The 57,671-nt window shown below is 53.1% G+C and carries 37 protein-coding genes (2 of these 37 cut by a window edge); 22 read left to right on the forward strand and 15 right to left on the reverse strand.

The window, feature by feature from the left end:
* From AC4IE8_RS20660 to AC4IE8_RS20670, 3 genes are all read right to left on the reverse strand, one after another.
* On the reverse strand, nucleotides 1-210 hold the 5' portion of the coding sequence (locus AC4IE8_RS20660) for a hypothetical protein (RefSeq protein WP_490791925.1). Its footprint begins 87 nt before the window's first position; 210 of the gene's 297 nt are visible here — the first part of the coding sequence; its start codon is at nucleotides 208-210; its stop codon lies beyond the left edge, outside the window.
* Between the two features lie 153 nt (nucleotides 211-363).
* Nucleotides 364-1,761, reverse strand: coding sequence for an aldehyde dehydrogenase family protein (locus tag AC4IE8_RS20665; RefSeq protein ID WP_068992249.1), 1,398 nt, complete (start codon nucleotides 1,759-1,761; stop codon nucleotides 364-366).
* An 11-nt stretch (nucleotides 1,762-1,772) separates the two neighbouring features.
* Nucleotides 1,773-3,437, reverse strand: a complete 1,665-nt coding sequence (locus AC4IE8_RS20670; protein ID WP_068992252.1) for an acetolactate synthase large subunit — start codon at nucleotides 3,435-3,437, stop codon at nucleotides 1,773-1,775.
* Between the two features lie 689 nt (nucleotides 3,438-4,126).
* Here AC4IE8_RS20670 and AC4IE8_RS20675 point away from each other — a divergent pair.
* From AC4IE8_RS20675 to AC4IE8_RS20690, 4 genes are all read left to right on the forward strand, one after another.
* Nucleotides 4,127-4,633: a CBS domain-containing protein gene (locus AC4IE8_RS20675; RefSeq protein ID WP_490791926.1), complete on the forward strand. Its 507-nt coding sequence runs from the start codon at nucleotides 4,127-4,129 to the stop codon at nucleotides 4,631-4,633.
* 133 nt (nucleotides 4,634-4,766) lie between these two features.
* Nucleotides 4,767-5,444 (forward strand): CerR family C-terminal domain-containing protein, encoded by a 678-nt coding sequence (locus AC4IE8_RS20680; RefSeq protein WP_069015628.1) that lies wholly within the window; start codon nucleotides 4,767-4,769, stop codon nucleotides 5,442-5,444.
* A gap of 33 nt (nucleotides 5,445-5,477) precedes the next feature.
* The gene (locus AC4IE8_RS20685; protein ID WP_490791927.1) at nucleotides 5,478-6,791 is read left to right on the forward strand and encodes an efflux RND transporter periplasmic adaptor subunit; all 1,314 of its coding nucleotides are present in this window, start codon (nucleotides 5,478-5,480) and stop codon (nucleotides 6,789-6,791) included.
* On the forward strand, nucleotides 6,788-9,949 hold the full coding sequence (locus AC4IE8_RS20690; RefSeq protein WP_490791928.1) for an efflux RND transporter permease subunit: 3,162 nt from the start codon (nucleotides 6,788-6,790) through the stop codon (nucleotides 9,947-9,949). Before AC4IE8_RS20685 ends, AC4IE8_RS20690 begins: the two co-directional genes overlap by 4 nt.
* Nucleotides 9,950-10,046: 97 nt before the next feature.
* Here the strand turns inward: AC4IE8_RS20690 and AC4IE8_RS20695 are convergent, their stop codons facing one another.
* From AC4IE8_RS20695 to AC4IE8_RS20710, 4 genes are all read right to left on the reverse strand, one after another.
* Nucleotides 10,047-12,014: a hypothetical protein gene (locus AC4IE8_RS20695; protein ID WP_490791929.1), complete on the reverse strand. Its 1,968-nt coding sequence runs from the start codon at nucleotides 12,012-12,014 to the stop codon at nucleotides 10,047-10,049.
* A gap of 23 nt (nucleotides 12,015-12,037) precedes the next feature.
* Complete coding sequence (locus AC4IE8_RS20700) at nucleotides 12,038-14,215, reverse strand: hypothetical protein (RefSeq protein ID WP_490791930.1); 2,178 nt, start codon at nucleotides 14,213-14,215, stop codon at nucleotides 12,038-12,040.
* Nucleotides 14,216-14,646: 431 nt separating this feature from the next.
* Nucleotides 14,647-16,275 carry a methyl-accepting chemotaxis protein gene (locus AC4IE8_RS20705; protein WP_490791931.1) on the reverse strand — a complete coding sequence of 543 codons (1,629 nt, stop codon included), beginning with the start codon at nucleotides 16,273-16,275 and terminating at the stop codon, nucleotides 14,647-14,649.
* Between the two features lie 316 nt (nucleotides 16,276-16,591).
* The gene (locus AC4IE8_RS20710) at nucleotides 16,592-18,013 is read right to left on the reverse strand and encodes an RCC1 domain-containing protein (RefSeq protein ID WP_490791932.1); all 1,422 of its coding nucleotides are present in this window, start codon (nucleotides 18,011-18,013) and stop codon (nucleotides 16,592-16,594) included.
* A gap of 574 nt (nucleotides 18,014-18,587) precedes the next feature.
* Between AC4IE8_RS20710 and AC4IE8_RS20715 the strand changes: the two genes are divergently transcribed.
* The 9 genes from AC4IE8_RS20715 (at nucleotide 18,588) to AC4IE8_RS20755 (ending at nucleotide 35,679) form a co-directional block, all read left to right on the forward strand.
* Nucleotides 18,588-20,354: a SulP family inorganic anion transporter gene (locus AC4IE8_RS20715; protein WP_490791933.1), complete on the forward strand. Its 1,767-nt coding sequence runs from the start codon at nucleotides 18,588-18,590 to the stop codon at nucleotides 20,352-20,354.
* Nucleotides 20,355-20,417: 63 nt separating this feature from the next.
* Nucleotides 20,418-21,878: a complex I subunit 4 family protein gene (locus AC4IE8_RS20720; RefSeq protein WP_068992280.1), complete on the forward strand. Its 1,461-nt coding sequence runs from the start codon at nucleotides 20,418-20,420 to the stop codon at nucleotides 21,876-21,878.
* 8 nt (nucleotides 21,879-21,886) lie between these two features.
* Nucleotides 21,887-25,207: a DUF2309 domain-containing protein gene (locus AC4IE8_RS20725; RefSeq protein ID WP_490791934.1), complete on the forward strand. Its 3,321-nt coding sequence runs from the start codon at nucleotides 21,887-21,889 to the stop codon at nucleotides 25,205-25,207.
* The gene (locus AC4IE8_RS20730; RefSeq protein WP_490791935.1) at nucleotides 25,200-26,753 is read left to right on the forward strand and encodes a proton-conducting transporter transmembrane domain-containing protein; all 1,554 of its coding nucleotides are present in this window, start codon (nucleotides 25,200-25,202) and stop codon (nucleotides 26,751-26,753) included. Before AC4IE8_RS20725 ends, AC4IE8_RS20730 begins: the two co-directional genes overlap by 8 nt.
* A 9-nt stretch (nucleotides 26,754-26,762) precedes the next feature.
* A complete protein-coding gene (locus AC4IE8_RS20735) occupies nucleotides 26,763-28,277 on the forward strand; it encodes a complex I subunit 4 family protein (RefSeq protein WP_068992287.1) in 1,515 nt (504 codons plus the stop codon).
* Nucleotides 28,278-28,290: 13 nt separating this feature from the next.
* Complete coding sequence (locus AC4IE8_RS20740) at nucleotides 28,291-29,793, forward strand: complex I subunit 4 family protein (RefSeq protein ID WP_490791936.1); 1,503 nt, start codon at nucleotides 28,291-28,293, stop codon at nucleotides 29,791-29,793.
* 630 nt (nucleotides 29,794-30,423) lie between these two features.
* Complete coding sequence (locus AC4IE8_RS20745; protein WP_490791937.1) at nucleotides 30,424-32,436, forward strand: putative bifunctional diguanylate cyclase/phosphodiesterase; 2,013 nt, start codon at nucleotides 30,424-30,426, stop codon at nucleotides 32,434-32,436.
* Between the two features lie 324 nt (nucleotides 32,437-32,760).
* Nucleotides 32,761-33,657 carry a phosphate/phosphite/phosphonate ABC transporter substrate-binding protein gene (locus AC4IE8_RS20750; RefSeq protein ID WP_071891863.1) on the forward strand — a complete coding sequence of 299 codons (897 nt, stop codon included), beginning with the start codon at nucleotides 32,761-32,763 and terminating at the stop codon, nucleotides 33,655-33,657.
* Between the two features lie 129 nt (nucleotides 33,658-33,786).
* A complete protein-coding gene (locus tag AC4IE8_RS20755; protein ID WP_490791938.1) occupies nucleotides 33,787-35,679 on the forward strand; it encodes a methyl-accepting chemotaxis protein in 1,893 nt (630 codons plus the stop codon).
* A 143-nt stretch (nucleotides 35,680-35,822) separates the two neighbouring features.
* Here the strand turns inward: AC4IE8_RS20755 and AC4IE8_RS20760 are convergent, their stop codons facing one another.
* Nucleotides 35,823-36,887 (reverse strand): hypothetical protein, encoded by a 1,065-nt coding sequence (locus AC4IE8_RS20760; RefSeq protein WP_490791939.1) that lies wholly within the window; start codon nucleotides 36,885-36,887, stop codon nucleotides 35,823-35,825.
* A gap of 389 nt (nucleotides 36,888-37,276) precedes the next feature.
* Between AC4IE8_RS20760 and AC4IE8_RS20765 the strand changes: the two genes are divergently transcribed.
* The 8 genes from AC4IE8_RS20765 (at nucleotide 37,277) to arsB (ending at nucleotide 46,385) form a co-directional block, all read left to right on the forward strand.
* Entirely contained in the window at nucleotides 37,277-37,513 is a 237-nt protein-coding gene (locus tag AC4IE8_RS20765; RefSeq protein ID WP_068992300.1) for a BolA/IbaG family iron-sulfur metabolism protein, read from the forward strand.
* Nucleotides 37,514-37,617: 104 nt separating this feature from the next.
* Nucleotides 37,618-39,243: a SagB family peptide dehydrogenase gene (locus AC4IE8_RS20770; protein WP_068992303.1), complete on the forward strand. Its 1,626-nt coding sequence runs from the start codon at nucleotides 37,618-37,620 to the stop codon at nucleotides 39,241-39,243.
* Nucleotides 39,244-39,283: 40 nt separating this feature from the next.
* Entirely contained in the window at nucleotides 39,284-39,598 is a 315-nt protein-coding gene (locus AC4IE8_RS20775) for an antibiotic biosynthesis monooxygenase family protein (protein ID WP_068992306.1), read from the forward strand.
* A 146-nt stretch (nucleotides 39,599-39,744) separates the two neighbouring features.
* Nucleotides 39,745-40,731: a malate dehydrogenase gene (locus AC4IE8_RS20780; RefSeq protein WP_068992310.1), complete on the forward strand. Its 987-nt coding sequence runs from the start codon at nucleotides 39,745-39,747 to the stop codon at nucleotides 40,729-40,731.
* 162 nt (nucleotides 40,732-40,893) lie between these two features.
* Complete coding sequence (ppnN, locus tag AC4IE8_RS20785) at nucleotides 40,894-42,318, forward strand: nucleotide 5'-monophosphate nucleosidase PpnN (protein WP_490791940.1); 1,425 nt, start codon at nucleotides 40,894-40,896, stop codon at nucleotides 42,316-42,318.
* Between the two features lie 24 nt (nucleotides 42,319-42,342).
* Complete coding sequence (locus AC4IE8_RS20790; protein WP_068992313.1) at nucleotides 42,343-43,713, forward strand: alpha/beta fold hydrolase; 1,371 nt, start codon at nucleotides 42,343-42,345, stop codon at nucleotides 43,711-43,713.
* A gap of 1,008 nt (nucleotides 43,714-44,721) precedes the next feature.
* The gene (locus AC4IE8_RS20795; RefSeq protein WP_083226097.1) at nucleotides 44,722-45,078 is read left to right on the forward strand and encodes a metalloregulator ArsR/SmtB family transcription factor; all 357 of its coding nucleotides are present in this window, start codon (nucleotides 44,722-44,724) and stop codon (nucleotides 45,076-45,078) included.
* 239 nt (nucleotides 45,079-45,317) lie between these two features.
* Nucleotides 45,318-46,385 carry an ACR3 family arsenite efflux transporter gene (arsB, locus tag AC4IE8_RS20800; protein WP_068992323.1) on the forward strand — a complete coding sequence of 356 codons (1,068 nt, stop codon included), beginning with the start codon at nucleotides 45,318-45,320 and terminating at the stop codon, nucleotides 46,383-46,385.
* Between the two features lie 141 nt (nucleotides 46,386-46,526).
* Here the strand turns inward: arsB and AC4IE8_RS20805 are convergent, their stop codons facing one another.
* The 5 genes from AC4IE8_RS20805 to aceB all read right to left on the reverse strand — a co-directional run bounded on the left by AC4IE8_RS20805 (nucleotide 46,527) and on the right by aceB (nucleotide 52,250).
* A complete protein-coding gene (locus AC4IE8_RS20805; protein WP_490791941.1) occupies nucleotides 46,527-47,099 on the reverse strand; it encodes a hypothetical protein in 573 nt (190 codons plus the stop codon).
* A gap of 287 nt (nucleotides 47,100-47,386) precedes the next feature.
* Nucleotides 47,387-48,442 (reverse strand): CNNM domain-containing protein, encoded by a 1,056-nt coding sequence (locus tag AC4IE8_RS20810; RefSeq protein ID WP_068992326.1) that lies wholly within the window; start codon nucleotides 48,440-48,442, stop codon nucleotides 47,387-47,389.
* Between the two features lie 119 nt (nucleotides 48,443-48,561).
* A complete protein-coding gene (gene rraA, locus AC4IE8_RS20815; protein WP_068992328.1) occupies nucleotides 48,562-49,056 on the reverse strand; it encodes a ribonuclease E activity regulator RraA in 495 nt (164 codons plus the stop codon).
* Nucleotides 49,057-49,258: 202 nt separating this feature from the next.
* Nucleotides 49,259-50,581 carry an isocitrate lyase gene (gene aceA, locus AC4IE8_RS20820; RefSeq protein WP_068992331.1) on the reverse strand — a complete coding sequence of 441 codons (1,323 nt, stop codon included), beginning with the start codon at nucleotides 50,579-50,581 and terminating at the stop codon, nucleotides 49,259-49,261.
* A 55-nt stretch (nucleotides 50,582-50,636) separates the two neighbouring features.
* Entirely contained in the window at nucleotides 50,637-52,250 is a 1,614-nt protein-coding gene (aceB, locus tag AC4IE8_RS20825) for a malate synthase A (protein WP_068992333.1), read from the reverse strand.
* Nucleotides 52,251-52,510: 260 nt separating this feature from the next.
* Here aceB and aceK point away from each other — a divergent pair, with 260 nt between their 5' ends.
* Nucleotides 52,511-54,280, forward strand: coding sequence for a bifunctional isocitrate dehydrogenase kinase/phosphatase (gene aceK / locus AC4IE8_RS20830; RefSeq protein ID WP_068992334.1), 1,770 nt, complete (start codon nucleotides 52,511-52,513; stop codon nucleotides 54,278-54,280).
* A 56-nt stretch (nucleotides 54,281-54,336) separates the two neighbouring features.
* On the opposite strand, the gene AC4IE8_RS20835 is transcribed toward aceK, so the two are convergent.
* On the reverse strand, nucleotides 54,337-57,342 hold the full coding sequence (locus AC4IE8_RS20835) for a bacteriohemerythrin (RefSeq protein ID WP_490791942.1): 3,006 nt from the start codon (nucleotides 57,340-57,342) through the stop codon (nucleotides 54,337-54,339).
* A 286-nt stretch (nucleotides 57,343-57,628) separates the two neighbouring features.
* Nucleotides 57,629-57,671, reverse strand: the end of a protein-coding gene (locus AC4IE8_RS20840) for a TIGR03013 family XrtA/PEP-CTERM system glycosyltransferase (protein WP_490791943.1). The gene runs 1,349 nt beyond the window's last position; only the last 43 of its 1,392 coding nucleotides appear in the window; the start codon falls outside the window, past its right edge — the gene reads right to left on this strand; its stop codon occupies nucleotides 57,629-57,631.

A 57,671-nucleotide genomic window follows, 5' to 3' on the forward strand; every position in this document is an offset into this window, starting at 1 on the left:
CATCGATACAATACCGGTGAGGATTAATTCAAAGGTCTGCCATAAAGCACCCTCACGTAGCGCAACCAGGCCGTAAGTTACGATGAAATCCCAATTCGCTGCAAGCAGTCGAAAGATGTTGATGGTCAAAAAGCCGAAGGCCAAAGCAGAGACAATTAACAGCAGGAAAGTCAGAATCGGCCGTTTCAGTAAATAGTCATGGATCGTCATGGTCTGCTCCATCAATCGTATTTCTTTTGTTTTTTTAATCCGCACCTGAGTCAGTTACCCTCCTCATCAGGCAATCTCTGACTTGGACTTTTGCCGGAATACCGGTTTGATCGGGAATAACCCTGAATTCCGTTTAAACTTCCAATATCCCTGCTACAGCTGCGCTGAATTCAAGACCAGCATTTTCTCGATCTGCATGTCACGGATTGTATGGGGTATGCCGCCTACCCCCAGTCCGGACTGACGCAATCCTGCAAAGGGCATACCGTCCACCCGAAAAGCTGTGTGATCATTGACCATTACCGCCGAGGCATCGATATTACGATAGACCATCATTGCTTTGTCGATATCCCGGGTGAAGACTGCTGCCTGGAAGGCATAGGGCAAACTATTGGCCTGCTGCAGGGCACTCTCCAGTGAGTCGCTTTGGAAGACACAGACCACCGGTCCGAAGATCTCCTGTTGAGAGACTTTAGAGCGATGGGATGGGTTATAGATCACGGTTGGGCTGTAACAGTTGTTATCCAGCCTGCCTCCATCATTCAACCGCCGACCACCCTCAGCAACCGCCTCATCCACCCAACTTGCAACCCGCGCCATTTCAGCCGGTCTGATCAGTGGTCCAACCTCGGTCTCCAATGAAGCAGGATCGCCAACCTTCAATCCATCTGCAAGTTGCGCCAGTCGCTGACTGAACTCCTCAGCGATACCCGCCTCTGCAAAGACCCGCTGCACAGAGACGCAAACCTGCCCGGCATGGTAAAAACCGGCTTTCAGTACCGATGCGAGGGCTTTGTCAATGTCGGCATCCTCAGCCAGAATCAGTGGTGCCACCCCACCATGTTCGAGGGCGCACCGGGTACCCGGGGCAAGCTTGGAACGTAACATCCAACCCACCTTTGCACTGCCGATGAAACTGAAAAAACCGACCCGTTGATCGGTCACCAGCCGCTCCGCAAGTTGCAGGCTTTCAGGCAGTACAAATTGAGCCCAGGGCTTGGGCAATCCCGCTTCGTGCAGCATATCGACAAACGACTTGCATGAGATCGGCGTGTCCTCGGCCGGTTTTACAATAACCGGACATCCTGCCGCCACCGCCGCTGCCACCTGATGCACAATCAGGTTCAACGGATGATTGAAGGCACTCACTGCTACGACCACGCCAATCGGTTCCTTTTGGGTAAAGGCCACTCTCTGGGCACCGGCCTGGGTACCATTGATCGGCACAACCTCCCCGGCTTCAGTACGAATGGTTTCAATTGCCAACTTGATGCCGTCAGCCGCCCGTTTCGCTTCCACAATCGAGTCGACCAATGGCTTACCCCCTTCCCGGGCGGCCTGCAGGGCCAGTGCATCGCAGCGCTCGGTCATCAACTGGGTAAGTCGCTCCAGTATCGCTACCCGCTCGTGCAGGGGTATCCAGGCCTGACGATTCCGATAACAGTCATAGGCCGTCTCCAGCGCCTGCTCAATCGCTCTGCTATCACTAAAAGGTATCTCTTCAAGCAGAGAGCCATCATAAGGGGAAGTCACCTTAAGGCTGGTGGTCATATATTTTTTCCTCAACTGGACAATGGACAGGGCTGGGTGATTTCACCAAGTCTTCGGGTCAGCTTCATATTCTCCCGGTAGTCGACCGGTGCAACAATCAAACTTGGACCGGTTTTTGAAAAAGCCGCTTCCAGGGTATCGGCAAACGCTTTGCTATCGGTCACCCGATATCCATGCCAGCCAAAGGATTCCGCCAGCTGCAGCCAATCCGGATTATTGAACGCCAGATCGGTATGGCGCCCGAACTGACTCTCCTGCTTCCAGGCGATCAGTCCATAGGCGTGATCCTCCCAGACCAACATCACCAGATTGCAGTTGAGTCGCTTGGCCGTCTCCATCTCCTGAATATTCATCATGAATCCGCCATCGCCGGAAATTCCGACGATGCGTCTCTCCGGGGCGACCAGACTGGCGGCTATGGCGCCGGGCAAGGCGGCCCCCATGGAACAGAAACCATTGGGTATCAGGCAAGTGTTGGGTTGATGGCAATGGTAGTGTCGGGCAATCCACATCTTATGGGCGCCCACATCGGACAACAGAATATCGTCCGGGCCCAGTACCTTTCGAACATCCCACAACATCTTCTGCGGACGCAGCGTCCCCTCTGTTTCATCATCCGCATGCATTGCCAACTCTTCCTGCATCAGCCGCCGCAGTTCCTGTTGTCTGGTGAGATCGAGACTGGGTACTCCCCGCTGTTCCAATCGTTCATTGATCATCCACAGGGTATGGGCCAGGTCACCCACCAACTCGACCTGGGGATGATAGTATTCATCCACTTCCGCAGGCAGAAAATCAGCGTGAATGATCGGCTTGTTTTTATGTGGATTCCACAATCTGGGATGGTATTCCACCATGTCAAAACCCAGTGTCACCACCAGATCGGCCTCATCAATGGCAAAGGTGGGATAGTCTTTGCTACCGAGCCCGATGGTATAGAGACAGTAGTCCGCATCAAAATCCACAGCGCCTTTGGCCATGAACGTTGTGAGTACACCGATACCGGTCTTCTCACAAAAAATTCTCAACTGTTTGGCAGCGCGGCGACGAATCGCACCGTTACCGGCGATGATCACCGGTCGTTTGGCATTTTTGAGTAAATCGAATGCCCGGTCGACAATCTTATCGTCAGCGACAGAGCGTCTGAATCGACGCGGCTCCAATGGCTCCGAATCGACTTCATGTTTGGCGATGTCTTCCGGTAACTCAATCAGCACCGCACCGGGTTTTTCCGTACGCGCAATACGCACCGCTTTGCGTACCACTTCCGGAATGGTAACCGCATTGTAGATACTGGTGGCCCACTTGGTGACCGGATTGAACATATCCACCACATCCATAATTTGATGAGACTCTTTATGTAAACGTTCAGTGGATCCCTGCCCGGTAAGCACCAGCATCGGTGCACGGTCCATGTTGGCATCGGCAACACCGGTGATCAGGTTGGTCGCACCCGGGCCAAGTGTCCCCAGGCAGACGGCGGGATTGCCGGTCAAACGACCATAGATCTCAGCCATGAATGCCGCACCCTGTTCATGACGGGTCAGAATGAATTTGATCTTTTCAGATTTTTCCAGAGAGAGCATGAAGTCGGCGTTCTCCTCTCCAGGCACACCGAAGATATACTCGATACCCTCTTCCTCCAGACATTTTACGATAAGGTCAGATGCTTTCATGAGTTTTGCCACACTTTGTTTGTTGTTATAACCATATTAGTACCAATACCCATAGACGGCAGTAATCACTTTCAACAGTAGTATGAGCAAGTTGCTCACCAACTGATTTACATTACGGAGAGTTAAGCGGTCGACCCTGAGAGCCATCTGCTATAGATCTCGCATGTACCATGCCAACTGCATTTGTCTGTACATGACTCATAGGCAAATTCAATTCATATCTATTGCTGACGACTGCCGTCTACTCAAACCCTATACTCAATTAATCACCGTACGGATTCACTCATTGGCAATTTCCACATTCCGTTGTATGTTATTGCTCACCAATCAGAACCGGAACATACACTACTTTGGGGTAGTGGAAGTGTTCAGATCAAAGTACGTGAAGTGAAACAAGACTCTGCCAAATAGACGGTCGGCAATGCTGACTGGCGCTTTTTCAGTCGAGCCCTGTAAGGCGGCAACGGGTTCTTATTCACAACTCCGTACAGTTTCATCACAGAGTCACAATAAGATCAACAATCAAAAGATAACAATTCAGTAACATCGTTGAACAAAGAAAGGTCATGATGACTCGAACTGGCGGATTGTAAGGCGAGACATTATCCGCAATGGCACGGGTATTGCTGCCAGCCAAATATAACAACAATTATTTTTACATTAATATATACCAATCAAAGGATACTCAGATGGCATGTCGTGTAGGCAAACTTATCTCAGAGCCAGTCTCATCACTGGACCGTGATACAGACATATTGACCGCTTCCCGCTTCATGGCGGATAACAACCTCGGCTCGCTGGTGGTGATGGATAAACAGCAGATCTCCGGTCTGTTTACCGAGCGGGACCTGCTGGTGCGCGTTATTGGTGCAGACCAGGATCCGTCCGCACTAAAATTGAGCGATGTCTGTACAAAAAACCTGGTATCCGTTCACTACGACAGCTCCTGCGCCAATGCCATCAAACTGATGCGCAGCAACAAATGCCGGCGCCTGCTGATCTATAAAAACGATGAATTGCAGGGTCTGGTGAATATCTCCGATGTGGCCCATGCCCTCGCGGACCACAGTTCCGGTAAAAACATGCTGGTGAATTTTGTTGGCGGCATCACCCTGATGGTGGTACTGATGGTCATCGGGGTATTGATTTCACACTTCCCCGATATGCTGCAACTGGCCGGCCACACGATGGACTGATCCACGGCTGCGAACCCCCACGCCTGCCAACAATCAGAATCGGGTTATGGCTGATTGACAATTAAATCAAACGTTTGATTTAATACTTATTCGGAACTATACTTCCTGCTCCATCGAACAGGCCCCGACTCCCATGTCCACCGCCCCCGCTGAAAGCCAGAATGACACCCGAACCCGCCTGTTGAATGCGGCGCTGCAGGCCTTCGGCAGTCGGGATTATGATGGCGTCAGCACCCGGGAGATCGTAGAGATGGCTGACGCCAACATCTCCGCCATCTCCTACCATTTCGAGCACAAGCAGGGTCTCTACCACGCCACTGTCGCCTACCTTTGTGAGATTCTCAAAGCCGGTATGGCAGAGCAGCTGGATTCACTGGAGCCCTGGCTGAAGCAGGCTTCAGCGGAGGATTGTGGAGAAAAGGCCTGTCAGTTTTTAGGCCATTTTTTCGAGCATATTCTGCTGGGAGAGGTCGGAAAACATGCACCGGGGATTATCTTCCGCGAACAGAACCGGCCAACCGAAGCGTATCAGATTCTGTTTGAAAATCTGCTCGGCCCGATGCACAAATCCCTGGCTCAACTGGTCGCCAAATACCGTGGGCAATCTGCACAGGATCCCCAGGTTCTGTATATGGTTCACAGCCTGCTGGGTCAGACTGTCATCTTCAGAATTGCCCAGACCACCCTGCTGAAAATTCTTAAACGGAAACGCTACAGCGGGGAAAACATCAACGCCATCAAACGCCAGCTTGGAGCTCAGTGCCGAGCTATTCTCGACACTCAGCCGATCACCAACCATAGTAATCATTAACCGTCCCACAGATAGAGAGAGTCACTGAACACCATGACTGATCATAAATCAATTTGGCGCAAACTCCTGGTCATCCCCCCGATCCTGCTTGGGATCGGAGTATTGATGGTGATGGTTGGCAACAAGCAGCCACCCGTGACCAGTGAGGCGGGTGAACCGACAAAGCGGGTACGGGTAATTGAGGCTCCGCAGTTGGCATTGACCCCGGTCGCCGAAGGCTACGGCACCATTCAGCCAGCCAGAGTCTGGTCGGGCGTGGCTCAGGTCTCCGGTCGTATCGTGGAACTCCACCCGAGGTTGAGGAATGGTGAGATCATCGCCAAGGAGACCTTGCTGCTGAAGATCGATCCGGTGGACTATGAACTCAATCTGGCTCAGGTCTCCGCAGAGCTGGCTGAACTGAAGATTGAAGAGAACAACGTCAAAGCCTCACTTTCAATTGAGGAACGCAGTCTGAAGATCGCCCAGCGGGAGCTGCAGCGCATCACCAAACTGACCGCAAAAGGGACCGCCTCACAGAGTGATCTGGATAACGCGGAACGGAATCTTCTGAACAACCGCAACGCAGTCCAGAATGTGAAAAACAACCTGGCCCTGCTGCCCACAAAACTTAAGGTACTCGAAGCGAAAAAGCGCCAGGCGGAACGGGATCTGGAAAATACCAGCGTCTACGCCCCCTTCAATATGCGAGTCGCTGACATGGGAATCGAAATCGACCAGTTTGTCAGCAAGGGCGGTCTGTTGCTGGCGGGTGACGAGGTGGATCGGGTGGAGGTGGTGGCCCGTTTTCCCATGTCGTCCCTGCGTCGTCTGTTCATTGGACGGGACGTCTCTGAGTTTGAGATGCTGGGGGGCAATCTGGCCGAAGCGGTGGCCTTTGAGCCATTGCTGAGGCTCGACCTGGGAACCACCATAGCCGAATGGCAGGCGGAGTTTGTCCGCTTCAGTGACAAGGTCGATCCGGACACCCGCACCATGGGTGTCGTGGTGGCGGTGGATCGACCGTTCGAAAAAGTCATACCGGGACAACGCCCGCCCCTATCCAAGGGGATGTTCGTGCAGGTACTGCTGAAAGGCAAAACCCAGGCAGACCGTATCATCCTGCCCCGCTCCACCATCAGGAACGGTGTCGTCTATCTGGCGGACGAGAACAATCGGTTACAGCGCCAACCGGTGGAGATTCTCTACAACCAGGGTGATATCAGTGTCATCGAGAACGGCATCCAGCCCGGTCAAAGGGTTGTCATTTCCGACCTGGTACCGGCTGTCAGCGGCATGCTGCTGCAAACGGTTCCGGATCAGCAGATGGAAGCGCTGCTGCAGGAACGCGCCCGGGGTCAGCTATGATCAGTTGGTTCGCCCGTCATCCCAATGCCGCCAATCTGTTGATGGCCGCGATCATGCTGCTGGGCCTGACCGCGCTGCCCGGCCTGCAGCGTGAAACCCTGCCAGAAATCGAGAATGATGAGGTTGAGGTCAGAGTCATCTACAAAGGCGCCACTGCCGAAGATGTGGAAGATGCCATCTGTCGCCGCCTGGAAGATGCGCTGGAAGGCATAAGCGATCTCGACGAGATGGGTTGCGAGGCCAGTGAAGGGGTTGGCGTGGCAACCGCAAGCATGGTCGAAGGGGCGGAGATGGCGCGCTTTCTCGACGATGTGAATGCGGAGATCGACGCCGTCGATGACCTGCCCGAACAGACAGAGCCACCGATCATCAAAGAGCTGGGACGAACCGAACCGGTGATCTCGGTGGCGGTTACCGGCCCCCGGGATCCGGTTGCCCTGAAAGCCTACGCGGAAAATCTGAAATCGCAGCTGTTGACCCAGGCCGATCTGGCGGAGGTCACCATATCCGGTTTCTCCGACCACCATATCCGCATCGAGATTGCCGATTGGCGTCTGCGCCAGTTCGGTCTCTCCGCTCAGGACATCGCCAATGCGGTACGCCGGCACAGCATCAGCACCCCGGCGGGCAGACTGGAGAGTGATCAGGAGGATATCCTGATCCGCTTCGATGATCAGCGGAAACATGCGGATGAGTTCTTCGACCTGCCGGTGATCGCCAGCTCAACCGGCGCTACCATTCGACTGGGCGACATTGCCAGGATCACTGACCGGTTCGATCGTGATGAAGACAAAATTCTCTTCAATGGGGAACGGGCCGCTGTACTGAATATTGCCAAGACCCGCTCTCAGGATATTCTCGAGGTTCTCTCAACTGTGGAGACATTCGTTGAGCAGGAGAGCCTTCAGGCGCCTCAGGGGATCGTTCTGACCCTGACCCAGGATCGGGCCTCGGTGGTACAGGATCGTCTGAACATGCTGGTGAAAAACGGCATCCAGGGATTGATCATGGTATTCCTGGTGCTGTGGCTGTTTTTCAGTCTGCGCTACAGTTTCTGGGTCACTATGGGGTTACCGGTCTCTTTTCTTGGCGCGCTGTTTGTACTGCCGCTGTTTGCTGTCACCATCAATATGATCTCCATGGTCGGATTGCTGATCGGTATCGGTCTGCTGATGGACGATGCCATCGTGATCGCAGAAAACATCGCCTCACGCATGAGCAAAGGGGACAAACCCTTGCATGCCGCCATCACCGGTGTGAAACAGGTACTTCCCGGCATCGCATCCTCATTTGCCACCACCCTGATGGTATTCGGATCGCTGGCGTTTATTTCCGGAGATATCGGCCAGATACTGCGGATCATGCCGATTGTGCTGATCATTGTAATCAGCGTCAGTCTGCTGGAAGCCTTTCTCATACTGCCGCACCATTTGAGCCACTCGCTGGCTCACATGAAAAGTAAAAAGCTCTCCCGCTTCAGACAGGGATTCGAAACCCGTTTCAGCAGCTTCCGGGACAACTGGTTCGGCCCCCTCGTCGACCGGGCCGTGGACTACCGTTACCTGACCCTGGGCATCGTCTTCATGATGCTGATTCTCTCCATCGCCGTGCCCGCCGGTGGCGCCTTGAAGTTTGTCGGCTTTCCAGACCTGGATGGGGATGTGCTCGAAGCGCGCATTCTTTTGCCCCAGGGCACCCCCCTGTCGAGAACCGAGGAAGTGGTTGAAAAACTCACCCAGGCCCTGCAAAGGACCAACCAGGCCTTCATACCCAGCCAGCCCGACAGTCTGCCGCTGGTCAGCAATGTCACCGTCATCTATGGACAGAATCCGGATGCCTACGAGTCGGGTCCACATGTAGCCCGTGTTGTCGCCGATCTGCTCAGCGCAGAGGTCAGGGATGCCCGACTCGATGATGTGGTCAACAAGTGGCGCGAAGAGACAGGCCAACTCACCGATGTGATCAGTATCAAATACACGGAACCTGCATTCGGCCCTGGCGGACGCCCGATTGATCTGAGGTTGATGGGATATGATCTGGAGCGATTGAAAAGAGCCTCGAACGAACTTCAGGCCTGGCTCAACGGTTACCAGGGTGTGAATGACCTGAGCGATGACCTTCGCCCGGGAAAACGGGAGTTCAGACTGCATCTCAAACCGGGTGCCGGTGTCCTCGGGCTGGATGCCCAGCAGGTCTCCGAACAGGTCAGAACCGCCTACCAGGGTATGAAGATCGATGAATTTCAGATCGGCCCGGAGAGTTATGAAGTCAATCTGAGGTTGATCGCCAGTGACAGGGTCGATGCGGAGGATCTCTACAACCTGAGCATCGCCGGCAGTGAAGGCAGACTGATCCCCCTCTCGGCCGTTGCAGAGATTGAAGAGGTACGTGGATGGGCGAGAATCAACCGGGTGGACAGACAGCGGACGGTCACTATACAGGGGGATGTGGATCGCACCCAGGCCAATGCCCAGGAGCTGTTGGCGCTGGCACAGACCGAGTTCATTCCGGGACTGCTCGAACGCTATCCGGATATCCATTTCGATATTCAGGGCGAGAGTAAGGAGTCAGCCAAAACCGGCCAGTCCATCGGCCGCAATGTGTTGCTGGGTCTGATTGGAGTCTACATGTTGCTGGCGTTGCAGTTCAAAGGCTATATGGCGCCACTGACGGTGATGCTGGTGATCCCCGCCGCCTTGATCGGGGTGATGTTCGGCCACCTCGCCCTGGGTCTCGATCTGACCATGCCCAGCATGGTTGGTATGGCTTCCCTGTTCGGTGTTGTGGTCAACGACTCAATCCTGCTGGTGGTCTTCATCCGCCAGGCATCCGCCAGGGGAACCGCCGTTATGAAGGCGGCCAAAGATGCCGCCAGAGCACGTTTCCGGCCGATTCTGCTGACCTCAATCAGTACCATCGCCGGACTGACACCCCTGTTGCTGGAGAAGAGTCTGCAGGCACAGATTCTGATCCCGTTGGCCGCGAGCATCGCCTTCGGCTTGACTGCTGCCACCCTGGTAGCCCTGTTCCTGGTTCCGGCTGTCTACTGCATTCTCGATGATTTCGATCTACTGGGACAAGCAGATGATGAATCTGAAGAGCTGCCAATTGAACTAAACGAAACCGATGCAAACCTCGAAAACGAAAGATCCGTTTGACCTGCAAGCTGATGGCCAGGCACCGGATCAATCGTTGCGACTCATACTGGGACAGTTATGTATGCAACAATAACCTATCGACCATCAGCGCTAGGCGTTACTCAAACTCTACACCGATGGTATTGTTCCCGGTACTGGTAAACAGCGCCTTGTTAAAGGTTCTCGCATCGAGCCGATCAAAATCCTTGTACTCTTTTCTGTAAGTATTCGCCCCAGGTGTATAGAGGTAGCTGAAGGAGCTATCGTTGGCGAACACGGTCCAGTCCATATAGTTATGGATATCGACTCCCGCCTTCTGTCCCGCCCGTTCATGCTTCTCGATGTTGTCAAAAAACTTTTGCATATCCCGGGCGACTTTATAGCGATGTCTTCTCGAATCTCCCACCACCGGTCTGAAAGCATCAAAATCGAAAAAGATGACCCGGTATCCGGTAACGGAACTGTTGTCTTTTACGATATCGAGATTCTCAAGCTTGTGGTCAGTCCAGACAATACCATTCTGGTTGAGTTCTCTGATCACCATGTTGATGGTCAGCTCCTCTTTGAGCGATAGATATCGACCACGTTCTGCAATCCGGTCTGCCGCATTGGTCACTGTCACAGGCGATCCATCCTTGTTGACGAATGGTGCACCGTTACTGTGATAGATGGGGGAGGATATGTTTTCATCCCGCGTCAAGGCAAAGCGATGGGTGATCCCAAACTTATCGGTTTTTTTCCAGATCTTGACCTTACCCTCCTGTTTGGCAATACGAAACGGACTCTTGGGTTTGAGTTTTTTCAGGTCCTTCAATATTTGTCGGCCGACGGCTTGATCGGTAATTGTCCGCTCTTTCGAGGGTCTGAGGTTTCCGTTGTTATCGGTTATTCTGACAAATTTGTTGACCAGCTCTTTTGGCCTCGATTTACTCAGATAGACAACTGAATTGGCACCCCCACCAAGCCTCTTGCCGAGCTCCCCTGGCTGGTCACCGGATATCAGCATAGGTTCGGCCACCGGTTGGCCAAAGTCATCGCGCAGGGTTTTTCCATCCGGACCCTTGAGATTGACCCATTCAACGCGTCCGGCATATTCAACATCGGCCTTACGTGAACCGTTAAAGAATTCAGTTATGGTTCCATTGTAGACTCGCTTGGCATTTGGCAAAGCATTCAATGGTGGTTGAGTTTTTGCTATGGCGCCAGTGTTTTGCTTGGCTTTATTGTAACCCTGCGCTTTGCCGCCCGTAGCTGGCACAGGCTGCTTACCCGCATTACCAGGAGCGCCAGCCACCGGCGGTTTTGGGTTTGGGTTTGGGTTTGGGTTTGGCTGTGGTTGCTGGACCTGCTGAACCGGTTTGGCATTGTTATAGCCTTTTGCCTTCTCAGCATTCGCTGGAAATGGCTTGTTGGGATCGACGCCGGGCGGTATGCCGAAGGGAAATCTTGGATCTGGCTTTGCCTGTTGGGCGTTGTTGTAGCCTTTCGCTTTACCATCGTTTGCAGGAAAGGGTTTATTGGGATCGACTCCGGGTGGGATGCCAAAAGGAAACCTGGGATCCGGTTTGGCCTGATTACCCTGTTGTGGATCATCCCCCCAAACACTCTTCGGATTGCCCCCCCAGCCTGGTCTCTGATCGACCGGCGGAGCATCCGCTTTTACCGCCCCATCATCAGCATCGGGTTGTGACACCACCGGTGGTGGACCGATCTTCCGTGTCGGCTTTGCCGGAATGGGAACAGCAGGCTCCCCATTGAAGTCACCCGTATCACTATTGTCATCTGCACTGTCGGCATTGTTGTTGTTATTGTTGCCAAAGTTACCGCGGTTGTCGTTATCGTTGTCTCGACGACGATTGTTTTTGACAGATTGGGGGACACCACTGCCGCTATTGGCGATCAATACCTTTTTAAACAGGGAATATTGATCTACTGATGGCTCGCTTTGCTCAGCCTGATCCAACAGGCCTGATGCGTCAGCCAAATCAATCTTCAGATAGCGATGATCCGCTGACAGCTTTGCCGCAACAGTCGTCGACAAAAGAGAGAGAAGGAGTAGTGATAGCGCTCTCGTAGCTTTAAGCATCGATGGTCACTCCTGATTTTCGCCTACAGAGAGGACTTCATAAACGGCTTCAGATCATCCACATTGGCATGCATGTAGACCTTGAACGAAGCATTGAAGGTTGAGCCGACCGGCTTCTGTAAGGCCTCTTTGATGATATGCTGATCATTGAAGGATTTGTCCGTATCCCATAAATCGGGGCGCCAGACGTAGGTGAATCCCGCTTTGAAATCCTCCCAATCCTTGTTCTTGGTATTCTTCTTGGATGAGCGGACCACCTTCACTGCATGCAGTTGTACATCGATATTCAGATAGATCGGCACATTCGACCAGAGGCCTTCCCTTGGAAATCGATTTTTGAAGACAGTGACTGTCTCCATGCCGGTAAGCGAGTGTGCAATCAAAGGTATCTTACGCAGACTCAGGGTCTCCGAATCATAAAGATCCACCGGCTTCTCATAGGTACAGGGTTCGGTGGATTTTGGTTTATCCGCCAGCGCACAGCTGTCCCACTCATACTGCAACGAACCGATCATCTGCGGTCCGGGCCCCCGCACACCGGAAACCTCGAACTCCCGGGACTGGAAATTTACATTGGTGCCGCTACTCTCCGACATGTCAGCGCCGATGATCTCTTCTGCCGATACATTGATACCTTTGGAGACATCGGAACTTGAACCAAAGCCGATCTCTTTGTTCTTTACCGAGGGTTTCCACAGCACTTCCCGACCGGCATCGAATCTCAAATTGGCCCGGACATGTCCGACGTAGAAGTTGCCATCCGTTGGAAAATCCTTACTCGGGGTCTGGCCGTGGCGCAGACTGAGGGTGGTCTGCTTGTCTGTCTTTACCGCCACATAGAGATCCCCATCCTTCACCCAGGCGCTGACCTCAGGCTTGATGGCCAGATCCAGATATTGAGTTTTAGCCGGATCCTTTGAGGTGTGAAGGTTAAACGATAGCACCTCAACATTATCACCCTTATTGAACTTATACTTGATGGCCTTCTCTCCATTTTCACCATCATAGACATCACCGACTCCCATCCTGCTGGTCACATGGCTGCGTGTGCGATTCACTTGGGGTATCGCCGCGATTCGGCGCCGCTCCCTTTCTGCCGCCTCCGCCTGGCGTTTCTTCTCTTCGATGGCGGCCTGACGCTTCGCTTCCTGCTCTTCGAGAATACGCACATTTTCCGCCATCTGACTCAGGGCAGGCACCAGACCGAGGATGGTCTGGTATGCCTCGGCACTGTATAAGACAAAGGCATCCCCCGCTTGGTGGGCTTTGATCTCATCGATATATTCGGCTCGATTATAAGGCTGAGAGCTTAAGCCCACTTTGCCGTCACGCACGCCAATCTTCAGGTTGGGTCGCACCACGTTGGCCAGGAAGGTATAGGTCTGGCCCTTGTCGATACGCCACTCACCGGTGGGGGAAGTCATACCTTCAGGGCCCAGTTTGACTGGTGAACCCTGGGTAGCCAGCTCATCGATATAGAGATAGCTGTCGTTCATATAGAGATTGTTGATTCGATAGATACCCTCTTTACCTTCCACCTCCGTGGCCATCCAGCCGGACTTTGTATCAGCGGCAGTGCCTTTCGGCTGTTTGAAAACAGTCAGTGCACCCGATTCCGTGGCGGTGAGAAAGGCTGTATCTGAAGTCAGAATCGCAAACGCTTCATTACTGATGTTGTACCACTCAACCAAGGGTGCACGGATCGGCTCCAACTCTTCGATCGCTGCCTGTTCATCGAACGCCTGTTTGACCGGGATATCGTTCTCGACTTCAGGCCCTTTGACGAATTTCGGTGGCGGCAACTCGGCCGGCAGTACCGAACCCTGTTGCTCAGCGGCAGCAGTGCTTGCCGAAGTGGCTGGGGGTAATCCTGCTGAGACGATCATCTCCGGTGTAAGCAACAATCGCTGCTGCTGTTCCGAGTTGGTCCGATACTGGGTGATAATGGTTTCGCCGCCAGCGCCAAAGAACCAGACGAAACCAGGGGTAACCTGCTGCACCATATCCTGACCATCGGGAATGCTGGTGTGGAATGCATATTGGTCGTTCTGCTGATAGAGCACATCGACCTCATACCCGGTCCTGTTTTCAACCACCAGCTGCAGCGGCTTCTGACTCGACTGGACAACTGCGGGGGGTGGTGTTTGCGCCAAAACAACGGCAGACAGGAGAGCCGAGAGTAAAACGGTCAACCGAAGCAATGACCTTTTCGTAAAACCAGTAGCATAATGACCCACGCCTCTATCCATATGGATTCCCCTACTTATTTGTATTGTTCGTTAAAGAGCTTTTGGCAAACAATCAATCACGATTGCGAAAAGTTATTAATCCGGATTTCAGTTTTTTTGAAATTTATCATCCTTTATCCAAGCACTAATTTACCTTTCCTGATAGGGGAATTATCAACTTATTATTAGAGGGATTTACTGGCAGGTGAAATGATTGATTACTCTGAATGAAACTTGAGAATTGACGCTATGGTTTCAGCACTATGAGATCCCTATCTCTAGAGCTAGATGGGCATCCTGAAGTCGAATCGATACACATACTTCTGTATAGTGCCTGCCATAAAAAAAGCGCCTTGATAGGCGCTTTTTTCAGTCGTAACGGGGTGTATTGAATGAGTCCCGGATCAATCGATCTTAAAACGTCCCACCAGCTGTGAAATCTGGTTGGAGATTGTCTGCATCTCCAAACCCGTTGCTTCGGTCTGTGATGTTGAGCTTTTGTTCTGTAGTGACAACGCCCCGACACTCGCGGTATTCCTTTCGATCTCCAGCGACACCACCTCCTGCTCCTCGGCCGCACTGGCAATCTCAACGTTCATATCCCGGATGTCTGCAACCACCCGGGTAATCTCGTCCAGTGCCGTACCCGCCTGAGCGGCCTGATTGAGTGTCTCCACCGCATCGTCACGACGCCCCTCCATCATACCGGCTGTTTTGCGTGCACCCTCCTGCAGGCGTTCGATAATATCGTTGATTTCACGGGTAGAAGATTGGGTACGGCTGGCCAGGGTTCGGACCTCATCGGCAACCACAGCGAAGCCTCTGCCCATTTCACCGGCGCGTGCTGCTTCGATGGCCGCATTCAAGGCCAGTAGATTGGTCTGCTCGGCAATCCCCTTGATGACAGACACCACAACACCAACCTGGGCGGTCTCCTCCTCAAGCGCTTTCATATCGTTACTCGCCTGCTCAACACCCTGGGATAGCGTTTCGATCGCCTGCAGCGTCTGATCGACTACCTGACTGCCATGTTTTGCCTGATCATCGGCGTTTTCCGCCGCTGTCGCGGCGCCCGCTGCACTCGCTGCGACACTTTTCACGGTCGCTGTCATCTCCGTCATGGCGGTTGCCACCTGTCTCATTGCTTCATCCTGTTGATCAGCTGTGGCTTTGGAAGCTTGCGCGACTTCAGCCAGCTCCGCTGAAAAAGAGTTCATCTGTTGGGAGGAGTTTGCGACCTTGCGTACCAGGCTTTGAGTTTCCGAGGCAAACTGATTGAAACCGCTCGCCAACCTCTCCAGCTCAACCCCACCCGCCAACGGCAGACGCTGAGTAAGATCTCCATCTCCGGCGCCGATCAACTCCAGACCATCAGCAACCCGGTTGATACTGCAAATGATGTTACGGCTGATCAGAAAATTCAGCAGCAACCCAATCAACAGCGCCATCACCCCAAGACCGGTACCGGCCATAAAGATATCCGCCACCTCCGTCCTGACGGTTTGCTGGGTAATCGCAGTACGTTCGGTTTCAGCAATAAGCAAAGGTTGCAGACGTTTACGGATATTGCCCCAGCTCTTCTGCACCTTAGCAGTGAACAGCCCTTTTGCCTCATCACGCCTGCCCTCGTCGATATATTTGATGACTGCCAGGGCATTCGGCAGGCATTGCGCCCACAGTTCTGAGATCTCTTTGAGCTTGGCATACCCTGCCGGGTCATCCCTATAGAGTGCGTTGACGGCATGCAGCGCCTGATCGAACTGTTCTCCAGCTTTGGCCGCAACTTTTGCTGGTGGAACCAGACTGGGGACCATCACTTTTTTCGCTGCTGCGATAACGGCCTGGGAGCCCTCAGCCTGCATGGTGCGCAACAGTTCAATGCGTTTTTGATCTTGTTCAATGAAGCTGGTGAAGTGCTGACTGACCTGATCAGTACCGGTGAGCGTGTAGTAGAGTGCAAATATAAAGAGTGCTGACGTGATGCCGGTTACTGCCATCAGTTTTGCCCGAATAGAAAGACCAGTGCCGATCATGGCATACCACCTCCAAGTAAAATAACGATCTCAGACAGGAAACTGTCTATGGCTCTCTAACGGCATGCTGCACCGTATCTTAAGCACGCCATCTTGCTGTAATGATGGAAAAAATCGGAAGAAAAGAGCCAATCATAGAGATTGCAGATCAATGCCCTGGCTATGTTCAAAACATGCCAATGAATCGATTTGCAACAAGAGAGACCGGCATGGATCCGCCTGACGAGCGGTAGAGTTGATTCCCAGAGGATCAGGTTAAAGCGGGATGCTGACCCGGCGACGGCGAGCGAACTCTTGGTCGCCGGGTTCTTCGCAATCAGTAGGAAGTGATCTGTGTAAGATCTAACAGTGTGGTCGTATCGGAATCCAGCGAGTGGGTTAAAACCACATTCAGCAGATTATCCAGACCCAGAGTGACATCCATCGCCACCAGACAAGTGATATCAGCCTCTCCATCGGCAAAGGTGGTCATACAATTACGCTGCTGTAACTGGGTAGAGGGTGTGAATTCAGTCGCCGCATCCACGGCGAACCTCAAATTACCCTCTGCTTGCAGACTGAGCTCTACATCATAAAGGGTACTCCCACCCAGGTGGACACAAGGCAGGTGCAGCTTGCCATTCATGAAGTAGGTCGGTCTGCAGGCCGTTGGGATCTGCGACTCCAGAACCGGACCGACACTTAATAAGGCGCTGTCATCCTCATTGGGTATGGCAGTGACCGTGTTGACATTGTAGGTGACCACATCACCATCCCTGTCCATCACCAGGCCGCCCAACCCTCTACCGGTGGAGACCTGAACCGCATTGGTAAAACCGCCTACCTGCTCAGGAAAGGAGACAAAGTCGGTGATACTGCTTTTCCAACGACCCCAGGTCCAGACACTGCCATCGGACAGAACAGCAGCACTTTGCCGATAACCGGCTGAGATGTCATAGGCACCGGTTAAACCCTCTACCTGTGTCGCACTATTACTGTTCTCGAAGCTACCATTGCCAAGTTGGCCATAGGCGTTTTTACCCCAGGCCCAGATGGTGCCGTCCGCACGCAGGGCCAGGGCGTGATCATAACCGCCATCGATCTGTACAATATCGGTCAGGCCATCGATCTGGGTCAGTTCATCGACCAACACCGAGTATCCCAGGGTCTCGTCATAGGCACTCACCTGCTCCCAGGTCCAGACCGTACCGTCATTTCGCAAAACGTAGGGGTTGTTGAGGGATACTGCAACCGACACAGCATTATTAACCCCATTGATCTGCCTTGGTTCGTCATCGTTGAAGACACTGTTCAAGGCATATTCCCAAAGCGAACCGTCAGCACCCACTGCCGCCATCGGCCAGGGTCCTGCTGCGACATCCACGATATTGCTGAACCCCCTAATCTGGAACGGCATGTAGTGTGTCATTCGACCAAGAACGTTACCCCAGACCCAGACCGTGCCGTCAGACAGTGCTGCAGCTGTCCATGAGTAGAAGTCATCAGTGGAAATGTCGACGATATCGGCGATATCCAGTGCTTTGACAGGTAATGTACTCATCTCGCCAGTGCTGTCTCCCAGTTCGCCATTGCGATTGTCACCCCAACCCCAGGCTGTACCGTCCGAGGCACGTACCACGAACCCCACTTCATTCCCACCTTCCAACAACGGCTTGGCTGCATGGGCCTGACTGAAGATTGAGATCGACAGAATGACCAGGATCCCGCTTACCACATTTTTCCAAGAGAAGACTTTCACTGAATACCTCTGAGTTTGGCTAATCACAAAAAGACCGCACATCAAACAACGGCCATCACAACTATCGGAAACTTAACATTGTTTATTGAGTTTTACAGTTCTATTACTTTTGCAGACTGTTAAGTTGGTCAAATTAAAGGCAAGAAGGATTAGTCAGATTCATCAGGTTTTGGTTCTTGTTACTTAAAGTTCTAATTTTCTCCCTGATACTGTTCAAGAAATCCTCGTGGATGAGTTCGATCAGAACTTCCAGAAAAGAGCCCGCCTGAGAAATTCCCGACCATTTTGCTCAAGTAAGCAGCGCTTCGATGGGGAGTAAATTCCCAATTCCGCTTTCAATTTTACGGCGATTCCTTTACCCTTGATCCGTTCTAGGAACGGGTTTTCTAGGCAAAAAATGTATAACAACAGCTTACGACGCAGTACGACCGCGCCTTCGCAAAATCAAAAAAAACAATAAAGCGTGGCAATTTAGGGACGTCAGGAAACGACCTGCCCCCCCCTTATCAGGCCCCAGGTGCTGCACATCGTGTCAGATGGTAGGTGTAGGCAGCTAAAAAGTGGGTGAGCAACAATGTGGGATCATATTAGAAGTTTGATGGCGGGCTGGAAAAACGCTTTTATCCCTTATTTGCAATGGATCGGCGAACTCAAGGACAAAAAGACGGTTCGGGCCGATCTCATCGCGGGCATAACTGTTGCCCTGGTGCTGGTTCCCCAATCCATGGCCTATGCACAACTGGCCGGTCTGCCGGTCTATTACGGTCTCTACGCCTCCTTCCTGCCGCCGATGATCGCCGCCCTGTTCGGTTCGTCGAGACAACTCGCCACCGGCCCGGTCGCCGTGGTCTCGCTGATGACCGCCGCCGCACTGGAACCCCTGGCCACTTCACCCGACACCTATTTAGCCTACGCCATGCTGCTGGCACTGATGGTTGGCATCTTCCAGATGTTTCTCGGTCTGTTCAAACTCGGTGTGCTGGTGGACTTTCTCTCCCATCCTGTGGTGGTCGGTTTTACCAATGCCGGCGCACTGATTATCGCCACCTCACAACTGGGCAAGGTCTTCGGCGTCTTTGCGGAACGGGCGGAGCACCACTATGAGACTGTCTGGAACACCCTGCTTGCCGCCGCCGAGGGGACCCACGCTCCGACCCTGCTGATGGCGCTGATCGCGTTTGGCATCATGTGGGGAGTCAAGCGCTTCTATCCGGCAATGCCCGGTGTATTGATCGCTGTGGTAGTGACCACGGTACTGGCCTGGACGACCGGTTTTGCCGATGCCGGCGGTAAAGTGGTAGGCACCATCCCGGACGGTCTGCCAAGCTTCTCCATACCGACCTTCGAGGTAACCACCATCTGGTCCCTGATTCCGGCCGCGATCACCATATCCCTGATCGGTTTCATGGAGGCGATCTCCATCGCCAAAGCGATGGCAGCCAGAACCCGACAGCGCCTCAATGCCAATCAGGAGCTGATTGGGCAAGGCTTGTCGAATGTCTTCTCAGGCATGTTTTCCGGCTACCCGGTATCGGGTTCCTTCTCCCGCTCTGCGGTCAACATCAATGCCGGTGCGATCACCGGATTCTCTTCCATCGTCACCGGTGTGGTGGTGATGATCACCCTGATCTTTTTGACCCCGCTGCTCTATCATCTGCCCCAGGCAACACTGGCCGCGGTGATCATCATGGCGGTCATCAATCTGATCAAGATCGACCCGATCATCCATGCCTGGAAAGCCGAGCCACACGATGCGGTGGTTTCGGTGGTCACCTTTGTGCTGACCCTGGCATTCGCCCCACATCTCGACAAAGGCATCATCGTCGGCGTACTGCTCTCTCTGGGACTGTTTCTGTGGCGCACCATGCGTCCACGTTTCGCTCAACTCTCCCGCTACAAGGACGGCACCATGCGGGATATCCGGGTGCGTAAGCTGCAGACCAGCTCGCAGATCTCGGTGGTACGCTTCGATGGCTCGCTCTATTTTGCCAGTGCCGGTTATTTCGAGACCAAAATGCTCGGCGTAGTGGCCGCCAATCCGGATCTCAAATACATCATTCTGGATGGTGAGGGCATCAATCAGATCGATGCCACCGGCGAAGAGGTTCTGCACCATCTCTGGGAGCGACTGCAGGCTCAGGGAATCACCCTGGTGGTCGCCAGAATGAAAAAGCAGTTCATGGATACCATCCGTCGTACCGGTCTGAAAGACAAAATGGGTGATGAGATCTTCTACTCACGGATCGGTCTGGCGCTCAATTATGTCTGGGATCAGCTGGGCGACAGCTACGACCGGAATAGCTGCCCACTCAGGTCACCACTCGCCAGCAGCCGAGCTTGATACCGATGAGCAGGTTCTGCGAATGGCACTTATCTCGAGTGCCATTTTCGCTGGCAGGCTTCCATGCCTAGTCTGATCTACCTGATGCTGACACCCTTTGCCGGTGTCCTGGCAATGCTGTTTCTGCCCAGAGACGGGGTACGCCTGATCCGCTACACCGCCCTGTTTGCCTCTGCAGCGACCCTGCTGCTCGCCTGGTCCTACCTGGGGGCATTCGATCAAAACCAGGCCGGGTTGCAGTTTGTCCATCAGACCGAGTGGAATACCCGTCTCGGCACCACCTTCACACTTGGACTGGACGGCTTCTCCTACCCGATGGTGCTGCTTGCCACCCTATTGAGTTTGGTCGCTCTGCTCGCTTCCAGCGCCATCCGTCAAGGGGTCAAGGGGTACTACATGCTGGTGCTGCTGCTTGAATCAGCCATGCTGGGTGTATTCCTGGCCCAGGACTGGTCCCTTTTCTATGTCTTCTGGGAATTGACCCTGATTCCCCTGTTTTTCCTGATCGACCGATGGGGTGGCAGCAACCGCCACGGGGCAGCGCTCAATTTTGTCCTCTACACCATGGGTGGATCGGTATTCATGCTGATCAGCATCCTGGTGCTGTTCGATTCCGTGCCGGGTCACAGCTTCGCCATGGATGCGATGACCGAGACGAGCCGACTGCTACCCCAACAGACCCAGATATTGATCTTTCTCGGCCTGCTGATCGGTTTTGGGGTGAAAATGCCGATCTTTCCACTCCATGGCTGGTTGCCCCTGGCTCATGTGGAGGCACCCAGTCCGGTATCGATTCTGCTCTCAGGCATTCTGTTGAAGATGGGCTCCTATGGTCTGCTGCGGGCGGCGAGTATGCTGCCGGATGCGGTGATGGCACTGCAGGAGGTACTCGCCATACTCGCCTTCATCAGTCTGATCTACGGTGGCTTGCTCGCCTGGCGGCACAGCGATCTCAAAGCGATGATCGCTTACTCCTCGATCAGCCACATGGGTGTGGTGTTACTGGGCATTGCCGCCCTCAATCTGGCGGGTCTGCACGGTGCACTGATGCAGATGGTGGCACACGGCCTGGTAGCCGGTTCGCTGTTTCTGCTGATCGGATTACTCTATGAAAGAACCCACACCCGCAATGTGATGGACTACAGTTCCCTGGTGCGGGTAATGCCCAGATTTGCCTTCTTTACCACCCTGGCCTTTATCGCTGCAGTATCCCTGCCGGGTACGGCGGGCTTTATCGCGGAACTGAATACCCTGATCGGTGGATTCTCCCGTTGGGGCTGGGCGGCCGCTCTACTGACTCTTGGAGTGCTGCTCAGTGCCGCCTATGCGGTCCGCACCATCAATCAGTTGTTTACCGGGCCAGTTCGTCCGGGGATGCAGAATGTAGAGGATCTGCGCCCTTCGGAACTGATCGCGGCAGCTACTCTGGCAGCCTTTACCCTGCTGCTTGGTTTCCTGCCGGGGCCGGTATTGAGTCTGGTCAACGCCTCCGCATACCAGCTCGCTGAGCTGTTCAGGTTGTGAGGCCGGTTATGCAGCAAACTCATTCACCAAGCCAGGAGATCCGAGAACAGATCAGAGCGGCGATCGATCATCTTGCACACACTCTGCCCAGTCAGGCACCGATCCGGGATTTCGTGCATCACAATACACTGCACGGTTATCAGCATCTCCCCTTTCCTGAAGCCCTGGCAACGGCCCGCCGTCTGACCGGGGCCCGGGGTTATCTTCCGCTTGAGCGCTATCAGGCATTCCTCCGTCAGGGAAGGATTACCCGGGATGAACTTCGACACGGGATTGATGAGGAAACAGCGTTACAGCCCGAACTGCTGTTGGCGGAAACCGATCAATATCAACTGAAGCGCAGCGATGTCTACCTGGCGGCAATGATCATGCCCGCCACGATTGTCTCCGGCTGCCAGCTCAACTGGCAGATCGAGGAGAACGGTGCACTGCAAAAGCTCAATCCCGAACTGCCCGTCACAGCCCGCAGACAACTGCTGGCGGACGCGGAAACTGCAGGCCAGGGCACTGAGTCAGCGGCAGTTGAGCATCTCTGGCAAGCCTGCCTTGCAGTCCTCAACCTCTCCTACGATCCAACCCATCCGGAGGAGCTGTTCGACCTGGCTCCCGATCTGGCTGAAACCCTGCTCCATGATCTATTGGATGGCCGCGACAACCAGACCAGCTCACAAAGCAGCAGCCAATTGATGGAGCATTCAGCTCATCTGCGACTGGATGAGATGTTGGCGCAGCTTGGCCAGAGTAAGACCATGCGCGACCTGCTGCTTTCACTGACAGGTGAGGACCTGCTTGAAGCCATCAGACCCCAGCTGATCAGGGGACTGGGCAATTTTCTCGACCAGGGGGTATCGAGCTGGCAAGCGGAGTTTACCGAAGGTGGTTTCTACCACTTCTGGCGATCCCAGGCCGCTACCGACCCTGCCTGGCAGTTGGCCGGCATCGAAGGCTGGCAGCAGCACTTTGAACTGCTGGACAACGATCCCCTGGAGACCATCATCAGCGAACTGCATCGCATGGGGCTGGCACAGGAGCAGTGGACTGGCTATCTTGAACGGCTGGCACTCGAACTGCCTGGCTGGTCAGGCATGGTGCTCTGGCGGCATAACAATCCGAACTATGAATCCCTCGCCGCACCGGTGGAGATGCTCGACTACCTTGCGGTTCGCCTGGTCCTGGAACGGATCCATGCCCACAATCTCTGTGCCCAGCACTTCAATATCGAGTCGAGTCTCGACATGCTGCGCTGGTATTTCCGCCATCAGTTTGATGAGTTCACCGTCAGGGAGGCGCTGTTCAACAGCCGTCTGCCGGAATATCTCGCCAGTCGCGCACAACGGGCGCTGCACGCCCCTGAGCAGGGGGATGCCCCGGCCAATGCGAAACACTGGAACCACCTGGCACAACTGATCTGGACCTGGCGCCTGAGCAGTGGCCAGTCGCAAGGTCAGGATCGGCCAACCCTGTGCGACGGCGCCTGGCCCCTGTTCCAGCTTGCTCAGCACCTGGGCTGGTGTGGCAGCCAAGTGAGCCAACTCACTTTCGATCAGATCGGTGCGATATTCACCGCGCTGGATGAACTGGATGAGGACCGCCAGGGCTATATCTGGCTGAAAGCCTACGAAAAACACTATCGGGACAACATTCTCAAGGCCCTAGCACAGAATCATGGTCGCGGAGCCTGGACCGATCGTGATGGTGCGCCTGCTGCACAACTGATCTTCTGCATGGATGATCGTGAGGAGGGTATCCGGCGTCATCTGGAAGAGATCTACCCGGAAGTTGAGACCCTGGGTGCTGCCGCCCACTTCAATGTGCCCCACAATTGGCAGGGACTGGACGATACAACCGCGGCCCCGCTGGCGCCGGTAATCCCGGCACCGGTGATTCCGGTTCATCAGGTATGCGAACAGCCGGCTGCTGAGCTGGCCACCCTGGGTGCACAACACAGAAAACGTCACACGTTGCTCAATCAGGGCCACCAGAGACTTCTGCAGATGACCCGCCAGGGTATTGTTTTGCCCGGCCTGCTTTCAGCACTGGCTGCTCCGCTGACCCTGCCGGTGCTGATTGGCAAGGTCCTCGCACCCGGTCTGTTTGGCCGTTTGCAGCAACGACTTAAAAGCGGCTTTGAAAAGGATCTGCAGACCCGCATCGATTTCACAGCACCCAATGAGAGTCCGGAAGCAACACTGCAGGCGCCACGCCTGGGATTTACCGATATCGAGCAGGCCGACCGGGTGCAGACCCTGCTGAAGGCTACCGGCCTCACCAGTGGCTTCAGCCCGCTGGTGATGATCCTTGGACATGGCTCCAGAAATCAGAACAATCCACACACCTCCGCCTACAACTGCGGTGCCTGCTCCGGTCGTTTCAGTGGCCCCAATGCCCGACTGGTCGCAGCCATGGCCAACCGCACCGAGGTGCGTAAACTGCTGAGTGAACGGGGCATCGAAATCCCGGCTGGGAGCTGGTTCATCGGTGCAGAGCACGACACCTGCAGCGATCAGGTCATCTGCTATGACCTGGACCTGATACCCGACTCGCTGAAAGCGGCCGCCGACCAACTTGACCAGGCCCTGATACAGGCCAGTCAACGTCACGCCCGGGAGCGCTGCAGACGCTTCGCCTCCGCACCGCACAATCTGACCGACCAACAGGCGATGGATCATGTGGCAGGCCGTGCCAACGACTTCTCACAGGCCCGGCCTGAGCTGGGCCATGCCACCAACGCCTGCGCCTTCATCGGTCGGCGCAGTCTCAGCCGGGGTGCATTCTTCGACCGACGGGCGTTTCTGATCTCTTACGATGCCAGCACCGATCCGCAAGGAGAGGTGCTGGAGCGCCACCTGCTGATCAATGGTGCGGTGGGTGCCGGTATCAGCCTCGAGTACTACTTCTCCACGGTGGACAACGAAAACTATGGCAGCGGATCCAAGGTCACCCACAATGTGACCGGTTTTCTCGGGGTCATGGAGGGTGCCAGTTCGGATCTTCGAACCGGCCTGCCCCGCCAGATGATCGAGATCCATGAAGCGATGCGTCTGCTGGTGGTGGTTGAGGCCAGCACAGAGATCCTCACCACCATCTACCAACGTCAACCGCCATTGCAGCAACTGGTTGGCAACGACTGGGTACAGTTGGTGGCCATCGACCCACAGAGCGGCGAGTTGAAGCTGTTCAATCCCCGCCAGGGATGGATAGCCTGGCAGGCAGCGGATGAGCGACCCCTGACCAAGGTGGATAAATCGGAAGCCTGGTATCTGGGCTCATCAGGCGCACTGCCTACCGCATTGATCAAAACGCCGATGGAGGATACCGCTGATGATTGAGCAGAGTGTGTGGCTGGTCCCCTTCGTCTATTGGCTCGCAGCCGCCTTTATCGCACTTGGCTACATCCTCAACTTCAACAGAGGGGAAGCGGGTGAACAGCTGACCGCTCATATCGCACTATCGGCTGCTGCGATTGCATTTCTGTTGAGTCTGGCTCTGGCCATCATGGGCCTCTGGCAGGGCCCTCCCGGGCAGGTCATCCTGGGTGAGTGGTTCAGCAGTGGCAAGATCGAACTGTCGATCAGTTTCAGTCTGGATGTTATCGGCCTGTCACTGCTGCCGGTGATAACCCTGATCGCCTTGCTGACCCTCAGGTTCTCGGTCAACTACCTGCATCGGGAAGCAGGATTTCAGCGCGCCTTCTTACTGCTCAGCCTCTTTTCCGGCGCCATGTCGCTGATCGTTATTGCCGGCAATGCGGTGTTGGCTTTTGTCGGCTGGGAGATTGCCGGTGTCACATCCTATCTGTTGATCGGTTATGCGATCGAACGAACCACGGCCACCAGAAATGCGGTGCGGGTATTCGTCACCAACCGCATCGGCGATGCGGGGTTCATCCTCGGAATCGCCCTCTCCCTCTACTGGCTGGGAAGTGTGGAGTGGCCGGAGATCGCCCGCCATGGCAGTGAGCTGGACACCCTGGCTGCCGGCGTGGTGATTATGGGCTTTGTCATCGCTGCATTGGCCAAATCGGCTCAGATCCCATTCTCTCCATGGATTTCCAGGGCTCTGGAAGGACCGACACCGACCTCGGCCATCTTCTACGGTTCGTTGATGGTGCATGCGGGTGTGATCCTGATGATTCGCCTCGCCCCATTGCTACAGCAGGCACCGGCAATCATGGTGATCATTGCCCTGCTGGGTTTATTGACCGTGGCCTACGGCTGGCTCTCCGGACTGAGTCAGACCGACATCAAAAGTTCATTGATGTTCGCCACCACTACGCAACTGGGTTGGATGTTTTTCTGGTGCGGCATGGGCTGGTTCACCCTGGCAGCCTGGCATCTGGCGCTACACGCCATCTGGCGGGTTTTCCAGTTTCTCGCCTCCCCCGGCCTGGTCAATCAGATCGACAAGCCCACCCCAGCGGTGCCTGAGTGGCTGTCCCGCCAACGCTGGCTGCATCGGGCCTCACTGCAACGCTTCTGGCTCGATCCACTGGCCGATGTGCTACTGGTCAGACCGACCAACTCCCTGGCCAAGGATGTGCAGTATTTCGACGAACAGGTGGTGACCCGTCTGGTCGGCCTGCCGATCTACTCCCGCAGTGTCTCCTCGCTGAGCCAGTGGGAAGCAATCCAACAGCAGAAACCGGGCGGCCCGGTGGATGTCAATCAGGCCACCGGTGTGGCCGGTCGACTGATGGCCTGGCTGGCCAACCTGCTGTATTGGTTCGAGTCCCACCTGGTGTTACGGGAGGGCGGCGCCAGTCTGTGGGATTCGATGCATCGCATCGGCACACTGGTGGAACGGGTCGAGCAGTTGCTGACTGAGCCCCGTTATCTGATTCTGCTGGTCATGGCGACCTTTGCGGTGATTCTCTAGGAGGGCCTGATGACCATAGATACCATCCACTGGTCGACTCAAATCGGCTACCCCATACTCTCACTGCTGCAACTGCTGCCGCTGCTCTCTCTGTTTGCCATCTGGCTGCTGAAGCGCCATCCCCTGCTGGTGCCGGCTGCTATCGCCGCCGCCTCAATTGAACTGCTGCTGGGCATCGATCTCTGGCGCCACTACGACAGCAGTGTCAGCAGTATGCAGTTCAGTGAAACCGCACAGCTCTTCTCCGTCCTCAATTACCAGGCCGCCGTGGATGGTCTCTCGGTGGTATTTATCCTGCTGACCGGTCTGCTGACGTTGCTGTTGATACTCTATGGTAAGGTTCGCGAGCTCAAACCTTACAACCACCTCTTCATGGCCACCTTCGCGGTACAGGCCTGCCTGATGGGTATGTTCGTTACCCTCAACCTGCTGCTGTTTGTGCTGATCTCGGCAGTCCAGATCGGTATCGTGGGTTACATACTTTGGCGCTGGGGTAACTCCCCGGACAAAGGTATGGCGATGCGGCGGTTTTATCAGTTCATGACGATCAGCATTCTGTTGCTGTTGACCGGCACCCTGCTGCTTGGCTGGAACTACGCAGACAGTCACCAGGGGGTTTGGGCCTTCGATCTGATTCAACTGGCCAAAGCGCCAGTCTCCGAGACTTTCCGTTCAGTGGCATTCTTTCTGCTGTTCTACGGTCTGGCCATCCGTACCCCGCTGTTTCCGTTGCACGGTTGGTTGCCACTGGTTGCCGAGCACGGCAACGTAGCTGTTGGACCTACCCTGTTGCTCGGTTTGAAGATCGGCATCTATGGGCTGTTTCGATTCGTATTGCCGCTGCTGCCTACGGCCGTGATCGAGTGGCACAACTATGTGGTCACCTTTGCCCTGTGCGGCATATTCTACGCCGCCTTCCTGGCCATGATGCAGGATAACCTGCGGCGTCTGCTGGCCTATGCGGTGATCTCCCATACCGGAATCTTGATACTCGGGGTGTTCAGCCTGGAACATGCCGCTTTCATGGGCAGTGTGATTCTATCGCTCACCTTCGGTCTCGCACTGGCCGCCCTGGTCTTCACTACCGGCCTGCTCTATCGTCGCACCCATACCACCCTGCTACCCAACCTGGGGGGACTGTTCGACAATCTGCCGTTTCTCGGCATCACTTTTCTGATCGGTGGCCTGGCGATCATCGGCATGCCCGGCACCCCGGGATTCGATGCGGTACATCTAATTCTGGAATCGGCAATCCACAAGTTCGGTGCCCTGGTGACCATCGCATCCGCTCTGGGTAATGTGGCAGCCGCCGGCTTTCTGCTGTGGGCCTTCCAGCGGGCATTTCTGGCCCCCAGACCCGCTGGTGCGCAAGCCTATCAGAACATTGCAATCACCAAAGCGGAAGTGTTCGTGGTCAGCTCCCTGGTGGTCGTGCTGCTGAGTGCCGGCTTCTATATCGAACCCTGGCTGAAACTGATCGACCAGCCCCTGTCGGCACTGAGTGCCCTCTACACATCCCATTGAGAAGCTAATCACCATGGGCCGAATCGAAACACTCACCAACATGCCGCTGCTCTCAACCCTGCTGTTGTTGCCACTGCTCGGTATCGCCATGATCTGGCTGATTCCCCAGGTAAGAGCCAGGTTGATCAGCCTGGTCACACTGGGCCTGACCCTGATCCCGGCCCTCGCTGCGCTGATTCTGCTGGATAGTGCCAGCAGTGACTTCCAGATGGTGGAGACCTACCCCTGGATACCGGCGCTGGATGCCCATTTCAGATTCGGCATCGATGGCTTTTCCGCCCCTTTTCTGCCGCTGACGATCTTGCTGTTTATCGCCGTGACCCTGGCTTCATGGAAGCGGATCCAGAACATGCCGCGTATCTACTACAGTCTGCTGCTGATGTTCGCCACCGCCACTCTGGGGGTCTTTATCAGCATCGATACCCTGGCCTTTTTCCTGTTTTGGGAACTGACCCTGGCGCCACTCTATTTTCTGATCAGCTTATGGGGCATCGGCCCACATCGGCGTTACGCCGCCACCAAGTACACCCTGTTCATGCTGGCCGGTGGTATCCCCCTGTTGCTGGCTTTTACCGTACTGGCGATCAACCACGCTGAGATCATCGGGGCGACTCCCCCGGCGGGACTCTCATTCGACTATCTGACTCTGCTCGACACACCCCTGCCCCCAGGCATGGAGACCATCGTCTTTGTTTTCCTGCTGATCGGTTTTGCCATCAAAACCCCTCTGTTCCCTCTACACACCTGGCTACCGATCGTAGCCCTGGAGGGGCCGGTGCCGATTGCCGCACTGTTGGTCGGCTTGAAACTGGGCGCCTATGGACTAATCCGTTTTGCCATCCCCCTGGCGCCCACCGCTGCCCAGGAGTTGCACTGGTTGTTGGCCGGGCTTGGCGTGGTGGGCATCCTGTATGGTGCACTGGCCGCACTGAATCAGACCAATCTGCGTCGTATGCTCGCTTATTCATCGATGAGCCATGTCGGTCTGGTTGTGCTGGGTGTCGCCGCTTTCAATCAGCAGGGCCTGCAGGGTGCGATGTTCCAGCTCTACAACTTTGTGCTGATTGCCGGCGGCCTGTTTCTACTCACCGGTTATCTGCACCATCGCCTGGGCTCCACAGATCTGATCCATCTCGGAGGTGTGGCCCAATCCATGCCGCTGCTGGCTGCCTTCTTCATGTTTCTCGGTCTCGCCTCACTGGGGATACCCGGTACCAGTGGATTCCCGGCTGAGTTTCTGATCCTCATCAGCGCCCTGACTACCCATACTGGTGCCGGGTTGGCAGCGTTGTTCGGCATCATCATCGGAGCCGGCTATCTGCTCAACAGCTATCGACAAAGTTTTTACGGACCAATTACCGACAGTCAGGTTCGCACCGCTCAGGATCTGAAACCCAGAGAACTGTTGACCATGCTGGTGTTTTCCCTGCTGGTGCTGATGTTCGGTCTGTTTCCCGGAAAAGTACTGGATTTGACTCAGGCAACCGCAGCTGCATGGCTATCCAGGTTGCAGTGATCTTCTAATGTGACTTGAATGTATTGATCAGCATTTGTATGATCCGATCTCCCTCCCATCCAGCCGATTACCCCTCTCATTGATCAATAATAAATGGTAATGGTTAAGGAAGACTGGAGATCTTCTATCCACTCGTAAAATTCATCCATTTCATGTGGCATAGGCGTTGGTGGCTTATCGACTTATCCGGCGTATTTCTGTTTTAGCTTACCAACTCAGCCTCAACAAAACGGGTTCAGGCATAGTCAACACAGATGACCGTCAAAACCGATTCTACTTCTCCTTAGGTTTTGCATTGTTGATGATCCAACTGGTCACTTGGTACATTGACCTGTTGCATGCCCTTCTCAATCGCAGATTTAAATGGTTTGCTAGGGCCTGTTAACACTAATCCAATAGGCCCTAGATCGACTGCTATTTCGAACGGTAATTGATTGGTTGGAAAAAAAGCCTATTTTTGAGAGTTGTAATCACGAGAGGCTAATCGCAGAATAGCCTACAGTGTTTTCAGGTCAATAAATCCACAATCATTACAATTCGTGGTTTTATCCCCTGTAGGTTTGCCGAAGTAACATAATTGCGATTCTTCAACCTTTCCTCACGGATAGATGGGATTAAGAAAGCGACAATATGAAACCACCGAAGATCGGACATCTCTCCATAGGCTTTGGCGTGACCCTGCTGATCTCACTCGGCATTGTCGGTTATCTGTCGTTCACTGGTGATCAAATGGCCCGTCGCCATGCACCACAGATCGATGCGGCGATGGAAATCAAGCACAATGCCACCATGGCACACCTCTGGTTCGAGGAGATCATCTCCGGCGACCGCAATGAACTGATCGAGGATGTCTGGCACTATCTGGATGAGTCCGACTGGTATGCACGCGCCCTGCTTGAGGGGGGCAGCAATCAGGAAGGAACCTTCGTACCACTGCAATCGAAATCGATGCGTCAGCAGATTGAGTCAGTACGCAAAGCACTTGATCAATTCCGCCGTATTGCTGAAGAACGTTATAGCAACTACGCAGCCTCCCTGCCGGGTTCCGGCATCGATCAGAAATTTGACCAGGTGTTTGCCAGCTTTATCGACCAAGCGGACCAGGTCAAGACCCTGCTGCAAGCATCCATCAATGCTGAAATGAAAAGGTTCGAGCAAATCACCGTCATTCTGGTGGCTATGCTGCTCACCACAGGCATCATTGTTGCGGTAAGCCTTTTTCGTCTGGAAGGTCAAAGAACCCACAATCTTTTGACAATTGAGCAGCGAAACAAAGAGATCGAATCCCAGAACAACCGACTCGACTACCTTGCACACTTCGACAGTCTTTGCGGCCTACCCAACCGAACACTGTTCATTGACAGACTCGAAACCGCAATAACCCATGCGAAAAGAAAATCAAACTGCGTGGCAATGTTGTTCATCGATCTCGACCGCTTTAAGAGTGTCAACGATCGTCTGGGCCATGTTAACGGAGATCAACTTTTAACGTTCGCAGCCAAGCGCATCCAGCAGAGTCTGCGTGAAGACGATTCAGTGGCCCGTTTGGGGGGGGATGAGTTCACGGTGATTCTGGCGGACCTGGATGATCGGGATCACGCCACTGCAGCGGCGCAGTCGGTTGCAGACACCATCGCTCATGAGTTGGCGAAATCCTATAACATCAATGGCCATCAGGTGGAACTCTCGGCTAGTATCGGCATCGCCATCTATCCATACGATGCACTGGAAGCGGATGAACTGGTAATCAATGCCGACCATGCCATGTACGAGGCAAAAAAGAGTGCCCGGGGCAGTTTTCTCTTCTACTCCGATGAGATCAACAAGCGAGTGAAACGGACACTACAGATTGAACACGATCTGCGTACGGCAATCCGTGAACAACAGTTTACTGTCTACTTTCAACCACAATGGGATCTGCACAACGATACCATTTGCGGATTCGAAGCCCTGGTACGCTGGCAACATCCCACTGAAGGTTTAATGCTGCCTGGTGAATTTATCCAGATCGCTGAACACTCCGGACAGATTGCCGAGATTGATCTGATGATTTTGAAAATGGCCTGTCAACAACAGCAGCAGTGGATAAAACAGGGATTGAAACCAGGCAAAATGGCCGTCAACATCTCCGCCATGCTGTTCTCCCAAACCGATATTGCCAAAATAGTCTCCAGCAATATTACCGAGTATTGCCTTAGTGGCCATGAACTGGAAATTGAGTTAACCGAATCGGCAATGCTGCATGATATCAACCATACCAAAGAGGTGTTCAAGCAGCTGAGTCACATCGGCATACCATTAGCCATCGATGACTTTGGTACCGGCTACTCCTCGATGGCCTATTTGCATAACCTGCCGGCAAAAATCATCAAAATCGATCGGACTTTCATACGCAACATCGAGCGTAATAAAACCGGGCAAGCCATCGTTCAAAGTATGTTGGAGCTCGCCGAGAGTATGGGCATGGAAGCGATCGCTGAAGGCATTGAGACGAATCAGGAGCACAGCTTCGTCAGATCAACCAAATGCCGTATTGGGCAGGGTTATCTGCTGGGCAGACCGATGACAGCCGAGCAGGCCCACTCCCTGCTGATCTCCCAGCAGGAAGAGAATGTAACCCTGATGCCGCCCAGGGAACAATAATCCTATCCTCTCCTTTTCTTCCTGGGCAAGGGGATTGTTACGTTACCGACCGGAAGCAGAGGTATCCGAGAAACTTATTGGAAATACAGAGACAAAGCTGTGACTTCTAATCTCTCTTGCAGGAATTCAATTAGCCCTGCCTGAAGAATTTTATTCCTGATTTAAGCATTTCTTAATTGAGCCGATATGGACAAATATCGGGGATGCAATGACAGCAAAAATGATCTTTTCAATTTTCTGCTGGATTAGTCACCACTCAATGCAGTTCAAAGAAAATCCGAGCATCACCAGATAACAAATCAATCCACCAATCGGGAGTCAAAAATGAAACGTTTATTGGCTATTGCCTCTATTGCGGTACTTTCCAGTATTTTAGCCATTACTAATTCTGCATACGCCGATGATTACAAAATCGGTGTACTGGCAAAAAGAGGCGTTGCTAAAGCCATGAAGAAATGGGGTGACACTGCAGAATACATGACTGAAAAAATTGCCGGTGACAAGTTCACGATTGTGCCCCTGGATTTTGATGAAGTTTTTCCTGCTATTGAAAATAAAGAAGTGGATTTCTTTCTGGTGAACTCCTCCATGTTTGTTACCGCGCAAGTTAAATATGGAGCCAAAGCTGTAGCTACAATGGTTAATTCCCGTCAAGGAGAGGCGTTGAAATCCTTTGGCGGTGTCATACTCACCTATATAGATCGAGATGACATCAACAGTGCCGCTGATATCAAAGGCAAAAATTTCATGGCGGTAAAAGAGAGCTCTTTTGGTGGTTGGCAGATGGCATACAAAGAGTTGCTTGATCAGGGCGTGGATCCAACAAAAGATTTCGCCAGTCTGCAGTTTGGCGGAAAACACGACAATGTGGTGTTTGCCGTGCAAAATGGTGAAGTGGATGCCGGCACTGTTCGCACTGATACACTGGAACGTATGGCTTCCGCTGGTGATATCGATCTTTCTGAATTTAAGATCATCTCATCAAAAACACACTCAGGCTTCCCTTTTGTTGTCAGCACTGCACTCTACCCGGAGTGGCCATTCGCAAAAATTTCGGATACTCCGGACGATGTAGCCAGCCGGGCTGCCAATGCGTTAATTGCTCTGAAAAGTGATGCCAAGGCCGCACAGAGTGCCAAAATCGTAGGTTGGACTGCACCGCTTGACTATACGGAAGTGGAAGATCTGCAAAAGCTGCTTAAAGTGGGTGCATATCAATAGCTTTGACTACTGATCCCTGTCGCAAATATGCCCCTGTTGACGCTCTGTGTCACAGGGGTGGGTAACGAGTGAAATCAAATGAAGACGACGACCATAATGCAATACGCCAAAGGAAAACTCTTTCAGCTCATGATCGGAGCAATCATTACCGGTGTGCTGCTACTCTCAGCTGTCTCTCTTTATCTGACTGTTCACGGATTTGATTCACTTAACAGGGAGGTAGGAAACAGTCTGCAAGTCGGACAAGATGAGATCAGCAAAACACTGGACCAGAACCTGGAACAGGTCTCCGCATCGGTAGCGGAAACCGGTAATCAGACCAGCAAACTACTCGCCGACCATTTAACCAAGAGCATGCAAGGTGAACTTGAGACCACCAAAACAGTAATGAATGCTTCACTGATTGAGACTGCCGAGGCGATAGCTGACATGCTAGCAGCTGTATCCGCAGAGGCTATCCTCGGTAAGAAGTATTCTACCTTGGTTGACTATGTGAAAGTAGCCAACAAGAATCCGCGGGTCATCTATGCACTCTATATCCGGGCAGATGGAAAACGCCCGTTGACACGATATGTAAATCGAAAAAACCCCCTAGTAAAAGGGCTGATAGGCAAAGGTGAAGGCCGCACTCCGATGGACAAACTGTTATCTGCTTCGGCTGCAGATAGCAATATTCAGGAGATCATCCGCCCAGTTATTTTTGAAGGTAAAAAGCTGGCAACTGTCCAACTCGGCGTGACAGTTGAAGGCGTGAATCAGCGCATGGACGAAATGCAAACCAGGTTTCAAAAGCTGATTGACGACAGTGGCGCCAAAGTAACAAGCGCAATGAACAGTGTTGCTGAATCAATCACCAAGCAGCTACAAACCAACTTTGCGTTAGTCAATGATCAGAGTGCAAGATCGAACATGGAAGCCAAACAGACCATTGAATCAAGTGCGACGAATTTGATTTGGACGCAAATCGGTACCATGACAGTAATCGGCATCTTGATATTGACAGCTCTATGTGTCTTTTTTGTCATTCGCATAATACATCCTATTAATGATTTGAAAACGACCATGCAGGATATTGCCGAAGGTGAAGGTGACCTGACTCAACGTCTGCCAGAAAAAGGTAGCGATGAAATCAACCAGGTAGCAAGCGCCTTCAATCTGTTCGTTAGCAAGATTCAAAATACCTTGATCCAGACCTGCGATTCGATGAATGAGTTGAATAGTGCCACTGCAACCCTATCGGGCCTTGCTCAGCAAAACAGCGAAAGTGTCAACATGCAGCGTCTTGAGACACAACAGGTTGCTACAGCTATCACAGAGATGGCAGCAACAGTGGAGGAGATTGCACACAGCGCAGACTCCGCCGCATCGGCCGCAAGGGAGGCAAACAATGAAGCGACCGAAGGCAAGGATGCGATGAACGATACGGTGAATGCAATCGATTCAATGGCTGCTGAAGTGACCCATGCCGCCGATGTGATTAATCGATTGGAAGCTGACAGCGAGTCAATCGGATCGGTCCTTGATGTGATCCGTGGTATCGCCGATCAAACGAACCTCTTGGCATTGAATGCGGCGATCGAAGCTGCAAGGGCCGGTGAGCAGGGACGAGGGTTTGCCGTTGTTGCTGACGAGGTCCGCACACTGGCCAAACGCACCCAAGATTCGACCAGTGAGATTCATGGCATCATCGAGAATCTGCAAAGTGGAACACGGAATGCGGCACAAGTTATGAGTGGTGGACTTACCGCTGCAAAGCAGACCGTAGAGACTGCCGGTCGCGCTGGTAATGCTCTGAATAACATCGTTCAGTCAGTAACCACTATCCTGGACATGAACACCCAGATTGCAACGGCATCGGAACAACACACCACGGTAACCCATGAGATCGATCGTAGTGTTGTGCGAATATCCGAGGTATCTGAAACCGCAGCGGAAGGCAGCAGCAAAACAGCGGATAAGAGTCAGGAACTATCTAACCTTGGAGCAAAATTGAAAGCCCTTGTGACTCAATTCAAGCTTTGATTGCCAGCTGTTCAATCAGGGTCTGTGCAGACGAATCCCAGCAAGCAAGGGTAATTGGATTCGCGCTCATAGGCCCTGAAGCTCTTTAAGGGAAAGCTGAGAGCCACACGCTCAATTTTCAATCCCAGCTTACCCCAAAACGATCAATGCTCTTCATTCAGTATCTCGAGTGCCCGTGACTGCCAATTCAACACAGCAGATTTCACATGCATCTTCTCAGCCAATTGCGGATTGCTCTGGCGAATCTCCTTGGCAGCGAATTCACACAGAAAATTGGATTTCATCTTGGCCCTGGCCTGATCCACACCCACATCCTGAAAAGGTACCGAGGCAAACAGCAGAAACCCATCATCCGGTATCCGGCCAGCCTGCATGTTACTCTCGATGATACCGGCTGCTTTATGAATCGGATCGGCCAGACTGGGGCTGTAAGGACCGATGATCAGAGCAATATTCGGCATGTGCAGAAAGTCGAACCCACGGCCGATGCAGATCATCCACTCCCGGTGCACGATGTCGAGTTCACGCTCCTTCTGCCTGGCCGCTTCGATATGATCGAGATTGCCCGCAATCAGCGGCAGCAGATCATCCCGCATCTGCTGTGACATATCCGGGTACAGGGCTTCCAGCCGTGGTCTCAGGGTATCCCTTTCAAATGACTTGATCTCAGCCATATTGAGCAGTTCCCCATTGCTGCCATGCAGAATCAGGGCGTCCTCGTCGGTCTCGAAACCGCAGACGATGGGATAGACCGTCTGGTGTCCTCCGCCAAATACCGCTTCTACCTGACGTTTGATCTCGTAGGTATGGGCTTTTGCCGCCTCTGTATCGTAATTGAATCCGGCGCACCCCCTTTGCGGATCACCTTTGGAAAAGTGGTAGGTGATCAGAATCATGGTGTGACGGCCTTCAGAAATGATGTTCTGTACATAGCTGGCCAACACTTCACCCAGATGGGGCCAGCCCAGATCGAACATGCCACCAAGGTTGCGGAAAGGCTGAATAATACCTTTCGGAGTATTGGTGGCAATCGGGATATTAATACGCCCATCCATACATTTCAGTACCGCAATCGCTGTTGGGTGCTCTGCCAGATAGCGGGTTCGGGCCAACCAGTTTTCCGGGTTGCTGTAGTCACAGGAGTGGTTGTTGGCGTGGTTGAACAACCAGTCAATACGTTCTTGAATCGGTTTATTATGGATATCCATGGTCACCTTCCTGCCGGAATATTATTCTTAGCCGACGAGCCTGCAACTCACTTTTCAGTGGTTTTAAGCATGCCTTTGATTCAGGCTTGGCTCACCGGGTTAACAGAACGTTGCACCAACTGTTGCAGCCTGTCAAATATCTCTCAATCGAGAGGATAAACGTCCACAATTGGCAGCGTCGTTGATTATGCCGATTGGCCGTTTGCGGTGTAATCTGCCAGGCCATCAAGCGGTTGTAGCAGGGAGAACCAGTCCGTATAGTGAGTCGGATAGGCTTTATCAGTCAATTCCGGCCGGATTTCCACAAATTTCCCATCGAATCAATCTGCCCCTGGGATGCGAAACCGTGAGAAAATGGGGCCGTTCCTAATGAGCAACGAGATATCGACATGAATGAACAAGATTTGATGCAGCGCATTAAAGAGATCTATCCGGATGCGGAAATCAGCGTTGCCGGGGAGAGTTGCAGCTTTGAGGTCAATGTCACCACACCTGCGTTTGCCGAGATGAAAAGCCTGCAGCGACAACGCTCCATATTAACCCTTTTCAATCAGGAAATTGCCTCCGGTGAACTGCATGCGCTTACTATCCGGGCCAAAACTCCCGATGAAGTGGCCGCCTCATAGAAAGCAAGTGAGTCCTGCGAGAGGTATGGGGCGACTCCGGCTGGTAACAACACCAGTCAAGTGAGCACCACCCAAACCAGAGTGAAAGACAGTCGCCCCCCCCTATGATTGCGAACCACTCGAATTCAACCCTGGAGCTGGTACGCGCCTATCACGAGCGGACCAAGCACCACTTCGACCGATACGCTGCCGGCCCGGAATATCTCGACTGGGAGCAGCAACCCAATCCATTCAGACTGTTTGAAGCTGCCCCTCAGATCAAACTTCCCCTGGACTTTGACGAGCTGCCCGAACCGGGTCTGGCTAGCCTCAGCACCCTGCAATCCCAGCTTGCCTTAAAGGATTGGGGATTAACTGAGATCTCCAGCCTGCTGCGTTTCAGCATGGGTCTGGCCGCCTGGAAGGTCTATGGACCTGATCGCTGGTCACTGCGCTGCAACCCCTCCAGCGGCAATCTGCATCCGACAGAAACCTATTTGCTGGTCAGTGGCTTGAAGTCGCTAAAGAATGGGGTTTATCACTATGCCCCCTATCCCCACGCCCTGGAGTTGCGTGCGGAAACCGGATCAGCTTCACAAAGCCAGCCGCAGATCCTGCTGGCCTTCAGCAGCATTGCCTGGCGTGAAGCCTGGAAATATGGTGAGCGTGCCTACCGCTATGTGCAGCTCGACATCGGTCATGCGATCGGTGCCCTCGCCTACTCTGCCGCAGCACTTGGATATTACCTGCGACGTCTACCGGTCAGCCGTCAGGAGCTGGCAAAACTACTGGGATTCAACAGACAGGAGGATTTCAAGGATGCCGAGGTTGAATACCCGGATCTGATATTTCGCCTCCAGGAGCAGCCGGATCAGACAGCGGACTTGAGCGGTGCTGAGAAGACCCAACTCCCCACAACCAGTCAGTGGCATGGCACTGCCAATCGGCTCAGCCAACAGCCAAGCCACCATTGGCCACTGATCGATGAGTTGGAACAACCCCTCATGGAGTGCCCACCCTGCCGGCAATCGCCTTTGGCAGAAACGATCCCGGCACCCGCCAAGGCACCGGACCGGCCGATCCGCCAGATCATTCTGCAGCGGCGAAGTGCACAGGCCTTCAACGGTAAATCGAGCCTGCCACTGAGCCACTTCTATCGGATCCTCGACCACTGCCTGCCCCGGGCCAACGAACAGCCTTGGAAAAGCTGGCCCTACCAGCCCCGAATACATCTGCTGCTGTTTGTCCACCGGGTGGAGGAGCTGTCACCCGGCCTCTATCTGTTGCCCCGCTCGCCGCAGGCGCTTCCCGGGCTGAAACAGAGCCTGGATAAGGATTTCAGCTGGCAGCCGATTGAGAGCTGTCCTGCCCATATTCTGCTCCATCAACTGGTCAGCACTGAGGTAAAAAAAGCTGCGCGAGCCCTCAGTTGCCATCAGGATATTGCTGCCAGCAGCTTTTTCAGCCTCGGCATGCTGGCGGAGTTCGACACCGCATTGCAGGCTTTCGGGCCATTAGCCTATCCGGAGCTTTTCTGGGAGGCCGGGCTGATCGGACAAGTACTCTATCTGCAAGCGGAGGCCCATGCTGTCAGAGGCACGGGCATCGGCTGTTTTTTCGATGATGCGGTTCACCAGATTGCGGGAGTGACAGATAGTGGATTGCAAAGCCTCTATCACTTCACTGTTGGCGAAGCAAAACCCGACAACAGGCTGCAGACACTCCCCGCCTACCACCATTTAGGCAGATAACCACTACGCCACCCAAGAAATCAGAAACCCAGGAGTCAAAATGTTTATTGTTGCCAACCGAGTTCCGGTCGCTGAGGCCTACCAGGAGATGTTCGAAGCCCGCTTTCAGGCCCGCAGCGGTCAGATTGACAAACAACCCGGTTTCGTACGGATGCAAGTCTTGAAACCAAGCAATCCGGATACACCCTATATCGTGTTGACCAGCTGGCAGGACAGAGCCGCCTTCGAGAACTGGGTTGGTAGCGATGACTTTCGACAGGCCCACGCCAATCCGATGCCGAAAGAGGCCTTCACAGGGGAAGGCGCCATTGAAATGCATGAAGTGATCATTGAGGCTGAATCTGCCAAAGCCTAGGGGCCTGTTCGCACGAATCCAGCGCAGCGCAATAAAAAGGATTGATAAATACATCGCTTTTAGCTTTAGAATTGACTATGCCACAAGAACGGAACTAACTATACTTATCCGGGCATCTAATAAATTAATGGGAGGATCCAACTGAAATGAAACCCGCTGTAAAAGTCACCATAACCGGCGCTGCCGGACATATCGGATACGCGCTGGCATTTCGCATCGCTTCAGGCGCCATGTTCGGTCAGGACCAACCAGTCATTCTTCGTCTGCTTGAGATCCCCCAAGCCATCTCCTCACTCAACGGTGTTGGTATGGAGTTAGAGGATTGTGCCTTTCCCCTGTTGCACGATATCGTCCTCACCGATGACCCAAGTATTGGTTTTCGAGGTACCGATTACGCCATCCTGATTGGCGCAAAACCCCGTAGCAAGGGCATGGAGCGTAAAGACCTGATTACTGAAAATGCGAAGATATTCTCCAATCAGGGCCGGTCAATCAACGATCATGCCTCCGCGGATGTACGGGTGTTGGTGGTGGGTAATCCGGCCAATACCAACGCATTGATCGCAGCGGCCAATGCACCGGATCTTAAACCCAGTCAGTTTACCGCGATGACCCGTCTGGACCACAACCGGGCCCTGGGACAGCTGGCCAACAGGAGTAATGCGCTGGTGGCCGATATCACCAGAATGACCATTTGGGGCAACCACTCCATGACCCAGTATCCCCATATCGATAACTGTCAGATCAACGGCCAGCCGGTATTCGATCTGGTCAGTCAGGATTGGGCGATCGACCACTTCATTCCCCGGATTCAGCGACGCGGGGCAGAAATCATCGAGGCACGCGGCCTCTCGTCTGCTGCCTCCGCAGCCGACGCGGTCGTTGACCATGTGCACGATTGGGCACTGGGTACAAGGGATGGTGACTGGGTCAGTATGGCGGTCCACTCCGATGGCAGTTACGGGATTGATGAGGGCGTCGTATTCTCGTTTCCAGTGAAATGCAAGAATGGTGACTATGAGATAGTCCAGGACCTGGAACTGGATGATTTCAGTAACGCGCGTCTGAAAGCCTCGGAAAAAGAGCTGCTTGAAGAGCGTAAAATCATCGAGGACCTGCTGCCAAGTCGCTGATACTGTCACCCTCACCAACCCGGCGAGGAAATCGCATCGAGGATGTGACAAGGTCACATCCTCGAACTCTCAGGCTGCTACTCGGTCTATTGATTTTTGGATAGCCTTTTCCTGAACCCTCAGGTTCACGATAATGTGTAACGGACTCAAACCAGAAGCACCATGAGTAAAGCAAGCCAGAACAAGTTGTCCTCAGCGACCCACAGCGAAACCAAACCACCGATCACTCGGTTAAGTGCCACAGTCAGGCCGGGCGGCAGCCTGGAAGTACTCTCTCACCTTGAAGTCAGCGACCTGCTGGATACCAGTGCACGGGGTCTGTATGGACTGTTTCGCCGCTGCGCACTGGCGGTACTCAATTGCGGCAGTGAAACCGATAATGCGAAGGATATCTTCGACAGCTACCGGGACTTCGGCATCCATCTGATGCAGAGTAACCGGGGACTCCAGTTACGCCTGGAGAATGCCCCAGGCAGCGCGTTTGTGGATGGCAGGATGATCCGTGGTATCCAGGAACATCTGTTTGCCGTATTGAGGGACATCATCTACGTCCACAATGAGATTCAGAACAATCCTGCTTACGATCTGGACAACCCGGTACATATCACCTCGGCAGTATTCCATATCCTGCGTAATGCCAGAGTTTTACACACCGGCATGGATCCCAATCTGATCGTCTGCTGGGGTGGACACTCGATCGGCAGATCCGAATACGACTACTCCAAAGAGGTAGGCTACCAACTCGGCCTGAGAGGCTTGAATATCTGCACAGGATGCGGCCCCGGGGCGATGAAAGGCCCGATGAAAGGGGCGGCACTGGGCCATGCCAAGCAACGTATCGGCAATGGACGCTATCTGGGCATCACCGAACCCGGCATCATTGCTTCGGAACCGCCGAACCCCATCGTTAACGATCTGGTGATCATGCCGGATATCGAAAAGCGCCTGGAAGCTTTCGTCCGCACCGGTCATGGGGTGGTGATCTTTCCCGGTGGTGCGGGAACCATGGAAGAACTGCTCTACCTGCTCGGCATCCTGATGCACCACGACAACCGGGAGCACGCCTTTCCGTTGATCCTGACCGGGCCTGCCGAGTGTGCGGACTATTTCGATGAAATCGACCGCTTCATCGGTATTGCACTGGGCGATCAAGCCCGCCAATACTATCAGGTCATCATCGATGATTCGCAAGCCGTGGCAAAAGCCATGGCTGAGGACATGGAACGGGTAAGAAGTTACCGCTATGACGGCAATGACGCCTTCTATTTCAATTGGCAACTGCATATCGAGACCGACCTGCAACACCCCTTCATCCCAACCCATGAGGCGATGGCGCAATTGCAGCTCAACCGACAACAGCAAGCCCATCTGGCCGCCGCCAACCTGCGCAAAGCCTTTTCAGGCATTGTCGCCGGCAATGTCAAAGAGGATGGCATCCGTGCCGTGGAGCAGCATGGGCCGTTCAAGCTGCATGGGGAACAGCAGGTGGTGGATGCCATGGACCGGCTACTGATTGCCTTTGCCGAACAGAATAGAATGAAACTACAAGGGGACTACTCACCCTGCTATCATCTTGCCCTGGAGTGAAGGAAAGCTTCTGAGCACTATCCTATGATGAGAAAACCAACTGTACTGCTGTTTCTGCTCTCGCTGCTGTTCGTCGGCCTACAAGCTAATGCCAAACCCCATGAGCGGGAGTGGTATGAGCAGGAGAGGGTCTTCGGTGGCCAGGTCTACCTGAGGACCGCCGGAAATCCCAACAAGCCGGCCGTTGTGATGGTTCACGGTCTTGGGGATGAGGCCTCCACCTGCTGGGAGGATATTCTGCAACGGCTGAAAAAGGACTATTTCATCTTCACCTTCGATCTGCCGGGATTCGGCCGCTCGACCAAGCAGAACGCCCTCTACTCACCGGTCAACTACGCCCGGCTGATCCATCAGCTGACCGACAAACATGTCGGCAAGCCATTTCACCTGGTTGGTCACTCGATGGGCGGCGCAATCAGTCTGCAGTTCACCCACAGCTACCCGGCAGCGGTGAAAACCCTGACCTTGATCGATGCGGCTGGCATCCTCCACCGCCAAGCCTACACCAAGTATCTGGCTCCGCTGGGCGTCGACAGGGTGCTCAACCAGTACAATGTTTTCAACGAACGCAAGGTCACTGATCTGGCGGGTGCCCTGATGAGCGCCCTGGAGAAACGCTACCCGGTGAATATGGACCTGCTGATCAATCTGGAACCATTCCGCAACAAGGTACTGCGTGGCGACCCCTCAGCCATTGCCGGACTGGCGCTGGTGCAAAATGATTTCAGCCGAATTCCGGAGACCATTCACCAACCGACCCTGATCGTCTGGGGAGATCAGGATAAGATCGCTCCCATACGAACTGGCTATGTACTCGAATCGCTGATGCCCAACGCCCGATTGGAGCTGATTCCAAACGGCGGCCATGTGGCCTTTATCGATCAGCCTGAACTGTTCCACGATATGCTCAGGCCCCATCTCAGCCAAAGCTACAAGACAAAAGCTAAATCAAACGCCGAACCGGCCAGCCAGCCTTTCCGCCAGACGGTACAGTGCAACAGTGAATCGGGCCATGTGATCAGCGGACGCATTGGCAGCCTGCTGATACAGAGCTGTGAAGATGTGGTAGTCCACGATGCAGAAATCAACAACATCGTCATTGTCGATTCCAATGTCAGCCTACGCAAAACACGAGTGATTGCCATGGGCACCGCCCTGAAGACACGCAATTCAAACGTCTATATCACCGGAGGTCACCTCGAAGGCGAAGTGGCAATCGAGGCCAACAACAGTCGACTCGACATTGCCGGCACACAACTGGTGGGACACCAGGCCGCAGTCAAGGCACCGGAGGACTCGACCCTGATCTTTTCGCTGGGACGCATCGACAGTCCGCTTTACGAGGACCTGGTGATCCATGGTATGAAAGTGGTCGCCCCGGGTTCCTATCTATAGAGCTTGTAAGCTCCAACGGATTGGCATTGATCATTACAACAATCCAGCATGCAGTGTTTTATTCATAGAAAGGAATTCATGTGAATAACATCATCACTTTTTTTCTTACCCTCCTCCTGACTCTGGTTAACCTGTCCAATGCAGCCGCGGATGAAATTGATACAAACAGAGTTGACAGAACAGAGGAGTCCTCATCCTTTTTGCCAAAGTATGGTAACTGGTGCGGTTTGAACCATCCGAGTGATCCACTCACTGCCCCACCGCCCATCGATACATTGGATTCAATCTGCAGAGAGCACGACTACTGTTATCTGGCAAATGGACATATGAATTGTGACTGTGACAGTGCATTTATCCAGGCGATCAAGGCAAACCGGCCAAGATTTTCTGCTTCGGAAAAACTGGTTGCACATACGCTTAGAGTCTATTTCAGAGGGTCACCTTGTTATGGTGATCAGAAGGATAAGATCGCACCGACAAGAGTTCTCACAGGTATTGTCAAACAGACGGATGCAAGCACCAGACATATGTTACAAAAGATCAATGCACTGTCTGATTGAAAGACTCCGTTTACTCCGATTAAACACTGGTGTCTCTGTATAGGAAGGGAGTCTGATGAATTCAGCATTTCTTGCAATCCCAATCCTCATATCCGGCTGCTCAGAGTCAGTCGATGTTGAGTACTTTAGCTACCAGGATTGCCGTAAAAAAATGACAGCAGAGTATATCGATCAGGGAGTCGATCCAGTTGCTGCAAATATGAAATCCAAAGCCTATTGCAAAGAACAACAGGCAGACAGACGGTAACCCGACAGCCACAAAGCAACCGATGCTTCTGATCAGATCTCTGCAGAGCAACCTTCCACCCGGCACAGGATATCTGTCCCGGGTTTCAACAGTCCCATCCAGGATTGATTTGTACAAAAGTTAGACAAATACGATTCACTCTGTAATTTAGCCTTAATATATATTTGTTTTTTGATATATATCATTTATAGTATATGCACCATGAAGAACATGAACACTGAATCTGTCATTAGCGCGTTATCCAACGCCACAAGGATGCGCTCTGTTCTTCTGCTGCTTGAACAGGATGAACTTTGTGTTTGCGAATTGAATGATGTGATTGGTGGAGCGCAACCCAACATTTCCAGAAACCTGGGGCTGTTGCGCGACTCAGGACTGGTCATTGATCGACGAGAGGGACAGTGGATCTACTATCGCATCAATTCTGAACTACCTGAGTGGGTAAGCGGAATCCTGCAGGCCGCTAAAACGGGTGCCATTGGTCATGAACCCTATAAATCCGATCTGATCAAGCTGAAGGAAGTAGCCAATGGCACAGAATCGAAATGCCGCACCTGAACTAGGGCCTAAAGGATCCTGCCGGTGTTGAAGGTAGTGAGATTGAGAAGAAAGCAGCCTTTGTCAAAGCCTTCAATGAACTGCAAAACAGGATTTCAATCTTTGTAAACCTGCCAATAGCCTCACTGGACAAACTAAAGCTTCAGGAACAACTTGATCTGATTGGCAATAGCACACCTAAAACATCCAAAGACACTGCAGCGTGACATCCGTTAAGTACAAATGAACCGAGAACAGAAATGACAGCCCAATGTGAAGTTACCGCCAAACGTGTGACAGGCAGTGAGATGGGGATTTTTGAGCGTTACCTGACTGTCTGGGTAGGGCTGTGCATCGTCGCCGGCATCATACTTGGAAACTATTTTCCCGAGCAGTTTCAGATGATTGGAAAAATGGAGTTTTCCCACGTCAATATTCCGGTTGCGATATTGATCTGGTTGATGATCATACCGATGCTGATCAAAGTGGATTTCACCTCACTGCACCATGTCAGAGAGCACTGGAAAGGTATCGGTGTAACACTTTTTATCAATTGGGCGGTGAAACCATTTTCCATGGCCTTGCTTGGCTGGGTTTTCATTCATAACCTGTTTGCAGCCTATCTGCCGGCTGACCAGCTCGACAGTTATATCGCCGGCCTGATTCTGTTGGCGGCAGCACCTTGTACGGCTATGGTTTTTGTCTGGAGTCGACTATCCGGAGGCGATGCAAATTTCACCCTGAGTCAGGTTGCTCTGAATGACACCATTATGATTTTTGCCTTTGCACCCGTAGTCGGCCTATTACTGGGTCTATCCGCGATCACCGTTCCCTGGGACACATTGCTACTCTCGGTAGTGCTTTATATCGTTCTACCTGTTGCTTTGGGGCAGGTCTGGAGAAAGCGGTTACTCGCTTCCGGCGGTGAGAGTCTGCTCCAGAGAAGACTTGATTCCCTGCATATACCATCATTGACTGCCCTGCTGGCAACTCTGGTTCTGCTTTTCGGTTTTCAGGGAGAACAGATACTCTCTCAACCATTGATCATAGTTCTACTGGCTATCCCGATCTTGATTCAGGTCTATTTCAACTCAGGATTAGCCTATTTGCTCAATAAAAAGCTTGGTGTTGCCCATTGTGTTGCTGCACCTTCCGCCCTGATCGGGGCAAGTAACTTTTTTGAGTTGGCAGTTGCCACTGCGATTGTTCTTTTCGGCTTTGATTCAGGCGCCGCGCTTGCAACGGTGGTAGGTGTTTTAGTTGAGGTTCCCGTGATGCTTTCAGTCGTAAGAATCGTCAACAGCACTAGAGGCTGGTATGAGGCCTGATGGCCCCGACTAAAACTTAATAAAGGTAGTCCCTGTTGAGCCTGCCTGCAGACTCGGCTATAAAAACCGGTCTGCAGGCAGGCCCACTGGGGTTGCAAGTGAACCAGTCGTCGACCGGATCAGACCCTGTCCAACGACAATTCAAAACTCTCCGATCATCGCATCCATTGACGGATCGATCATCCACAATGCGATATCCTTACCAAGCGCTTTTACACAACGATCCAGAATTTTACAGGTACCTTTGTAGGCACCGAAGAAACCGCCACCGGATGTACGGCGTCCGTTAAAACTGCCGATTTTTTTGCCGTTCTCAAACAGTTCACCTTTAACAGCAACAAACTTTGCGCCGCTCCAGGCCCCGCCGCCGGCACCAACCACATTGCTGAACTCAACATTCAGCACCCTGCCCTTGGCTTTTTTGCTGACCGCACCATCTTTCAGATTGACGGCAATATCAGTTTCAGCGGCGAAGGTTCTAATATAAGCGGGTAGTTTGGTATCCAGGGTACACTCTGCCTTAACCTTCTCGGGCACATTGGAGTTCTTACCATAGTTGATCCGCTTGGTAACACTCACAGCAGGCCCACCAGAGGCAGTGATCACCTCTGTCTGCTGTTTTGTGCTTGAGACCGGTTTTGTACCACCTGTGGTACCACCACAGCCACTCATCGCAATAATCAACATAATTCCAATAGATACAACTTGATACATTCGATTCATCCTATTCTTCCTGTTATTAACGTACATACGAAGCTCCAAGTGTAAACTAGGAAACTCCTGCTTGCAGAGTCACATCGATGACGAAGCTATCAATCCTCAGGCTTTGCGGAGTTTTTAGCGAAAATTTGCAGTGATTGGTGTCCATTCGTCTTTACACCATCTGCAACAGCAGATCTGAATCACCTGAATTTATTTCGCACAGTCATGGGCACTCACCAGTTTGACAAAAAGTGAGCTAAACCATCAGCGAGATGAATTGTGAATCGATCAGGGATTGACTAACCCTGATTTTCGATATCAATCCCCATATTCGATGCCCGTTTCTTCCATAACCGCCTGGCGAGTTTGCGCATATCCTCGATCTTGTCACCTTCATCAACGATCTCTATGCCAAGTAGAGTCTCGACAATATCCTCCAAGGTGAGAATACCTTCCATACTGCCATATTCATCCACCACCAGCATGATATGGCTGCGCTTCTCCATGAAGGTTTCGAAGCTTGCCTGAAGGGAACTGCTGTTGGGTACGGCAGTGATCTCTCTTCGATAGACGGTTAACGGGTTGTCAGAATTGCCACGGGCATGGGAAAGCAGCAGGTCGCTGCGCAGCACGAACCCGGTAACATGGTCACGGTTATCCTTGTAGACCGGAATCCGCGAGAAGCGGCTGCTGTTGTGCTGCTCAAGATAGTCACTGACCGACATATCCTCGTCCAATGAAAAGACCACTGTCCGCGGGGTCATTACATCACTCACCCGGGTCTCCCTTAACAGCAGCAGATTTTTCAGAATCAGGGATTCATGCTGTTCCAGTTTGCCCTCGTCGGCACCGGCCTGAGCCATGGCGGCAAACTCATCCCTTCTGAACTGTCCATGGCTGTGACCACCGGAAAGCAGCTTGGTCAGTATCGCGGACATCCAGATGAAGGGATAGAGTATCCAGATCAGGAATTGCAGCACATAGGCGGTAATCGGCGCCAGTTGGCGCCAGTAGTGGGCACCGAGAGTCTTCGGAATGATCTCGGAGAAAATCAGAATCATCAGGGTCAATACCGCTGAGGCAACCCCCACATAGGCGTTGCCGAATACCACCGCAGCCTGAGCACCGGCACCGGCGGCACCGATGGTATGGGCGGTGGTGTTGAGGGTCAGTATCGCAGCCAAGGGATCATTGATGTTCTGCTTCATCTTGCGCAGTAGATAGGAGGCATTATGCCCCTCCTTCTCCAGCACAGAAATATAAGGGTGTGTGACACTCAGAATCACCGCCTCGGCAACCGAGCAGAGAAAGGAAAAACCCAAGGCTATGGAGACATAGACAATCAGCAAAACCATACAGACACCATCGTTTGGTTGGATGTTGAATGCAGGTTATACCGTGATCCGACGGGGAATTCACTAGGCAACTTATGAATAAATCCGGGCCGAATGGATTAACGATTAAAAAACCCGACTCAAGTCGCCTGATGGTCAAGCACCACGATACCGTCTTCATCCGCATAGAGCCACTCACCGGGCTTGAAGCTTACCCCCGCAAAATAGACCTCACCGCCCACTTCTCCAACACCCTTTTTGACACTTTTACGGGGATTGGTGGCGAGTGCCATAACCCCCAGGGGCATCTCACCGATTTCCGCCGCATCTCGAATGCAGCCATTCATAATGATCCCTGCCCATCCGTTATCCACCGCCAATTGAGCCAGGATGTCTCCCAACATAGCACAACGCAGTGAGCCTCCGGCATCCACCACCAGCACCCTTCCCTGCCCCGCCTGATCCAACTGCTCCCGGACCAGGGAGTTGTCTTCAAAGCATTTCAGGGTTGCGATAGGACCGCTGAAGGCATGTTGTCCTCCATAGTGGCGAAATCCGGGATAGCAGATCTGTAGTGACTCTTCATGTATGTCATAGAGATCAGCTGTCTTCAGGGTGCTTTCAGTGGTAGTCATCTCCGCTCTCCAATCTGATTTTTTGTTGTGTTATATCAAGTTATAGCACTTACTCATGTCCAACAACGCCAGCCCGAACACCCCTGTCTGAACAGAAAAAAAAGCCGTGCCAGGAGGCACGGCCGAAGGGCAGAAAACTGGGTAGCGGTGTGAAGGCAGCGGCTGAATGGATGATTCAGCGCTGGATCACACGCTGGGAAGACTACATGCTTGCCGCACTGTCGAATTGCTCTTCTTCAGTGGAACCGGTCAAAGCGGTCACGGATGAGGCACCACCCTGAATCACGGTGGTGACATCGTCGAAGTAACCGGCGCCGACTTCCTGCTGGTGAGAAACAAAGGTGTAGCCTTTGTCGCGGGCTTCGAATTCAGGCTCCTGAACCTTCTCGACATAGTGCTTCATGCCTTCACCGCGGGCATAGTCATAGGCCAGGTCGAACATGTTGAACCACATATTGTGGATACCCGCCAGGGTAATGAACTGGTATTTGTAACCCATGTCGGAAAGCTCATCCTGGAATTTCGCAATGGTGCTATCGTCCAGGTTTTTCTTCCAGTTGAAAGATGGTGAGCAATTATAAGCCAGCAGCTTGTTTGGATTTTCAGCCAGTACCGCCTGAGCAAATTCACGGGCAAAGCCCAGATCCGGTGTACCGGTTTCACACCACACCAGATCCGCATAAGGTGCATAGGCAACTCCGCGGGAGATGGCCTGTTCCAGACCATTCTTGACCCGGTAGAAACCCTCGGCAGTACGCTCACCGGTGAGGAAGGGCTGATCGTTGGCGTCTACATCGGAGGTCAACAGATTGGCCGCCTCAGAATCGGTTCTGGCCAGTACCAGGGTGGGCACATCCATCACATCCGCTGCCAGACGGGCGGCGATCAGTTTCTGCACCGCTTCCTGAGTCGGCACCAGCACCTTGCCACCCATGTGACCACACTTCTTCACCGCTGCCAGCTGATCTTCAAAGTGAACTCCGGCAGCACCGGCGGAGATCATGTTTTTCATCAGTTCGAAGGCGTTGAGTACACCACCGAAACCGGCTTCCGCATCGGCCACGATGGGAAGAAAATAGTCCACATGACCTTCATCACCCGGATTGATATCTCTTGACCACTGGATCTCGTCAGCACGCTTGAAGGCACTGTTGATACGACGCACCATGGTCGGCACCGAATCATAGGCGTAGAGAGACTGATCGGGATACATGGTTTCGGAAGTATTACCGTCGGCGGCAACCTGCCAGCCCGACAGATAGATCGCCTCGATACCGGCCTTCGCCTGCTGCATCGCCTGACCACCGGTGATGGCGCCCATGCAGTTCACATAGCCTTTCTTGGCATCGCCGCGAACCAGGTCCCAGAGTTTTTCGGCGCCTTTCCGTGCATAGGTGTATTCGGGTTGAACCGAGCCGCGCAGGCGGACTACATCCTCAGCGCTGTAACCGCGTTTGACGTCTGTCCAACGGGGATTTTCTGCCCAATCCTTGTTCAACGCTTCGATCTGTTCTTTACGTGTCATTTGTCTCATCTCCAGTCATGTCTCGATATTGTTTTGGTGGTATCGCTACGACCAATCAAGTAAGTTGCTCGTAAGCCGGTAAGGTGAGGAACTCCTCAAACTCATCGTTGGCAACGATCTGTTTCAACAGCTCAGCTGCCTGCTCAAAATTGCCCGACTCATAGGCCAGCTCTCCGAACTCCTGCCTGATCTCATGTAGTTCGTCTTTAACGGCCTGCTCAAAAAACTGATAGGTAACCTTGCGGCCATCACTCAGAACGCCTTTTGGATAGCGGATCCACTGCCAAATCTGAGATCTGGCAATTTCAGCCGTGGCGGCGTCTTCCATCAGGTGGTGAATCGGTACAGCACCACGACCACCGATCCAAGCGGCGGTATAGCGCAATGCGGCACTGACGTTGTTGCGTAATCCGGCTTCGGTGATTTCACCTTCAGGCACTGCCAGCAGATTGGCCGCCTTGACTGACAGCGACTCGTCGAAACGATCGAGCTGATTGGCCTCAGGCATGTGGTGATTGAAAATCCCCATCGCCACAGGCACCAGTCCGGGATGCGCTACCCAGGTACCGTCATGGCCGTCTGTGGCCTCCCGCTCCTTATCCTGTCTGACCTTCTCTTTGGCCGCCGCATCCGCTTGCGGATCGTCGCGAATCGGGATCTGTGCCGCCATACCGCCCATCGCGTGGGCGCCACGACGATGGCAGGTATTGATCAGCAGCTTCGAATAGGCTCTGAGAAAAGGCACAGTCATGGTGACCTGGCTGCGGTCCGGCAGGACGAATTCCGGATGGGCGTGAAAACGTTTGATGAAGCTGAAGATATAGTCCCAGCGGCCACAATTGAGACCGCAGATGTAGTCTCTCAACTCATAGAGGATCTCATCCATCTCGAACACAGCGGTGATGGTTTCGATCAGTACGGTACAGCGAATGGTGCCCTGATCGAGACCGAGTTCCTGCTCCGCCCAGGCGAAGACATCACGCCACAGGCGAGCCTCGAGGTAACTCTCCATCTTCGGCAGGTAGAAATAGGGACCACTGCCCATCTCCAGCAGGGTTTTGGCGTTATGGAACAGATAGAGCCCGAAATCGAAAAAGGCGCCACTGATGCGGCGGCCATCCACACTCATGTGTTTCTCTTCCAGATGCCAGCCACGGGGACGCACAATCAGGGTGGCGAGTTGATCATCCAGTTGGTACTGCTTGCCTTCCGGACTGGTGAAACTGAGTGTGCGGTTTACCGCCTCACGCAGATTGATCTGCCCTTCCACGGTGGTATTCCAGTGAGGCGAGTGGGCATCCTCAAGATCCGCCATAAAACACTTTGCCCCGGAGTTCAGGGCGTTGATCAACATCTTGCGATCAACCGGGCCGGTAATCTCCACCCGTCGATCCTGCAGATCCTTTGGTGCCGGGCGAACCTTCCATTCAGACTGCCGGATCCCGCTGGTCCCTTCCAGAAAATCGGGCAGTTGACCCTGGTTGAGCTGTTGCTGGCGTCGCGAACGGCTCTTCAACAGCTCACGTCTGGTATCGCCAAACAGACGCTCCAGCTCAGCAACGAAGTGAAGTGCCTCCGGTGACAGTATCTCCTGATACTCCGACTTCATCTCGCCGGTGATTCTGACCTCTTGTGTCTGATGCCAGAGGTTTGATGTGGTACTCGACATAATTTTCAATCTCCTCATATTCTTCGCCGCGCACTTGGTTGGTGCGGTCGTAACGGCTGAAAAATCACACTGCCATTCTCTGAGGCGTGTTCAATTTTTTGTGCACTGCGTTAAAGCATAGTGAAAAGGTCAACATTATTTTCAAAAAAATCTCAATAGTTAGCTTTGACAAAAAAAATAGTGCACTGCAATAAAAATCTGCTAAACCTTACTTAATCACTCAGATATAACGACCCAACGAAAAACGACGCACCAAAACAATGCAGAATCAGCCTCAACAGATCGCCCGCTCGATCCTGACTGGATTTGAGAGACACTTCTCCTTTTTTCAGGAGATCAGCAGTGCGGCCCGCCAACGCTTTGAACATGCGGACTGGCAGGCCGTGCGTGAGGCATCGGCAAAGCGCATCAACTTCTATGATCTACGAGTCAAAGAGGCGATCGAACGACTCAAATCCAGTTTCGATATTGAGGTGCTGGATGAGAGGCTGTGGCAGGAAGTGAAACAGATCTACAGCAAACTGCTGCGTACCCACAGCCGTCCTGAGCTGGCTGAAACTTTTTACAATTCAGTGTTTTGCAGGCTCTTTGACAGGCGTTACTACGATAACGACAAGATCTTCATCGAATCCCAGGTGGATCGTCAGGGCCTCTCCGAACGCTATCAGGTCTACATGTCTTTCCATCTGGATGAGGGGGATCTGCAGGGCTGTATCTGGGACATGCTCTCCGCCTTCTACTTCTCCCTGCCCTACGAGAACATCGACAGGGACTGCAAACTGCTGACCGACTCGCTGATTGAGCAGGCCGGATTCGATCGCCTGCCCAAAGATCTGCGCTTCGATATCCTGGAATCCCCTTTCTATCGCAACAAGGCGGCCTACCTGATCGGCAGAATGGTCTATGGGGATAAAATCCGTCCGTTCATCATCCCACTGATCAACAATGAGGAGGGTGGGCTCTTCGTCGATGCCCTGTTGATCCGCGGCCGACATGTGGAAGCCCTGTTCAGCTTTGCCCGGGCCTACTTCATGGCCAAGACCCCGGTCCCCACCGCCACAGTCGCTTTTTTGAAAAGCATCATGCCCGACAAAACCCTGTCTGAGCTCTACATGAGCATTGGGTTACATAAACAGGCGAAAAATGAGTTCTATCGGGATCTGCTCAACCATCTCGACGACAGTACGGATAAATTCGTGCTTGCCGCTGGCACACCCGGGCTCGTGATGCAGGTGTTTACCCTGCCATCCTTTCCCTATGTATTCAAAGTGATACGCGACCAATTTCCACCACAGAAAGAGGTTACGCACAAGCTGATCAAAGAGCGTTATCTGCAGGTCAAGAAACATGACCGTATCGGACGTATGGCTGACACCCTCGATTTCGCCGAAGTGGCACTGCCGCTGGATCGGATTGAACCAAAGCTACTCCAGGAGCTGCAGAACACCATCGCCAATCAACTCGAAATCGACGATGACAAACTGGTGATCAAGCACCTCTATATCGAACGCCGCATGACACCTCTCAATCTCTATCTGCAAGAGACTGATGACGAGATGGCGCGTGAGATTCTCGGCGACTGGGGGCTGGCGCTGAAACAGCTGATGGGCGTGAACATCTTTCCCGGTGACCTGTTGTTCAAAAATTTTGGGGTTAACGACCAGCGTAAAGTGGTGTTCTACGACTATGATGAGATCTGTTATCTCAGTGAATGTAACTTCCGCAGAATCCCGCCGCCAAGAAGCTCGCTCGATCTGTTCAGAGATGAGCCCTGGTATAGTGTCAATCCCAATGACATCTTTCCGGAAGAGTTCATCACTTTCATCAGCACCGATCCGAAAATCCGCAAAATGCTGATGGAACTGCATCCGGATCTGTTTGATATCAGTAGCTGGCAGAATGCCCAGGAGAGCCTGGCAGCCGGTCAACAGGCGGATGTCTTCCCCTATCCGCAGAAGTTGAGATTTTCCCGCAAACTCCAGAGTGCCAAGGTGTCGGCTCAGCTGTTAGCGGCGGCCGCTGTGGTTTGAAGCGAAGATAAGGGTCAGGATGACCGAGAAACCAGGCGTCTCAGAATGTGCTGTTGCTAATCCTGACTGGAGTGCTCCATCAGTTCGTTCAACATCAGCAACAACTCATCACGATGAGATTCAAAAATCTCGATTTCACTAAAGAAATCCTTCACCTCGATACCGCTTTTATGCTTAACAAGCTGCTCGGCAGAGTCATGAATCGCATTATGTAAAGTGCTGATCTTCCGTAACATTGGAGAATCGGCCAATCGGCTATCGACCTGCCCGTCCAGCCATTGGCCAAATCGACACTGATGTTTATCGAGCACCGGTGGGGCCATCTTCTCGCCCTGGATATATTGCAACAGATGGGCAATCCAGGCCCGATGCTCAACCGCAGCAAACAGCAGCGGTTGATCATCCCGGCTGAGTCGGGCTGTTTCGCTCCAAAGATGATCGGGCTGCCAATCACTTAACCACGGCAGGACCTCTTCGGATGGCATGGGTCGGGCAATCGCATACCCCTGCCCAAGCTGGCATCCCAGTTTCAGCAGCATCTCACCATGGGCCAGGGTTTCAACTCCCTCGGCAATGGCGTTGCGACTGAACGCGGATGCCAAACCGAGCACCCCTTCCAGTATCGCTAGATCATCCGGGTCATCCAGCATGTCCCGCACAAAACTCTGATCGATCTTGAGCAGCCCTGCGGGCAGTCGCTTCAGATAGGTCAGTGAGGAGTAACCGGTTCCAAAATCATCCAGGGCAAAGCCAACCCCCAGATTCCGACACTCGCGAATGATTTCAGAGACCTGATCGATCTCGTCCAATGCACTGGTTTCGAGCACCTCCAGTTCCAGATCACCAGGCTTTACATTGGGATGCTTTGCCAGCAGATAACGCAGGCGGGTGACAAAATTGGGTTGCTGAAGATGCATCGCATCGATATTTACACTGATCTGCAACGGCACCCCGGCCCGTCGCCACTCTGCGATCTGTCCGAGCGCGGTATCCAGCACCCACTCACCCAACTGCACAGAGAACGGATGCTGCTCTATGACAGACATAAAAGCACCGGGTAACAGCAACCCTCGCTGTGGATGCTGCCAACGAATCAGTGCCTCCATACCCAAGATGTCACCACTCTGCATATTCACCTTGGGTTGATAGTGGAGCACCATCTCACCACTTTTCAGGGCAATACGGATCCGCTCCAGACTTTCGTGGTAGCCACGAACCGTCCGGTCATGTTCAGCATCGAAGATATGGTAGCGATTCTTTCCCGCCTGCTTGGCCTGATACATGGCCTGGTCCGCCTGACGCAGCAGTTGATCCGCATCGAGCACTTCTGCCTGAGGAAAAAAGGTAACACCGAGGCTGGCCGAGACTTTCAACTCCATACCTTTGGTATGTATCGGTTCGGCTGCCGATGCCATCAGCCGCTCGATGATATTGACGCTCGCGGCATGATCAGCAAGATCCATCAACACAGCGACAAACTCATCCCCTCCCAGGCGTGACAGGGTATCGCCCTCGCGTAAGGCATGCTTCATTCGCTCCGCAAGCTGAATCAGAAACAGATCCCCCACATCGTGGCCATGCGCATCATTGATCTGCTTGAAACCATCCAGATCCAGATAGACGATACCCACCAGTGTGTTGCGACGCTGCGCCTGAAGCATCGCCTGATAGAGTCGATCAGCCAGCAAAACCCGGTTCGGCAACCCGGTAAGCACATCGTAGTGGGCGATACGTTCCAGTTTCCTCTGCTGCTCTTTCAGCGGCGTTATGTCGGAGAAGAGTCCCACGTAGTATTTAAGACTGCCCTGCTCGTCATAGACATTGCTGACGGTGAGCATTTCAGCGTAGACCTCACCGCTTTTTCGCCGGTTCCAGATCTCTCCCGACCAATGTCCGTGCTTCAGCAATTCCTGCCACATGTCGGCGTAGAAGGCGCTATCGTGACGTCCGGAAGCCAGCAATCTGGGATTCTTCCCCAGCACCTCCTTCCGGCTGTAATCGGTGATACGACTGAACGCACTGTTGACATCCAGAATGGTGCCGTCAGGATCGGTTATCATGATGCCCTCACGGGCTGAGTCGAAAACGCTGGCGGCCTGACGCAATTGATCTTCGGTCTTTCTACGCTCTGTAATATCGTGCCCAATGCCCAGGATTCCGATCAGGCTCGCCTGTTCGTCAAACATCGGTGTCTTGGTGGTCTCCAGCAGCTCACGATGACCATCTGCAAAAGTGACCCACTCTTCATGGACCTTCGGACCACCCTGTTCAATAACTTTCTGATCATGCTCTCGATAAGATGCCGCCTTATCCGCCGACATGAAATCGACATCTGATTTCCCCAGAATTTCATCCTCAACGGCACCCAAATAACCCTCAAATCTAGGATTACAGGCCAGATAGGTCCCATCAGGATCTTTCAACCAGATCAGATCGGGCAAGGTCTGTATCAGAACTTTGAGAAAACCGCTCTGTCGCAGCAGTTTTGTCTCCAGTTGTTTCTGCTGCGCCAGCTCCTGCATCAGTCGCAGTGTGTTGCTGGAGAGAATCCCGTAGCTGACTAGGATGATATCGATCATCTTGCGGGTAAACCCGCTCATCTCTTTCAGTGCATATTGCTTGGCCTCTTCCAGCGCAAGCCCCTGGCGCAGGCCTAAAATGATGTAGGAGAGATGTCGATCGGACTCAAGTATGTGGGAAGCCAGCCAGCGAACCAGAAATTCCAGGGTCTTTTCAGCGGTCTGATGTTCGGATCCCTGCTCTGTCTGACTGATCAACGCCTGCAACTGATCGATAAAGGCCTGATGGGAATCCCGATGACTCGCCTCCAATGACTCATCCGGCAGATATTTACGCCAGATGGCCTCTTCTGTCTCGAAGTGGTAGACCGTGTACTCCAACAGCCCATCAAATACCTTGCTGAGGTCGATCTGATCCGATTCGAATGCAAACTGGGATGCCAGCTCGTTCAACAGCCGCACCAATTGACGATGCTGCTCATCGACCGTGGGAAGACCGGTGTTGAAATTATCGTCCCAGGGGAAGATGTCGATACGTTTCATTGAAGAGGATCGCTTTAATCATTTTTTATTCGAATAAAGGGTGAAATATCACCCGAAAATCAGCGATCCAATGCTGTTACACCACATGAATTTTGTTCCGCTGGAACTCAATATCATCAGTTGATGATATAACATGATTTTCGAAGGAACAAAGGGAATTGTTGATGATGCATGCGATATGTTGTTGTTCCGCTTGGGTAGATTACCCTTGCCAGCAAGTCACAATTCGATCAAGGATTTGTACGATCTACGGAATACGACTTTCTAAGCGACCGGTTAGAGCAACTTACTGGGCACCCTTGCCAAGCAATACCACCTCAATGGTTTGC

Source organism: Candidatus Thiodiazotropha sp. AKAK2 (genome assembly GCF_058244685.1).

Bases quoted from the DNA above. Each gene is read 5' to 3' on its own strand.
- AC4IE8_RS20665 (WP_068992249.1), bottom strand. From the start codon at position 1,761: ATGACCACCAGCCTTAAGGTGACTTCCCCTTATGATGGCTCTCTGCTT.
- AC4IE8_RS20670 (WP_068992252.1), bottom strand. From the start codon at position 3,437: ATGAAAGCATCTGACCTTATCGTAAAATGTCTGGAGGAAGAGGGTATC.
- AC4IE8_RS20675 (WP_490791926.1), top strand. From the start codon at position 4,127: ATGGCATGTCGTGTAGGCAAACTTATCTCAGAGCCAGTCTCATCACTG.
- AC4IE8_RS20680 (WP_069015628.1), top strand. From the start codon at position 4,767: ATGTCCACCGCCCCCGCTGAAAGCCAGAATGACACCCGAACCCGCCTG.
- AC4IE8_RS20685 (WP_490791927.1), top strand. From the start codon at position 5,478: ATGACTGATCATAAATCAATTTGGCGCAAACTCCTGGTCATCCCCCCG.
- AC4IE8_RS20690 (WP_490791928.1), top strand. From the start codon at position 6,788: ATGATCAGTTGGTTCGCCCGTCATCCCAATGCCGCCAATCTGTTGATG.
- AC4IE8_RS20695 (WP_490791929.1), bottom strand. From the start codon at position 12,014: ATGCTTAAAGCTACGAGAGCGCTATCACTACTCCTTCTCTCTCTTTTG.
- AC4IE8_RS20705 (WP_490791931.1), bottom strand. From the start codon at position 16,275: ATGATCGGCACTGGTCTTTCTATTCGGGCAAAACTGATGGCAGTAACC.
- AC4IE8_RS20715 (WP_490791933.1), top strand. From the start codon at position 18,588: ATGTGGGATCATATTAGAAGTTTGATGGCGGGCTGGAAAAACGCTTTT.
- AC4IE8_RS20720 (WP_068992280.1), top strand. From the start codon at position 20,418: ATGCCTAGTCTGATCTACCTGATGCTGACACCCTTTGCCGGTGTCCTG.
- AC4IE8_RS20725 (WP_490791934.1), top strand. From the start codon at position 21,887: ATGCAGCAAACTCATTCACCAAGCCAGGAGATCCGAGAACAGATCAGA.
- AC4IE8_RS20730 (WP_490791935.1), top strand. From the start codon at position 25,200: ATGATTGAGCAGAGTGTGTGGCTGGTCCCCTTCGTCTATTGGCTCGCA.
- AC4IE8_RS20735 (WP_068992287.1), top strand. From the start codon at position 26,763: ATGACCATAGATACCATCCACTGGTCGACTCAAATCGGCTACCCCATA.
- AC4IE8_RS20740 (WP_490791936.1), top strand. From the start codon at position 28,291: ATGGGCCGAATCGAAACACTCACCAACATGCCGCTGCTCTCAACCCTG.
- AC4IE8_RS20745 (WP_490791937.1), top strand. From the start codon at position 30,424: ATGAAACCACCGAAGATCGGACATCTCTCCATAGGCTTTGGCGTGACC.
- AC4IE8_RS20750 (WP_071891863.1), top strand. From the start codon at position 32,761: ATGAAACGTTTATTGGCTATTGCCTCTATTGCGGTACTTTCCAGTATT.
- AC4IE8_RS20755 (WP_490791938.1), top strand. From the start codon at position 33,787: ATGATCGGAGCAATCATTACCGGTGTGCTGCTACTCTCAGCTGTCTCT.
- AC4IE8_RS20760 (WP_490791939.1), bottom strand. From the start codon at position 36,887: ATGGATATCCATAATAAACCGATTCAAGAACGTATTGACTGGTTGTTC.
- AC4IE8_RS20765 (WP_068992300.1), top strand. From the start codon at position 37,277: ATGAATGAACAAGATTTGATGCAGCGCATTAAAGAGATCTATCCGGAT.
- AC4IE8_RS20770 (WP_068992303.1), top strand. From the start codon at position 37,618: ATGATTGCGAACCACTCGAATTCAACCCTGGAGCTGGTACGCGCCTAT.
- AC4IE8_RS20775 (WP_068992306.1), top strand. From the start codon at position 39,284: ATGTTTATTGTTGCCAACCGAGTTCCGGTCGCTGAGGCCTACCAGGAG.
- AC4IE8_RS20780 (WP_068992310.1), top strand. From the start codon at position 39,745: ATGAAACCCGCTGTAAAAGTCACCATAACCGGCGCTGCCGGACATATC.
- ppnN (WP_490791940.1), top strand. From the start codon at position 40,894: ATGAGTAAAGCAAGCCAGAACAAGTTGTCCTCAGCGACCCACAGCGAA.
- AC4IE8_RS20790 (WP_068992313.1), top strand. From the start codon at position 42,343: ATGATGAGAAAACCAACTGTACTGCTGTTTCTGCTCTCGCTGCTGTTC.
- AC4IE8_RS20795 (WP_083226097.1), top strand. From the start codon at position 44,722: ATGAAGAACATGAACACTGAATCTGTCATTAGCGCGTTATCCAACGCC.
- arsB (WP_068992323.1), top strand. From the start codon at position 45,318: ATGACAGCCCAATGTGAAGTTACCGCCAAACGTGTGACAGGCAGTGAG.
- AC4IE8_RS20805 (WP_490791941.1), bottom strand. From the start codon at position 47,099: ATGTATCAAGTTGTATCTATTGGAATTATGTTGATTATTGCGATGAGT.
- AC4IE8_RS20810 (WP_068992326.1), bottom strand. From the start codon at position 48,442: ATGGTTTTGCTGATTGTCTATGTCTCCATAGCCTTGGGTTTTTCCTTT.
- rraA (WP_068992328.1), bottom strand. From the start codon at position 49,056: ATGACTACCACTGAAAGCACCCTGAAGACAGCTGATCTCTATGACATA.
- aceA (WP_068992331.1), bottom strand. From the start codon at position 50,581: ATGACACGTAAAGAACAGATCGAAGCGTTGAACAAGGATTGGGCAGAA.
- aceB (WP_068992333.1), bottom strand. From the start codon at position 52,250: ATGTCGAGTACCACATCAAACCTCTGGCATCAGACACAAGAGGTCAGA.
- aceK (WP_068992334.1), top strand. From the start codon at position 52,511: ATGCAGAATCAGCCTCAACAGATCGCCCGCTCGATCCTGACTGGATTT.
- AC4IE8_RS20835 (WP_490791942.1), bottom strand. From the start codon at position 57,342: ATGAAACGTATCGACATCTTCCCCTGGGACGATAATTTCAACACCGGT.